Source organism: Candidatus Krumholzibacteriia bacterium, assembly GCA_035268685.1.
Classification (GTDB): domain Bacteria; phylum Krumholzibacteriota; class Krumholzibacteriia; order JAJRXK01; family JAJRXK01; genus JAJRXK01.
This window is the reverse complement of record DATFKK010000104.1, coordinates 1-52,589: the sequence shown is the minus strand read 5'-3', so window position 1 is coordinate 52,589 and position 52,589 is coordinate 1. Positions and strand designations below refer to the sequence as shown.

46 protein-coding genes and 1 pseudogene are annotated in these 52,589 nt (G+C 69.3%); 33 read left to right on the top strand and 14 right to left on the bottom strand.

Annotated elements, in window-relative coordinates; translation table 11 throughout:
* Positions 1–342: 342 nt before the first annotated feature.
* From VKA86_10130 to speE, 5 genes are all read left to right on the top strand, one after another.
* Positions 343–1,143 (top strand): enoyl-CoA hydratase/isomerase family protein, encoded by an 801-nt coding sequence (locus VKA86_10130; GenBank protein HKK71564.1) that lies wholly within the window; start codon positions 343–345, stop codon positions 1,141–1,143.
* A gap of 10 nt (positions 1,144–1,153) precedes the next feature.
* Positions 1,154–1,909, top strand: a complete 756-nt coding sequence (locus VKA86_10125) for an enoyl-CoA hydratase/isomerase family protein (protein HKK71563.1) — start codon at positions 1,154–1,156, stop codon at positions 1,907–1,909.
* Positions 1,910–1,915: 6 nt separating this feature from the next.
* A complete protein-coding gene (locus tag VKA86_10120; GenBank protein ID HKK71562.1) occupies positions 1,916–3,004 on the top strand; it encodes an alanine--glyoxylate aminotransferase family protein in 1,089 nt (362 codons plus the stop codon).
* 416 nt (positions 3,005–3,420) lie between these two features.
* Positions 3,421–3,906, top strand: a complete 486-nt coding sequence (speD, locus tag VKA86_10115) for an adenosylmethionine decarboxylase (protein ID HKK71561.1) — start codon at positions 3,421–3,423, stop codon at positions 3,904–3,906.
* Positions 3,903–4,847, top strand: a complete 945-nt coding sequence (speE, locus tag VKA86_10110; GenBank protein ID HKK71560.1) for a polyamine aminopropyltransferase — start codon at positions 3,903–3,905, stop codon at positions 4,845–4,847. The genes speD and speE overlap by 4 nt, the downstream gene beginning before the upstream one ends.
* Here speE and VKA86_10105 read toward each other — a convergent pair.
* Genes VKA86_10105 through VKA86_10095 form a run of 3 tightly spaced genes read right to left on the bottom strand, consistent with a single transcriptional unit; the run spans position 4,841 to position 8,432 of the window.
* Positions 4,841–6,853 (bottom strand): hypothetical protein, encoded by a 2,013-nt coding sequence (locus VKA86_10105; GenBank protein ID HKK71559.1) that lies wholly within the window; start codon positions 6,851–6,853, stop codon positions 4,841–4,843. The two genes, speE and VKA86_10105, sit on opposite strands and share 7 nt — an antisense overlap.
* Positions 6,853–7,329, bottom strand: coding sequence for a hypothetical protein (locus VKA86_10100; GenBank protein HKK71558.1), 477 nt, complete (start codon positions 7,327–7,329; stop codon positions 6,853–6,855). The genes VKA86_10105 and VKA86_10100 overlap by 1 nt, the downstream gene beginning before the upstream one ends.
* Positions 7,326–8,432 carry a glycosyltransferase gene (locus VKA86_10095; protein HKK71557.1) on the bottom strand — a complete coding sequence of 369 codons (1,107 nt, stop codon included), beginning with the start codon at positions 8,430–8,432 and terminating at the stop codon, positions 7,326–7,328. The genes VKA86_10100 and VKA86_10095 overlap by 4 nt, the downstream gene beginning before the upstream one ends.
* A gap of 162 nt (positions 8,433–8,594) precedes the next feature.
* Between VKA86_10095 and VKA86_10090 the strand changes: the two genes are divergently transcribed.
* Positions 8,595–9,485 (top strand): diacylglycerol kinase family protein, encoded by an 891-nt coding sequence (locus tag VKA86_10090; protein HKK71556.1) that lies wholly within the window; start codon positions 8,595–8,597, stop codon positions 9,483–9,485.
* On the opposite strand, the gene VKA86_10085 is transcribed toward VKA86_10090, so the two are convergent.
* On the bottom strand, positions 9,479–11,248 hold the full coding sequence (locus VKA86_10085) for a hypothetical protein (GenBank protein HKK71555.1): 1,770 nt from the start codon (positions 11,246–11,248) through the stop codon (positions 9,479–9,481). The genes VKA86_10090 and VKA86_10085 overlap by 7 nt on opposite strands.
* A gap of 143 nt (positions 11,249–11,391) precedes the next feature.
* Here VKA86_10085 and VKA86_10080 point away from each other — a divergent pair, with 143 nt between their 5' ends.
* Both VKA86_10080 and VKA86_10075 read left to right on the top strand, forming a co-directional pair.
* Positions 11,392–12,636: an HDOD domain-containing protein gene (locus VKA86_10080; GenBank protein ID HKK71554.1), complete on the top strand. Its 1,245-nt coding sequence runs from the start codon at positions 11,392–11,394 to the stop codon at positions 12,634–12,636.
* A gap of 510 nt (positions 12,637–13,146) precedes the next feature.
* A complete protein-coding gene (locus VKA86_10075; protein ID HKK71553.1) occupies positions 13,147–13,893 on the top strand; it encodes a hypothetical protein in 747 nt (248 codons plus the stop codon).
* A 16-nt stretch (positions 13,894–13,909) separates the two neighbouring features.
* Here VKA86_10075 and VKA86_10070 read toward each other — a convergent pair whose 3' ends face one another.
* Positions 13,910–16,033: a glycosyltransferase family 39 protein gene (locus VKA86_10070; protein ID HKK71552.1), complete on the bottom strand. Its 2,124-nt coding sequence runs from the start codon at positions 16,031–16,033 to the stop codon at positions 13,910–13,912.
* Positions 16,034–16,380: 347 nt separating this feature from the next.
* On the opposite strand from VKA86_10070, the gene VKA86_10065 reads away from it, so the two are divergent.
* From VKA86_10065 to VKA86_10050, 4 genes are all read left to right on the top strand, one after another.
* Positions 16,381–17,595: a hypothetical protein gene (locus VKA86_10065; protein HKK71551.1), complete on the top strand. Its 1,215-nt coding sequence runs from the start codon at positions 16,381–16,383 to the stop codon at positions 17,593–17,595.
* 173 nt (positions 17,596–17,768) lie between these two features.
* Positions 17,769–18,134, top strand: a complete 366-nt coding sequence (gene queF / locus VKA86_10060; protein HKK71550.1) for a preQ(1) synthase — start codon at positions 17,769–17,771, stop codon at positions 18,132–18,134.
* Positions 18,135–18,256: 122 nt separating this feature from the next.
* Positions 18,257–18,748, top strand: coding sequence for a MarR family transcriptional regulator (locus VKA86_10055; GenBank protein ID HKK71549.1), 492 nt, complete (start codon positions 18,257–18,259; stop codon positions 18,746–18,748).
* A gap of 74 nt (positions 18,749–18,822) precedes the next feature.
* Entirely contained in the window at positions 18,823–20,700 is a 1,878-nt protein-coding gene (locus tag VKA86_10050; GenBank protein HKK71548.1) for a hypothetical protein, read from the top strand.
* 2 nt (positions 20,701–20,702) lie between these two features.
* On the opposite strand, the gene VKA86_10045 is transcribed toward VKA86_10050, so the two are convergent.
* Positions 20,703–21,290: a DUF1684 domain-containing protein gene (locus VKA86_10045; protein HKK71547.1), complete on the bottom strand. Its 588-nt coding sequence runs from the start codon at positions 21,288–21,290 to the stop codon at positions 20,703–20,705.
* 129 nt (positions 21,291–21,419) lie between these two features.
* Between VKA86_10045 and VKA86_10040 the strand changes: the two genes are divergently transcribed.
* The 13 genes and pseudogenes from VKA86_10040 to yhbY all read left to right on the top strand — a co-directional run bounded on the left by VKA86_10040 (position 21,420) and on the right by yhbY (position 34,305).
* On the top strand, positions 21,420–22,340 hold the full coding sequence (locus VKA86_10040; protein ID HKK71546.1) for a glycosyltransferase family 2 protein: 921 nt from the start codon (positions 21,420–21,422) through the stop codon (positions 22,338–22,340).
* Between the two features lie 31 nt (positions 22,341–22,371).
* Positions 22,372–23,847: a hypothetical protein gene (locus VKA86_10035; GenBank protein HKK71545.1), complete on the top strand. Its 1,476-nt coding sequence runs from the start codon at positions 22,372–22,374 to the stop codon at positions 23,845–23,847.
* A gap of 5 nt (positions 23,848–23,852) precedes the next feature.
* Positions 23,853–25,526 (top strand): ATP-binding protein, encoded by a 1,674-nt coding sequence (locus VKA86_10030; GenBank protein HKK71544.1) that lies wholly within the window; start codon positions 23,853–23,855, stop codon positions 25,524–25,526.
* On the top strand, positions 25,523–26,872 hold the full coding sequence (locus VKA86_10025; protein HKK71543.1) for a sigma-54 dependent transcriptional regulator: 1,350 nt from the start codon (positions 25,523–25,525) through the stop codon (positions 26,870–26,872). The genes VKA86_10030 and VKA86_10025 overlap by 4 nt, the downstream gene beginning before the upstream one ends.
* Before the next feature lie 230 nt (positions 26,873–27,102).
* On the top strand, positions 27,103–28,209 hold the full coding sequence (locus VKA86_10020) for a tetratricopeptide repeat protein (GenBank protein HKK71542.1): 1,107 nt from the start codon (positions 27,103–27,105) through the stop codon (positions 28,207–28,209).
* Between the two features lie 215 nt (positions 28,210–28,424).
* Positions 28,425–28,661: a hypothetical protein gene (locus VKA86_10015; GenBank protein HKK71541.1), complete on the top strand. Its 237-nt coding sequence runs from the start codon at positions 28,425–28,427 to the stop codon at positions 28,659–28,661.
* Positions 28,658–29,914, top strand: a complete 1,257-nt coding sequence (locus VKA86_10010; protein HKK71540.1) for a dicarboxylate/amino acid:cation symporter — start codon at positions 28,658–28,660, stop codon at positions 29,912–29,914. Before VKA86_10015 ends, VKA86_10010 begins: the two co-directional genes overlap by 4 nt.
* 37 nt (positions 29,915–29,951) lie before the next feature.
* A pseudogene (locus tag VKA86_10005) lies at positions 29,952–30,155 on the top strand (hypothetical protein).
* Positions 30,136–30,720 carry a dCTP deaminase gene (gene dcd / locus VKA86_10000; GenBank protein ID HKK71539.1) on the top strand — a complete coding sequence of 195 codons (585 nt, stop codon included), beginning with the start codon at positions 30,136–30,138 and terminating at the stop codon, positions 30,718–30,720. The pseudogene VKA86_10005 and the gene dcd overlap by 20 nt, the downstream one beginning before the upstream one ends.
* Positions 30,721–30,957: 237 nt before the next feature.
* Complete coding sequence (locus VKA86_09995) at positions 30,958–32,343, top strand: lysine 2,3-aminomutase (protein HKK71538.1); 1,386 nt, start codon at positions 30,958–30,960, stop codon at positions 32,341–32,343.
* Between the two features lie 59 nt (positions 32,344–32,402).
* Entirely contained in the window at positions 32,403–32,900 is a 498-nt protein-coding gene (locus VKA86_09990) for a GAF domain-containing protein (protein ID HKK71537.1), read from the top strand.
* Positions 32,897–33,994, top strand: coding sequence for a tRNA pseudouridine(13) synthase TruD (locus VKA86_09985; GenBank protein HKK71536.1), 1,098 nt, complete (start codon positions 32,897–32,899; stop codon positions 33,992–33,994). Before VKA86_09990 ends, VKA86_09985 begins: the two co-directional genes overlap by 4 nt.
* The gene (gene yhbY / locus VKA86_09980) at positions 33,991–34,305 is read left to right on the top strand and encodes a ribosome assembly RNA-binding protein YhbY (GenBank protein HKK71535.1); all 315 of its coding nucleotides are present in this window, start codon (positions 33,991–33,993) and stop codon (positions 34,303–34,305) included. Before VKA86_09985 ends, yhbY begins: the two co-directional genes overlap by 4 nt.
* A 4-nt stretch (positions 34,306–34,309) precedes the next feature.
* On the opposite strand, the gene VKA86_09975 is transcribed toward yhbY, so the two are convergent.
* From VKA86_09975 to VKA86_09940, 8 genes are all read right to left on the bottom strand, one after another.
* On the bottom strand, positions 34,310–35,101 hold the full coding sequence (locus VKA86_09975) for a class I SAM-dependent methyltransferase (GenBank protein HKK71534.1): 792 nt from the start codon (positions 35,099–35,101) through the stop codon (positions 34,310–34,312).
* A complete protein-coding gene (gene ppx / locus VKA86_09970; protein ID HKK71533.1) occupies positions 35,098–36,636 on the bottom strand; it encodes an exopolyphosphatase in 1,539 nt (512 codons plus the stop codon). The genes VKA86_09975 and ppx overlap by 4 nt, the downstream gene beginning before the upstream one ends.
* 27 nt (positions 36,637–36,663) lie before the next feature.
* Positions 36,664–37,164 carry a phosphohistidine phosphatase SixA gene (gene sixA, locus VKA86_09965; protein ID HKK71532.1) on the bottom strand — a complete coding sequence of 167 codons (501 nt, stop codon included), beginning with the start codon at positions 37,162–37,164 and terminating at the stop codon, positions 36,664–36,666.
* Positions 37,164–38,378: a hypothetical protein gene (locus tag VKA86_09960; protein HKK71531.1), complete on the bottom strand. Its 1,215-nt coding sequence runs from the start codon at positions 38,376–38,378 to the stop codon at positions 37,164–37,166. Before VKA86_09960 ends, sixA begins: the two co-directional genes overlap by 1 nt.
* 51 nt (positions 38,379–38,429) lie before the next feature.
* Positions 38,430–41,687, bottom strand: coding sequence for a carbamoyl-phosphate synthase large subunit (gene carB / locus VKA86_09955; protein HKK71530.1), 3,258 nt, complete (start codon positions 41,685–41,687; stop codon positions 38,430–38,432).
* Complete coding sequence (gene carA / locus VKA86_09950; GenBank protein ID HKK71529.1) at positions 41,687–42,892, bottom strand: glutamine-hydrolyzing carbamoyl-phosphate synthase small subunit; 1,206 nt, start codon at positions 42,890–42,892, stop codon at positions 41,687–41,689. The genes carB and carA overlap by 1 nt, the downstream gene beginning before the upstream one ends.
* Before the next feature lie 175 nt (positions 42,893–43,067).
* Positions 43,068–43,748, bottom strand: coding sequence for a hypothetical protein (locus VKA86_09945; GenBank protein ID HKK71528.1), 681 nt, complete (start codon positions 43,746–43,748; stop codon positions 43,068–43,070).
* A gap of 12 nt (positions 43,749–43,760) precedes the next feature.
* The gene (locus VKA86_09940) at positions 43,761–44,651 is read right to left on the bottom strand and encodes a DUF6588 family protein (GenBank protein HKK71527.1); all 891 of its coding nucleotides are present in this window, start codon (positions 44,649–44,651) and stop codon (positions 43,761–43,763) included.
* Positions 44,652–45,089: 438 nt separating this feature from the next.
* On the opposite strand from VKA86_09940, the gene VKA86_09935 reads away from it, so the two are divergent.
* The 8 genes from VKA86_09935 to VKA86_09900 form a co-directional block, all read left to right on the top strand.
* Positions 45,090–46,952: an NAD(P)H-dependent oxidoreductase subunit E gene (locus tag VKA86_09935; GenBank protein ID HKK71526.1), complete on the top strand. Its 1,863-nt coding sequence runs from the start codon at positions 45,090–45,092 to the stop codon at positions 46,950–46,952.
* Positions 46,949–47,683, top strand: coding sequence for a 2Fe-2S iron-sulfur cluster-binding protein (locus tag VKA86_09930; GenBank protein HKK71525.1), 735 nt, complete (start codon positions 46,949–46,951; stop codon positions 47,681–47,683). Before VKA86_09935 ends, VKA86_09930 begins: the two co-directional genes overlap by 4 nt.
* Positions 47,680–48,225, top strand: a complete 546-nt coding sequence (locus VKA86_09925) for an NADP oxidoreductase (protein ID HKK71524.1) — start codon at positions 47,680–47,682, stop codon at positions 48,223–48,225. Before VKA86_09930 ends, VKA86_09925 begins: the two co-directional genes overlap by 4 nt.
* A gap of 10 nt (positions 48,226–48,235) precedes the next feature.
* A complete protein-coding gene (locus tag VKA86_09920; GenBank protein HKK71523.1) occupies positions 48,236–49,696 on the top strand; it encodes a Ni/Fe hydrogenase subunit alpha in 1,461 nt (486 codons plus the stop codon).
* Positions 49,697–49,712: 16 nt separating this feature from the next.
* Positions 49,713–50,177 (top strand): hydrogenase maturation protease, encoded by a 465-nt coding sequence (locus VKA86_09915; protein HKK71522.1) that lies wholly within the window; start codon positions 49,713–49,715, stop codon positions 50,175–50,177.
* A complete protein-coding gene (locus VKA86_09910) occupies positions 50,174–50,962 on the top strand; it encodes an alpha/beta hydrolase (protein ID HKK71521.1) in 789 nt (262 codons plus the stop codon). Before VKA86_09915 ends, VKA86_09910 begins: the two co-directional genes overlap by 4 nt.
* Positions 50,963–51,163: 201 nt before the next feature.
* Positions 51,164–51,898, top strand: a complete 735-nt coding sequence (locus tag VKA86_09905; GenBank protein ID HKK71520.1) for a carbonic anhydrase family protein — start codon at positions 51,164–51,166, stop codon at positions 51,896–51,898.
* A gap of 101 nt (positions 51,899–51,999) precedes the next feature.
* Positions 52,000–52,589 (top strand): porin (locus VKA86_09900; protein ID HKK71519.1); only part of this gene is annotated, 590 nt, incomplete at its 3' end.

Genomic DNA, 52,589 nt, shown 5'->3' with positions numbered 1-52,589 from the left:
GGGCGCTTGAGCCAGTAGGTGGTGGAGAATGTCTGCGCGGAGAAACACCGGCCACATGTCCTGCATACCGCACGCGGGACACGTCGACCGTCACCGGGGCGGACATAGGAGCCACGGCGATGGAAGGGCCACGGGCCGCCGGAATGATTGTGGTACTTGCAGTTACGGTTGGGGCAGTGGGGAGGCGTCCAACCGTTCGTCGGTCGATTGGTACGCATGACCCCGGATCCTTGCGAATCCGGGGCCATGAACAATCATCGAGGCACAACCAACTGGATTCGGAGGGGTGTCGACGGTAGCCTGAACGGATCGCCCGCACACCCCCCCACCCCAGGTCCCCGCATGCGCAACCTCGAATGGGTCCGACGCGACGGCGTCGTCGAACTGATTCTCGTCCGCGGTCGTGGCAACGCGCTGGACGGTGTGTTGCTCCGCGAGCTCGAGCGTGTCTTCGACGATCTCGATGGCGACGCTGCGCCGCCGGTGGTGATCCGAGCCGAGGGGACGTCGTTCTGCACCGGACTCGACCTGGAGGACGCTGCTCGTCACGATCGGGGGGGAATGCGTGAACTCATGATCGCCTTCCACCGTGCTCTGGCCGCTGCCTTCGCGCATCCGGCACCCACGATCGCGGCGATCGGTGGACACGCTCTCGCCGGCGGGGCACTTCTGGCCTTCTGTGCCGACGTGCGGCTGATGGCCCACGGAGCCGGGCGTTTCGGTGTGCACGGGGTGCAGCTGGGAGTTGCCTATCCCGACGCGGCGGTGGAGGTTCTGCGCCACCAGCTGGCGCCACGGCCCCGGCAGAGCCTGCTGTACGAAGGACGGCTCCACACCGACGCGGGCGCCTACGAACTCGGTTGGATCGACGAACTCGTCGAGTCCGACCGGCTGGTCGAGCGCGCCCGGGAGCGTGCAGGTGCGCTGAACGCGCCGTCGGCCGGCGCCTTCGCAGCGACCAAGGCCAGGCTCCGGCGACCCGCGATCGAGCGACTGCGCTCGATCGACACCGGCGGCATGGATCGCTGGCTCGATCGCTGGTTCGCGCCCGATACGGTGGCGCGGCGTGAAGAAGCCCTGATCGCACTGCGCGAACGACGAGGAACCCGGCCGGGCGAGAATCCGGCCCACCACGAGGATTGAGGAGAACTCGATGATCGAACGCACCACCCATGGCGACGCCCGTGTCCTGACCCTTCGCCACGGTCCGGCGAACGCCCTCGACACCGATCTGCTCGGCGCGCTGGTCGCCACACTCGGCGAGGAAGCCGCCCAGCCACACCGAGGTCTGATCCTCACCGGCCATGGCTCGATGTTCAGCGCGGGCCTCGACCTGTTGGCGCTGGAGAACGCCGACCGCGAGGAGATCGCACGGTTGGTGCAGGCGCTCGGCGATGCACTGGTGGCCCTCTTCGACCACCCGCGTCCGACCATCGCTGCGATCAACGGTCACGCCGTGGCCGGAGGCGCTCTGCTCGCGCTGGCCTGCGACCAGCGGATCATGGCCGAGGGCAAGGGCAAGATCGGCCTGACCGAGAGCCAGCTCGGATTGATCGTGCCGCCGTCGAACATCGAGATGCTGCGGTATCCGTTGCCGCGTCCGGTGCTCGAGAAGGTCGTGTACGGAGGCGCCCTCTACCCGACGTTCAAGGCGCAGGACATGGGACTGGTCGACACGGTGGTCGAGCCCGAGGAGCTCTTGGACCAGTGTCTCGAGGAGATCGTGACGTGGACGCCGAGCGAGGCCGCCTTCGCCGACATCAAACGGCGCCTGCACGCCCCGACGCTCGAGGCCATGGAACGGGCGAGGCCCGACGACGCCGATTTCGTCGACCGCTGGTTCGACGAAACGACGCAGGCGGCGATCGGCGCCGCGATCGAGAAGTTGCGGGCTCCACGCGGCGGTTGAATCATCGTGCGCCCACCCACACCGTCGCATCCCGTCCTCTTGATTCCCGGTCCGACCGAGGTGCACGCCGACGTCGCGGCCGCTGCGACCAGTCCGATGATCGGCCATCGGGGTGCGGCGAGCCGTGCCCTGATCCGCGACGTGAGCACACGCGTCGGGCGCATGATCGGTACCAGGGCGGCGGTCCTGCCGCTCGGGTGCTCGGCCACGGGCGCCATGGAAGCGACCATGCGCAATCTCGGTACCGGTCCGGTGCTCCACTGCGTGAACGGCGCCTTCTCCGCGCGCTGGTCGGCGGTCCGGGAGGCCTGCGGGCTCGAGGGGGACCATCTCGAGGTCGAGTGGGGAGAGCCGATCACACCCGCGGCGCTCGACGGGGCCCTGAACCGCCGCCGTTACACGGCGGTCACGGTGGTGCACAGCGAGACCTCGACAGGGGTGCTCAATCCCCTGCCCACGCTGGCCGAAGTGGTTCGTCGTCACGACGACACGCTGTTCCTCGTGGACGCGGTCACCTCGATGGCCGCCGTCGAACTGTGTCTCGACGCGTGGGGCGTCGACGTGTGCTTCGCGGGATCGCAGAAGGCCCTGGCGCTCCCGCCCGGGCTGACACTCTGCTCGGTGTCCGAACGAGCGGTCGAACGGGCCCGGACCGCCGCGGGTCGCGGCTTCTACTTCGACTTCGTGCGCCATACGGAAGCCCTGGGTCGCGACGAGACCCCGGCCACGCCGCCTCTCTCCTTGCTCTACCAGCTACGAGCCGAGCTCGACCGTATCGACACCGAGACTCCGGACGCGCGCTACGAGCGGCACCAACGGCTGCAGGCCCGGGTCGAGGAGTGGGCCGCCGGCCGCTTCGACTTCCTGCCCCGCGCGGGATTCCGCAGCCCGATCGTGAGTGTGGTCCGCTACGATGGTTTCGACGTGGCGGCCACGCTCGCCGCCATGCGCGAGCGCGGTTGGTGGATCGGGGCCGGATACGGTCAGACCCGGGATCGGTACCTGCGGATCGGCCACCTCGGCGAGATCGACGAGGCCACGCTCGAGGACGCACTTCACGATCTCGATGCGTGTTCGGTGCCCGCGTCGTCTTGACAACGCCGGATCGACGTTCCTACCCTGTGCTGCTGCAGAACGGCGGGTCCGCTGCGCTTCTGCGGAAGCGCTCGACGGTCCGGGAGGTTCGTTTCCAGGCCGGTCGTCCGATCGGCTCCACCCTGCCGTCGTAGCCGGTCTTCCTCCGGGGTCCGACCCGGGCGCTACCTCGACAGGGGGGACTGGTCCGCCCCTCCGCGTGCCCCGCGCACCGGAGCTCTCGCCAGTCCTGAATCGCACTCCGTGAACAACGGAATCGCCGCCGGCGTCGCCGGCGGTCACACGGAAGGGGAGTCGACTGGCGATTCCTCACGCGTCCCCGCGGCCGGAAATGACGCTCCGGTCGCCTCGAGCCTCGCCGGAGCGATCCGGCATTGCGCTCGCACGCAGGTGCGGGCCGTCGGGGAGAGTGATAGTTGAAGACCATCGGGCGCCATCTGATCGCCGAGTACTACGACTGCGATTTCCACGTTCTCGACGACGTCGACACGGTGCGCCGCGCCATGCTCGACGCCGCCACCGCCGTCGGTGCGACCGTCATCGGCGAGGCCTTCCACCGTTTCGAGCCGCAGGGTCTGAGCGGCACGGTCGTGATCGCCGAGTCGCACCTGTCGATCCACACCTGGCCGGAGAACGGCTACGTGGCGGTCGACATCTACACCTGTGGTGGTCTCGATCCGCGCCGGGGCTTCGAGCTCCTGGCGCAACGGTTGCGGGCCGGCAGCAGTCGGGTGCAGGAGATCCTGCGGGGCCTGCCCGAGGACTTCGACGCCGAACAGACCATCGCCGCCGACGACGTGCAGGTGATCACCCGCACCGCACCGCTGCACGAGTACGTGCCGGCGAAGACCGAGACGGTGACGCCCGGGAGCACCGCCCGGCGTCAGGGTGCGGCGGCGTGAACGACGGATCGTCGCGCGACGACGACGTCCGCATGACCCCGAACACCGGCGGTCTGCGCGACGGTTGGTTCGTGGAAGAGGACCAGGGCTCGACACGCTTGTCGTTGCGGGTCGACGAGCACCTGCACTCGGAGCGCAGTCCGTACCAGAAGATCGACGTGTACCGGTCGGGCTTCCACGGCGTCTTCCTCACGCTCGACGACCTGATGATGGTCACCGAGCGCGACGAGTTCGTGTACCACGAGATGCTCACGCACGTGCCGCTCAGCACGATGCAGTCGCCGCGCTCGGTCCTCGTGATCGGTGGGGGCGACTGCGGCTGCGTGCGCGAGGTGCTACGGCACCCGAGCGTCGAGCGGGTGGTGCAGTGCGAGATCGACGAGCGCGTCACCCGAGTCAGCGAGCGCTTCTTCGACTGGGTGCCCGCGGTGGTGGCCGATCCGCGCGTGGAACTCGTCTTCGACGACGGCGTCGCCTACGTGGAGGACCACGCCGACTCCTTCGACCTGGTCATCGTCGACTCGACCGACCCCATCGGTCCGGCGGTGGGTCTGTTCCAGGAGGACTTCTACGCGAAGGTTCGCCGGTCACTGCGTCCCGGCGGCGTGATGTGCGCGCAGACCGAGTCGCCCTTCGCCAACGCGAAGGTGATCGGGGCGATCGAGTCGCAGATCCGCGCGGTCTTCGACGTCACGGAGCTGTACTGGGGCAGCATCCCGACCTATCCGGCGGGTACCTGGAGCTGGACCTGGGCCAGTGGGGACCGACGTCCCGGTCCTCCGGTGGACGACGTGCGCGCGAGCGCCCTGGAGTCGAGCACGCGGTACTGGAATCGCCGGATCCAGACCGCGTGCTTCGCGCTGCCGAGTTTCCTGCGCAGAGCCATCGAGGGAACCGATCCCTTCGCCCGCTTCTCCGCGGGCGACGGCGTGGATCAGTAGACGAGGAAGTACAGATCGGCGTCGACGGGGGTGAGGCCGAGGATCGCGTCTCCCTCGGGGTAGAGATCACCGGGCTCACGGGGATCGTCGTCGCTGCGCCAGTCCAGGCGGACTTCGTCGCTCGGGGTCTCGAGCGCCTCGATCAGGATCGCGAGGTCACGATCCGCGCTGTCGGGGACGGGGTACTCGACGAAGACGACCTCGCCGTCCTGCTCGATCACCGTCTCGACGTCCTCGGACTCGAGCAGGGTGTCGTACTCGCCGCCCACCCTTTCCCAGACGTTGACCCGGAGCCGGAGGGCGACCCCGTTCGCATTGGTTCGCGCGCGGAAGGCGAAGCCTTCGACGTCACGACCGTGGGTGCGGAATCCCTGACCCACGGTGAACTCCTCGCGCAGGGCGGGGCTGCGGTCGTTCGACACCGTCAGCTCGACCATCGGGAGCTGGTTCGCCATACGGTCGTTGCCGGGCCGGACTCTGCGGGCCGGGCCGAGCACCCGGAGGTTCTCGTCGCCGGCGAGCACGCGTCCGATCAGGCGGTAGTCCTCGCGGAGATGATTCCAGGTGTCGGGAATCGCCTCGATCATGTTGTGCCCGAGCAGCGGACGGGAGAACCCGAACAGAACGTAACGGGGCGGACGATCACGGAGCGACCGGACGGCGACGGCGTCGGCGGTCGCACCCTCGGGCACGTCGACGAAGGGCGTGGCCGGTTCGGTCCCGAGCAGCCAGTGGACTCCGGGCAGGGCAGGCCAAACGAGCAGGCTCTCGCGGGTTCCGGGATCGAGGACCTGGCCCATCGATGCCAGACGGTGGATGCGCGCTGCGTCGAGGTCCACGCCCGCCCGCGCGTTCTCGTGGTAGGTGCGCAGCCCTTCACGGTCGCGATTCGCGGCCATCCAGACGGGTTCGAGGGCCAGCGGGGCGAGCAGGAGCGCGCCGACCACAGCGAGCACCCGGACGCGGCCACCGGGCACGACGGCGAGCGCGCCGAGGACCACCATCGGTGCGGCTGCACGGAAGCTGGGCACGTCGCCGCGCAGGAGAAGGACCAGCACGGCCGCCAGCACGAAGCCCGCGCCCCACCGGACCCGTGGGACCGATCGATGGCTGACGAGGCGTGCCATCGCCAGGACGGTCGAGGCGACGACGGCGAGTACGATACCCCGCAGAGCGAGGGCACGGGTCGTCTCGTGACCCGGCCACGCCGGACCCAGGGCCTCGCCGGTCGCTCGCAGACCGGCGAAGGGCAGGTCCAGCCAGGTGGCGTTCCAGGCGTTCCGCGCGAAGCGCAAGGGGTCGACGGTCTCACCCATCGTGGCGAGCGGCACCGAGAAGCTCTGTCGCAGCGCGATGCCCGGCTCCGCAGCCAGGGCCGTCGACACGAGGGCGAGTCCGAGCACCGCGACGACACCCAGGGCGAAGCCCGCGGGTCGGCGGTCCCGACCGATGCCCGATGCGGTCCAGGCAGTCAGGACGACCGTCAGCGCCACCGGACTCCAGCGCGGGTCGATCAGGAACAGCGCTCCCACGCCGATTCCGGCCACCGCCGCGGCGATCGTGGGCCATCGGGGGTGGGCCAAGGTTACGGTTCCGGCCACGATCCACCCCACCAGAGCGGGGGTTGGAAGCGCCAAAGCGGCGATCATCGCCACGAAGACTGCGCCGCCGGCGGTGACGCCCAGTCGGCGGACGGCGATGCCCACGGCCGCCGCGACGGCAAGACCGTGGGCGGTCGCGCGCAGCGTGGCCAGGGCGAAGGCCGACTCGCCGAAGACGCGCATCCAGGCGGCGAGTACGTGATAGCGCAAGGAAGGGTCGCCGGTCCGCAGGTTCGAGTGCAGGTCCTCGCCATCGAGCAGGATCCGTGTGCCCAGCAGCCACAAGCCCTCGCCCTGCAGGTCCAGACCCTGGCGCAGGAAGCCGAGTGCCACGACGAAACCCAGCACCGCGGCGCCCGCGGCGGTGAGGAAGGTCGTCCGGCCTCCGGCGTGTCTCTCGTTCATCACGGGACCTCGGCGTCGGGATCGTCCTCGCCCAGGGCCCGTCGTCGACGGTCGATCGCCGCGGCCGCCTCGCCCGCGTCGACCAGGCCCACGTACACGTCGCCGCCGCGGGTGTGCAGCAGCAGCGTCTCCGGCGCACCCAGGCCGAAACGGCGACCTCCGGTGGGGTCACGTCGCCCGGCTCCCCACACGCGGGCGTCCGCGTCCACGCGCCAGTCCTCGACGTCGTCGAGTGCCAGCCGGATCCGCCGCCAGCCATTGCCCATGCGGATCTCGACGTCGCGGACCTCCACCCGGATCTCGACGCTGTGGGTGAGCAACAGGGAGAACGCCACCAGCAGCGCGACGACGAAGGCGGCGTCGGAGGCGCGGTCGGTGAGCAACGCGAAGGTGCACACGGCCAGGACCAGGAGCGCGGCCAGCACCCATCCGTGTGCGGCAGCCACCTGCCGGTAGGGGCGGTCGTCCGTGTTCATGATCCGGCGGGATCCTCGAGGATCTCGGCGTAGGCCGCGCGGGTGCGCTCGACGGTCGACCGCACGTCGAAGTCCTTCACCCGTTGCCGCGCTCCGTGTGCCAGGCGTTGGCGCAGGGCGGCGCTCGCCTGCAGCTCGACCATGGTGTCGGCGATCGCATCGACGGCGCCCACCGGACACAGCCGGCCGCTCTCCCCGTCGACCACGGCGTCGACGATGCCTCCGGCGCGGGTGGCAAGCACGGGCCGGCCGGCGGCCATGGCGTCGAGGATGCTCGTCCCCAGCCCTTCCTTCTTGGAGGTGAGCACGAAGATGTCGAATGCGGCCAGGCGGGGCAACACGTCGTGGGTGAAGCCAGGGAACGAGACCACGTCGTCCAGGCCGAGTTCGCGTCGCTGGGCCTCCAGGGGTCCTCGCAGCTCGCCTTCGCCGATCACGACGAGTCGTCCCGACCCCCCGCGATCGCGGAACCGTGCGAAGGCACGCAGCAGTGTGGACTGGTCCTTGTGGTCGGCCAGGGCCGCGATGCTGCCGAACAGGAGTTCGCCGGGTTCCAGCCCCAGCGAACGCTTCCAGTCGTGGTCGGGCTCGAGGTTCTCGAAGCGTGTGAGATCGATGCCGCTCGGCACGCGCCGGATCCGAGCGTCTTCGATCCCGGCGCGACGCAGTTCCTGCTCGACGGCACTGCTGATCGCCAGGTAGCGGCTGACCCGTCGGCTGCGGTACTTGCGGCCGCTCCACCACGTCCGCGCCACGGGGAAGTCGACGCGGCGCGACACCACGACGGGACTCCGCGCGCCGAGACGATGGGCCCACAATGCGAGCTCGTGGGCGTGCGAGGTGTGGGCGTGGAGAATGGACTGCGGATGGTCGCCGACGATGCGGGCCAGGGTCCGGGCCACCACGAGGTCGTGCGCGCTCATGTGCTCGAGCGCGTAGTGGGGGAGTCTCTCCTCTAGCAGGCGCTCGTGCAGGGCCGAGCCCTGGCGGCACACCACACGCGAGTCGACGTCGGCCGCGCGCAGGCCCTGGTGCAGGTAGAGGACCTGCTGCTGGCCACCGCGCCAGCTGGTGGCGTCGTCGAGATGGAGGATCGGGCCCAAGATCGAAGAGCGTGCCGGCACGCGGCTCGCGGGTCGCGAGGAGGTACGGACGGAGCCGACAACCTAAGACCCCGCCGCCCGAGCAGCGACCAGATGCGATCCGGCGTTGCCCCGGACCGTTCCCGAGTCGATCGTATCTCCGTCACTCGACGGGGGAAGCCCATGACCGCGACCACCTCGGCCCTGGTGGTGATCAATCCGGTGGCCGGAGCCCATGCGCAGCGCGTGCTGGAACGGGACCGACTCCGCCGCGCCCTGGAGCGCGCGGGGCTCGAACCCGTCTGGCACGAGACCACGCCCGAGCGCGGGGCCGATCGCATCATCGCCGAACATCCCGGCGACGAGCCGGTCGTCGTGATCGGGGGCGACGGAACGGTGCAATCGGCCGCCCGCGAACTCGTCGGCGGGTACCGGCCACTCCTGGTGGTCCCGCGGGGCAGCGGGAACGTCCTGGCCCAGCGGATGTCGCTGTCCCCGCGACTCGATCGAGCCCTGGCCACCTTGCGCCACGGCGAGGTACGGCGCGTCGACGTCGGGACGCTCGGCGGCGAGCCCTTCGTGCTGGGCGTCGGAATGGGACTCGATGCCCGCGTGATCCGCGAAGCCGACCGCCGTCTCAAGCAGCAGGTCGGCAAGCTCGCCTACCTGGTCTCGGTGGCGAGGAACCTTCCGGTGCAACACCACGACTTCGAGCTCGAGGTCGACGGCCACACGATCTCCGAGCGCGGCGCGTCGGTCATGGTCGCGAACTTCGGAACCATGATCGGCCCCTTCGTCTACCCCGAGAGTGCCGACGGGACCGACGGCCATCTCGACGTGGCGGTGATGAAGGCCCGGACCCTCGAGCAATCGATCAGCGTCCTCGCGGGTCCGCTCCTCCCGCGGGAACAGGCCGACAAGGGAGTCCGGGTGCACCGTGGGACGCACGTCCGCGTGCGCTGCGAGGACGACCTGGCGGTCCAGATCGACGGGGAGGATCGCGGCGACCACTGCGAGGTCGTGTGCGGGATGCGCGAGCGCAGTCTACCCGTGATCGTCCCGTCCGATCACTGATCGAAGCGCGGTGCCCGCAGCGGCACGTCGAGATCCCGCACCAGCTCCCGTCCCCGCACCTGCTCGTAGATCTGTTCGAACAGACGCAGGATCCGGCCGTCGGTCGGATCGGCCTCGGCGGCTTCCGCCAGTTCCCGGGCGAACACGGGAGCTTCGGCGTCCAGCTCCTCGGGGCGGATCGGCAGGTTCGCGGGGTCGAAGGCGAAGCGAACGCGCGTTCCCTGCTCGCTGATCACACTCCAGAGCTCGTGGCGAGCCCGCGCGAACTGCCCGCCGGCCACCGCGATCATCGCGGCGTAGATCCGCGCGTTGTCCGGCGGCCCGAGCGGGCGAAGGACGGCGTCCCCGGCATCGAGGAACACGAATCCGCCCCCCGGGACGTCGTCGATGTGGCCGATCCAGCGTGCGTCGAGCCGTTCGCCGGAGAGGATTCCGAGACCGCGATCGCCCTGCAGCGACAGGTAGATCGGGGTGCCGATGAACACGAGCCGGTCGCGAGAGGCCTCGGGGTCGGGCGGGTCGGCGGTGCGCGCGGCCTGGAGGACACCGATTGCCGTCGGCGACGGACGGGCCCGGCGCAGGTCGCTGATCTGCGCTCGTACGTCGGCGACGATCGAGCTACGACGGAGGATCGGATCGACCAGCAGGCCGTCCTCGCCCCGCGCGTGGACGCGCGCGGAGACACCGACGATCGAGGCGGCGCCCACGAGCACCGACGCGCCGACCAGCGCCGCCCCACGAGGTGTCGTCGACCGCAGTCGGCGGTCGATCCTCGGACCGATCTCCAGGCCGAAGATCGCTGCGACGGCCACGTTCGCGAGCAGCGCGTAGTAGGTGTACTGGTGGTCGCGCAGGACCACCGTCGGAGCGAGCGACACGAGGGCCAGCAGGCCGAGGAAGAGGACCCGGGGATCGTCCCGGCGGGCCCGCCGGACGGCGAGGACGCCGACCACGGCGAGAACCATCCCTCCCAGGATCCGCGCCAGCCATCCCGGCGGAATCGACCCCGGCCACGGCCACACCGCCCACCCCAGAGATCGCAGAAGGTTTCCGGCGACGTCGGCCACGCCCCCGAGGGCATAGGGATCGCCCGGTCCGTGCGCGAAGGCCGAGCGGATCTGCAGCGCGCCGATCACGGCGAGCATGGCCAGCGCGGTCACCACCAGTGCACGGCCTCGCCGCGTGGGTGCGGGCTCTTCGTCGACGAACCAGCGCGACGCCAGTGGCAGCAGAAGGAAGAGCCCGAGTGCGGGCTCCTTCGAGAGCACCGACAGGGCTGCCGCCACGCCGGCCGCCAGCGGCCGGATCCCGCGACCCGGCGTGATCCACAGGTCGAGGGCGACGAGCGCGAAGAGCACGGCCCACAGCTCCGCAGCGGCGCTCACCCACGCCACGGGGAGGACGGTGGTGGGGCCGAGGAGGGTCAGGAAGCCGGTCACGGCGGCACCCGCGTCTCCCGCGCCGAGCCGGTGGGCCAGGCGGGCCGCGAACACCGCGATCCCCAGCAACAGAATCAGCGAGAGCCCGTGGTACGGGCCGGGGTCGCTTCCGAAGGCCGGCCAGAGTGCCGACCACGTGACCGTGCTCGTCCACAGGCGGGGTGGCCAGCCCTCGACGTCGAGGATGCCCGCGGCCCGCGCCAGGCCGGCGAAGTCGTCCTGGGCGAAGTCGAACCCCACGGCCGGCAGATGGCTCACGACGGCCACGAAGGCCAAGAGCCAGAGCACCGCCGGTGCAGGGGAACGCGGAGGGGAGGACTGCACGGGAGCCACCGCCGGGCCTGCGGGAGGGGTCGAATCAGGGGCGAACGCGCCTGCAGTGTGGGGTCGGGGTCCCCTCGGCGCAAGCTTGGCACGCCAATGGCAGGCGTCGGGTGGGCTCTCGCGACCCGGAACCAGGACATGGGATGGACGCACCGACCGCATCGCAGAACGGCTCGTCACTCGCGAACGCCTTCGTCGCGCGTCAGGCGATCTTCGACCTGAAGCTCGACGTGGTCGGGTACGAGCTCCTCTTCCGCCAACAGGCGCACGACCAGGCCGCGCACTTCTCCGACCGCGACCAGGCCAGCGTCCGCGTGCTGCTCGACAGTTTCCTCGATCTGGGGCTCGATCAGCTCGTCGGCCAGTTGCCCGCGTTCCTCAACCTGACCCGAACTTTCTTCCTGTCGGCGCAGAACATGCCGCTTCCGCGCGACCGCGTGGTGCTCGAACTGCTCGAGGACGAGGTGGTCGACGCTCCGCTGATCGAGAGCATCCGCGGCTACGCCCAGAGCGGTTACCGGATCGCTCTCGACGACTTCGTCTACCAGCCGCACTTCGATCCGCTGCTCGAGATCGCCGACATCGTCAAGATCGACGTGCTGGCCCTGTCGCCCTCCGAGATCGCGGAACAGGTCCGGATGGTCCGGCCCTTCGACGTGGTCCTGCTGGCCGAGAAGGTCGAGACGACCGAGCACCTGGAGTTCTGCAAGGACCTGGGTTTCGACCTGTTCCAGGGCTACTTCCTGTGCCGGCCGAACGTGGTCGGCGGGCACCGGATCCCGGCCAACCGCCTGGCCACTCTGCGGCTGCTGGCCAAACTGCAGGATCCGCACGTCGAGATCGACACGCTCGAGCGGATCATCCGCGAAGACCTCTCGCTCAGCTACAAGCTGCTGCGTCTGATCAATTCGGCCTTCTACGGACTGCCACAGAAGGTCGAGTCGATCCGGCAGACGCTCGTGCTGCTCGGGCTGCACCACATCCGCGCGTGGGTCAGCCTTCTCACCCTGAGCGCTCTCGACGACAAGCCCGACGAGTTGATGGTCACGGCCATGGTCCGGGCGCGCATGTGCGAGCAGCTCGCCGACCGCGCCGGGGTGGCGAATCCCGACGTGTACTTCACGGCGGGACTCTTCTCGACCCTCGACGCCCTCCTGGACATGTCCATGGAGGACATCGTCGAGCAGTTGCCCCTGGCCAGCGATCTGAACACCGCCCTGCTGAATCGCGAAGGACGTATGGGACAGGCCCTCGAGTGCGTGGTCGCCTACGAACGCGGCGACTGGGAGAAGGTCGGATTCGGCCGGCTCGAGTCGTCAGAGATCCGAGGGGCGTACCTCGATGCCGTCGAGTGGTCGGCAACGGCCGGCCGGGAGATCGGTCTCTGAGCGCGGCCGCGTCCGTCGAGCGTTCCGCAACGGTACGCCTGGCGTACCTCCTCGTACGGTGACCCGAGGGACGATCGCGTAAGTCGTTGGTTTTCAATGCCGGGATCCGGTGGCACGGCTGCTGCTCCTGGTCGCGGGTGGAAGGACAGGAAGGGGGGCGGACCCATCGCTGGCGCGCGGGTCCGCTCCTTTTTTTCTGTGCCTCCGAGATTGTGCGTTCCGGTCGGACGGGGAGCAGCGCTCGCGTTCACGGTTTTCTTTCGCCTTTTTCGTCACGGTCCGGTGACGCTTGCGCTCGCGGGTCCGAAGCATCGGCCCGGTGTCGGGCGAGTGCACAATCTTCGAGCCACAACCCTCTGCAATCCCGGGGGGCTTCCCGTCGTGGTCACGAAAATGGTAACATCCTGACCACCTTGCTCCCCCCGGGACGGGCCCACCTCCGGATCTGTTCGACGGCGGCTCTCCCCGCCGATCGATCGCACCGGGGCCGGGCGTCCGGAAACGATGTCCATGCGCCGGCTCCCGACGCTCGCTCGGCTTCGCCACCGACAGGCCGTCACTCGCCTCGCCCTCGCCACTGCGTTCGTCGCCCTCGCGGCAGCCGCGCCTTCTCGGGCGCAGGACCTCGTGACGGTCGGCGACCGCACCGAGATGACGCAGGTCCCCGACGCCTCGAACTCGCCCTGGTCGCGGATCGGGACGGCGCACGCCTTCCTGCACGAGGGTACCCTGGTCTGCAACGACAACATGGGGGACGGGTTCATCGCCTTCCAGGGCATGCTTGGCCAACTGCAGGCCGAGCACGCCGTGGAGTTCCGGGCCGCGGTGAAGGTCCACAGCAACATCGGCGGTCAGGGCGCGGTGGTCGAGGTCAGTCGACCGGGACTGGAGCTCATCGTCCAGCTGCACCACGATCGCGTGGACGTGGCCGAACGCTCGGGGGGTGAGTTGCGGTGGGTTGCGTCGGCGCCCGCGTCCCTGGTCGACGAGCGGGTGTTGCGGATCCGCAAGAACTCGCGGATCGAGGACCCCGACGAGACACTCACCGTCTGGGTCGACGGTACCGAGGTCCTACGGGCGCGGGGGAACGGCTCGGGGACCCTCGGCGTCGGGCGGGTCGTCTTCGGATCGCTCGGCTACCAGTCGATGGGCGCGACGCAGTGGCGGTGGATCGAGCTCGATGCCGAGCCGCTGAGTGCCGACACGGTGGTTCCCACCGAGACGCGTTCGTTCGGGGCGCTCAAGAGCGAGTTCTGAGCGACGAGGTCGGAGCTCAGCGGCGATCTCCGCCGTCCATCGCCTCCAGACGACGACGGGCCCAGCGCGAAGCCGTTCCCTCGGTGTCGGCCTCGATGCAGCGGCGGTACCAGGTACGGGCCTCGTCCGACCGGCCCGTGCGTTCGGCCACGAAGCCGAGATTGCCCAGGGCGACCACGTTGCCGGGATCGCGTTCGAGCAGCGCCCGGAAGAGGGTCGTGGCTCGGCGGAGGTCGTCGGCATTCACGGCGGCGATCCCCGCACGCTCGATCCAGTACGGACGCAGGTCGGGCTCGGACGTCTCGCCGAGGATGCGGTAGTAGGTCATCGCCTGCCGATGACGTTCCTCGCGCTCGGCGTGCACCGCCACCTGTTCGGCGAACGCCAGGAAGTCGGGCGCGTGCACGCGCTCGGTCCACGCGCGGTAGTGCGAGGCGTCCGGCCGACCGTGTTCACGGATCAGCTGGCGCCGGCCCTGCTCCGTCCAGCGGTGCAGGGTGACGCGGGGACCGCGATGGTCGTCGCCGGGCGCGAAGTCGGCCGCCACCTCCATGTACTTCCTCAGGTCACGGTAGAACTCGACCTGCCGCGGGAAGCGTTCGGGCTCGCCCTCGTAGCGCCGCCGGACCGCACCCGAGGTGACCACGTAGTCGTAGGCCAGGAAGTGACGCAGGTCGTAGTAGTAGGCGGTCAGGTGTACCCGCGCCGAGTACATGGGCAGGAGCTGGTAGACGAAGAAGGGACGGTCGAAGAGGCGTTGCGCCTGGTCCTCGTCGAGTCGTTCGAAGATCGGCTGGTAGTCGTCGGTCGTTCTGGGATCTTCGAGCAGATGCGGGCCGTATCGTTCGGTGACGACGGTGGTGGTGTCGGGTCCGGCCTGGGCCGCGAACCAGTCGGCCGCTGCCTGTTGGGTACTGGTCCGCCCCTGGGCCTCGAGGAAACGTCCGACACCCTGCGCCGGCCACGCGAGGAGGAGCACGGCGACGACTGCGATCGCCGGCACGGGGTGTTCGGTGGTCCGGGGCCAGCGTTCGACGGCAGCACGGAGCGCGACCGCCGCCGACACCGCCAACGGCAGCACCAACGGCAGCATGTAACGATCGAACTGCGTGCTCAGCGATCCCATCACCAGGAAGTACGGCACGAAGGCCGCCAGCCACGCGATGTCTTCGGTGCCGCGACGTCGGGTCATGACGACGAGTCCGGCGATCGACAACGCGAACGCCGGCCAGCCCAGCGCGCGTGGGAGGACGCGCGTGAGGTAGTGGATGTAGCCCACCCCCTGCTCGGCGTGACCGAAGTGGCCGGCGCTCATGTGCATGAGCTGATAGGCGAGATCGCGCCGAAGCACCTCGAGGTTCGCGAAGGTGTAGGGGCTGGCCACGCAGAAGGTGAGCACGCTGGCCAGGGCCGCCCATCCCAGCCGCGCGTCGTCGAGGCCGAGGGCGGCGAGCGATCGCCCTTCACGTCGCAGGCGCACGAGATGCAGGACGTAGATGCTCACGCACAGCAGAACGGGCGTGTACTTGCTCGCGGCACCGAGTCCGGCCAGGATCGCGACCACCACGTAGTCGCGCGTGGAGCCGCGGGTGAGCACACGTGGCAACGCGAGCATCGCCAGGGCGGCGAGCATGGTGACCAGCGCGTCGGGCTCGATCATCTGCGCGTGGCGAACCATGACGGGGCTGATGCCCACGAGCAGAGCGGCCAGCGCCGCGCCCGGTGCGCTCAGCCCGAAGCGCCGTGCCCAGAACCAGGCCACGACCACCGGCACCGTCGACACGACGGCACTCAGGCCGCGCGACCACAGCATCAGGGGCGTGGGATCCAGCTGTTGCGAGACCCAGAAATCGAGCGGGCCGGCGAAGTCGCCGGTCAGTCGCCCCCACCCGTAATAGACGAATTGCCACAGGAGGTGGACGTAGAACGAGAGGGAGGGCCAGCCCGCGGTCTCGGGGTCCAGCTGGAAGGTTCCCGTCTCCCAGCCCCACATTCCGAAGGCCTTCTTCGTGGGAAGGGCCTCCTCCTCGATCGCCGGGAGGCTCCAATCCAGATGCACGAAACGCAGGGCCAATGCGGCGGTGGCCAGGGCCAGGACCCCGATCACTTCGGTGCGTGAAGGCCGTCCCTTGGGCGTCATGGTCGGGCGAACGGGACCCGGCGGGGGTCGACCGGACGGGGGGAGTCGTCGCGGACCGGGCTCGGGAAGAGGCGGACGGTTTCTCGCAACAATCTCCCATAATCGGTGTTGGTAAGGATCTGATCAACGATTTTGTGCAGATTCCTGGGGAGACGATCCGAAAACGCATTGACACCCACCCCACTCGTACTACCGTGTCGCGCTTGAACGACCGGAAAGGGCTCTCGGCGCTCGGCGCGTTGTCCCGACCTGGTCATGTCGCCGGCGAAGAAGCGGTCGGAACGAGGGAAGCGACCGCCCGTCGGACCCGGTGACGCATCGAGGTGATCAACCAAGGAGCAGGCTCAATGAAGTCCGCTTTCTGGCGCACGCTGGCCATCGTGGCCATCGTCGCGATGCCGACCCTGGCCAACGCCAACGACGCGACCATCGGGTCGGAAGCCGCGCACTCGAGCATGCGCGGGACCACGCTCAACAACACCACGGCTCTCCTGAACGCCTGGCCGCACCTGGCCGTGTACAACGGCTCCGGCGCCGAACTCGTTTCGCAGTCGCTCGTGGGTGATGCAGACGACGGTGGCCGTGCCCGCGTCTGGTGGGAAGCCTACGACGAACTCTGGCTGAACATGCAGGTCGGTCGGACCGACCTCGGTGGTCAGGCTGCCAACTTCCTTTGGGGTGGGAATCGCGCGGGCGATTTCTTCATGCCGAGCATGTTCGGGGATGCTGCGGACAACCTGAACGCGCTGGACAACCCCTGGATCAACGTCGGTATCGCCAAGCCGCTGACGAGCGGTGCCTGGGCGGTCAACGTCCTGTGGGCCGCGGAGACCAACACGAACGATGCCGCAGGCGCGGACAACGACCAGACGGTCGAAGATAGCGCTTACGGTTACGGTCTGCAGGCGAGCTGGGGCAATGGCAACGGTCTGCATGTCTCGACCGAGCTGACCCTGCAGAGCGAGACCGACGAGAGTCTCGCCGGTGGTGAAGTGCAGTCGGTCGAGGGCGACTTCCTGAACTTCAGCCTGAACGCCCGCTACGACACCGAATTGTACATCTACCAGGGTAGCTTCGTGTTCGGTAGCGGTGGCCCGAACGACAACACCGACGAGAGCGCCTTCGGCTTCCTGGCCAACGCCGGTCGCTTCCTGAAGAACGAGGTCGACGGTCAGACGTCGGTCGAGTTCGTCGGGTCGTACTTCAACCTGAAGACCGAGCCCGGTGACTCCGAGGTCACGAACACCACGTTCATGATCCCCGGTGTGCGCGTCGCCGCGTGGGAGAAGATCTCCGACCACTTCGGGATCATGGGTGCGGTCACCGGTCAGTACGAGCGGAGCAGCACCGAGGATCTCGACGGCCAGACCAACGACGGGGAGCCGGTCGACTCCTCCAGCGGTGACTTCGACTACGACTGGTCGGCCGGTCTGTTCGCTCAGCCGACGGAGAACGTCCGGATCGACTTCCAGCTCGTGAAGGAGAACCTGGGCAAGACGCTGTCGCTCGGGAACAACGACCCGCTGGTCTGGTACCTCGGCGCCACCGTCGGCCTGAACTAGTCCGACGAACGCACGACAACGGTCTCCGGACCGACGCGACGGGAGCTCCCACCGGGGAGCTCCCGTTTCGCGTCCGGGGTCATGGGGTGCTCCCCGGTTTGCCGCCCGGCGGAGTCGGGCGTACTCTTCCGCGGCACTGCGGGATCCCCCTCCTTGTCCGAGGAACACCGTCGATGTCCACCACGCCGGGTCGCACGCTCGAGACCTTCGACAACCCCCGTCCGGGGCGCGACTACGAGATCCGCTTCGAGATTCCCGAGTTCACGTGTCTGTGCCCGAAGACCGGACAGCCCGACTTCGCGAACCTGCACATCCGCTACGTGCCCGATGCGAAGTGCGTCGAACTGAAGTCGCTGAAGCTGTACGTGTGGAGCTACCGGGACGTCGGGGCGTTCCACGAGGACGTGACGAACCGGATCCTCGACGACCTGGTGGGGGCGGTGCATCCGCGCGAGATGACCATCGAGGCCGAGTTCTTCGTGCGCGGCGGGATCGAGACGACGGTCGAGGCGAGCTATTTCGGCGACGAGGAGACGTGAGTTCACCGGGCTTTCGCGTCGCTCCCGATCCGGGGCCCCCGTTCCTGTTGCTGTCCCCCAAGATCATCCCTATTTTGACGGCCGCAGCAAGGCGTTGATCGTCCGTGAGCGGAGGACCCACAATGCAGAACCTCGACCGTGCGACCCTGGCCCGCCGGGCCCTGCTCGACACCCTGCGCGTGGCGAACCTTCTCGACCGTCGCGGGGGGGCACTCGCGCGCCAGGCGGACATCACGTCGGCCCAATGGCTCACGCTCGGCCTGTTGTCGCAGGTCGGTGAGCGCGGGCTGACTCCCACCGAACTCTGCCGTCAGCTCTGCGTCAGCAAGCAGAACATGACCGGCATGATCCTGCGCCTCGAGAAGAAGGGGCTCGTCACCCGACAGCCCGAACCGCAGGACCGTCGCTCGTTCCGGGTCATGGCCACGCCCGAGGGACACCGCACCGTGCAGCAGCTCGAGCCCGAGGGGCGCGAGTTCTTCGAGCGGCAGGTCGAGACCCTCGACGACGAGCGGCTCATGAACCTGACCGAGAGTCTATCGGTGGTGCTCGAGACGCTCCGGGCCGAGGAACAGCGCATGACCTCGCGCCGGCGCCGCGCCGCGGAGGCCTGACCCGGTACGGTCGACTTCTCGCGGAGTCACGAGCCATCCTCCGGCTCGCCGTCGTCCTGTGCTAGACTACCGGCATGATTTCGGACCTGACGCGCGATCTCCACCTGGGAATGGCGCTCGTCTTCCTCTTCGCGATCGTTCTGCACGTCGTCCTGGGTTTCTGGACCCTGGTGCGTGAGCGCGGTCGCGAAGCGCAGATCTTCGCGGCGGCGAACGGTCTGCTGGCCGTTTCGCTCGCGATCCAGGCCGTCGAGTTCGGAATCGCCATCGATCACTTCCATTTCGACACGCGGACGCAGGTCGCGATCCCCGCTGCGCAGCTCGCGGCAAACCTGCTGGTCCTGGCCATCTTCTTCCAGATGCTCGCGACCTTCGAGCGCCGCTTCCGGCGCGAACGCAGGGGATTGCGGGCCTGGATCACGCATCAGCTCCACGCCAACGCGCAGACGATGGTGCCGGCCGCCTATGTCCTGGTGATCGCCGGGGGGCTGGTCTACCTGGTCGACGCCGGCGGCGTGTCCGCGGTCGTCGAGGGCCTGCGGTCCTCGATCGGACCGATCTCGCCCTACCTGTTCGGGACCTTCCTGTGGGTCCTCTGCTTCGTGCTCTTCCCGGCGCGTCCCGGGCAGGAGCACCTCGCCGTTCCGGTGGGAGGTCGGGCTGTCCTCCTGACCAGTCTCGGGTTGACGCTCGGGCTGATCGCTCTCTGGCACGACGGACGTCCACGCGTGACCCAGGAAGTCCTGCTTCCGTTGGTCCACCTCCACAGCGTTCCCGTGGTCGTGTTCCTGGCGCTCGTCCGCTACGAGTTCTCGTTCATGGATCGATTCGTCCTGGGCGTGCTCAGAGTGAGCACATGGCTCGCCGTCGTGCTGGCAGCCTACTGGACGTTCCACCGCGTGGCGCTGCTGATGCCCGAGCTCGGTGGCCTGGGTCTGAGCGTGCTGCGCATCTCGATCCTCATGGGCGCGGTGGCTGTCGCGCCGTGGGCGGCACGATCGGTTTCCGCGGCCGCCGAACGGGTTCTCTTCGCGCGGCGGACGAGCGCGGTCGAGCTGCGCGACCGCTTCGCCACGCGCATGGCCGAGGGCCGAGGTCTGGCCGAGTTGGTCGAGGCGACCTGCGCCGACGTCGCCCAGGCGCTGCGGGCGCGCGGGGTGCGGGTGGCCGTGGGCCACGCCGGTGAAGGTCAGGAGCCGGTGCAGGTGCGGGTGCCGTTGCTGGTGGGCGGCGAACGGCAGGGCACCCTGCTGCTGGGCGACCGTCGCGATCTGTTGCCCTACTTCGACGGTGAGCGTCGTCTGCTCCGGTCGATCGCTCCGTTGCTGGCGGGTGCCATCGCCGCGTTCCGCCGGACCGACGCACGCCCGATCGAGGCCTCCGGGAGTGGGCAGGCCGCCGCGTCCGAGACGCCCCCGGTGCCGCCGGTCGCCGTCGGACGAACGCGACCGGCCGGTGGATCGCGACCGCGACGCAGTTGGCCCGATCCCGTCGATACACTCTCGAGCGGTTGGCAGTCCGAGGTGCTCACCGCCGCGGCCCGCGTCGGCGAACGCGACGCCGAGGCGGGGGCTCGGATCCTCCGGACCCTCGACCGCGCGGCGGCGCACGTGAAGGCGGACCGCTCGCGCCAGGTGGCTCTCGAGGACGAGATGGCCTTCGGGCGCGACCTGCTCGCGCTCGAGACCCTGCGGCGGAACAACCGGATGGAGGCGTCGGTGCACTTCCCCGCGTCGCTCGCGGCCCAGGCCGTGCCGCGTGGAGTCGCTCTCCGGCTCATGGCCCGTCTGATCGCACAACCGTCGGACGACGAGGCGACCACGACGAGTCACGTCGAACTCCGGGCACAGCCCGACGGCGAGCGCGTCCGTCTGGAGATCGACGGTCCGGCGGCAGCGAGCCTGCGCGCGCACTTCCCCCGCCGCGACGTGCGGAGCCTGGGCTCGGCCTGAAGCTACTCCGCAGCCGCTTCCGACCAGCCCCGTTCGCCGACACGAACCGCCGCGCGCAGGTGACTCTCGTCGGGAGCCACCGGGCACTGGAACGAGCCTCCGTAGGCACACGACGGATTGTAGACCGTGTTGAAGTCCAGCAGGTACAGGCCGCGTTCGACGGGCTCGACCTCGAGGTAGCGTCCGGCCGGATAGGTCTCCGTCCCGGTGGTGGCGTCGGCGAAGGGAACGAACATGTTCTCCTCGCGCGACCGCTGGTCGAGCAACTCGTACACCGGCAGTTTCTCGGGACCGGCACCGAGGTCGACCAGGAAGTAGCCGATCTCGTGGCAGGGGCGGAGCTCTCCCGACGTGGTGACGATGTCGAAGCGCCGCCCGTTGACCACCCGGATCAAGGGACCCTGCACCCGGAGCGAGGGGTCGACGGGGTAGTACTGCAGACCCTGCCAGTCGGCGCGCAGTGCCTCGGGAACCGGACTCCAGGACTGTGTCCGGAAACTCCGTTCCCGTTCGGCCCGCGCCCGCTCGATCTCCTGCACGTAGGCGTCGCGATCGTCGAGCGGCGCCACCTGACACAGGTCGGGAGGCATCCCGTCTCCACAAGCGGTCAGCAGGAACAGGAGGAGGATCCCGGCGCTTCGTCTGCATGCTTGCTGGAAGGTGTTCATGCGGCGTAGCTTACGTCGTCCCAACGCCCCGCGCAACGCGACAGGACGTGCATGCCGACAGATGCTCCGTCACCCCGGGTCGTCGTCGTGGTCCTCAACTGGAACGGACGCGACGACACCCTCGCCTGCCTCCGATCGCTCTCGGTGTGTACCTACCCCGAACTCGAACTGCTCGTGGTCGACAACGGCAGCGAAGACGGGTCGGAGGCCGCGATCCGGGAAACCTTCCCCGCCGTGGAGATCCTGCAGACGGGCGCGAACCTGGGGTTCGCCGGCGGCAACAACGCGGGGATCGACCGCGCCCTGGACCACGGTGCGGACTACGTCCTCCTGCTGAACAACGACACCGAGGTCGAGCCCGGGTTCGTCGAGCCCATGGTCGAGCGTGCCGAGGCGGATCCGTCACTGGGTGTGGTCGGGGCGGCGATCGCCTACGCACACGATCCCCAGCGCCTCTGGGCGTTCGGGGGCGGTCGGTTCGACGTGGCCACGGGTTGGGTGCGGCACGTCCAGCGTCCGGTCGATCCGGAGACGCTCGGAACCCACGGCACCCGCCACTACTACATCACCGGGTGCACCATGTTGCTGCGGCGCGAGGTCCTCGAGCGCGTGGGGAGGCTCGACACGAGCTACTTCCACTTCTGCGAGGACGTCGATCTCTGCCTGCGGGCGGAGGAAGCAGGCTATCGCGTCGGGGTCGCGCCGGAGTCGAGGCTCGTGCACAAGGTCTCGGCGACCACGCGCGTGGCCAGCCCGGCGTTCCTCTACTACAACCTGCGCAGTCGGCTCACACTGGTGCGACGGCACGGACCACCCGGCTCGCCGTCCCCGTGGTCGGTGGCGATCCTGTGGCTCCGGCTGTGGAGGCCGGCCCTGCTCGGAGGTGACGGCTGGCGCGGTTGGCGGGCGCTGGCCCGGGCGTGGGCGGACTACCGTAGACACGCCACCGGTCCTGCGCCGGGCGACCTGTGAACGCGATGCGCCGCGAACCCTGGAGTGTCGGTTGAAATCGGTCCTGATGATCCTGCTCGTCGCGTCGGTGTCGGCGTCGGCATCGGCGTCGGCATCGGCGGCTGCGAGTCCGCTCGAGTTGCTGGTGCACGGTCTGGCGCCGCGCCCCGAGTCCGCGGCCGACGGAAGGGTCGACGAACTCGGCGAGCTGCTCTGGCGCATGGCCGGCTCGGAGCCCTTCGCCCGGGGAGTGCTCGAGAGGGTCGACCCGGATGCCGCAGCACTGACCGATACCCTGGTGTCCTTCCTGCGGCAGTCCCGTCCCGTCGCCGCCGCCGAACTCGACTCCCTGTACGTCCCGCGGGACCGAGGGCCGGATCCCGGAGACCAGCCGCCCTCGTGGCCCGACGTGCAGTGGCAGGGGTTGCGGCTGCTGGGCGCGGTTGCCCCCGAACCCGGGGTCGGGCGTGACGTCCGCTTCGCCGGCGACCTCGAGCGGGCCATGGCGTCGACCGATCGGCGCGCGGCGGCCACGGTCGCGGGGATCGTCCGGATCGTGACACGGTGGTGGGCCGAACGTGGAGAGGATCCGCGGTTCACGCACGATCCCGCGCGTATCCCCGACGTCGATGCCTGGGTGGAATCGCTCGGCCTGCCGTCGCGCGATCGCGCCGCGCGCACGGCGCCGCACTGGATCGCGTCGCTCGACGCCGATCCGGTGCTGAGGATCCGTGTGCTCGGCCGTCTCGATCCCGATCGCCACACCTTCCTCGCATCGGGGCTCGTCGAGGTGTTGCGAACGCTGCCCGAGGGCTTCGCCGCGGTCGGGATCGGTCCCCGTCGGTGGGACCCCGATCGCGGAACCACGGTCGGACACGCCGTCGACGACCTGTGGGAGCTGTCGCTGGAAGCGCTGGAGCGCGCCGTGGGGCGTCCGTTCAGCGGACCGGATCTCACGCGGCGGCGCCTCGCGGCCCTGGGCTGGTGGGAGGCAGCGCAGTGGCAGGCCCGCTACTGGCGCGATCCGACCCGGGCTCCGGATCTCGCGCGCTTCCTCGACGGCCTGGAACCCGAGGACGGTCCGCCCGTGCCCGCCGCCCGATGGGTGCGGTCGATCTACCTGGAACGCGCCGTCCGGGACCTCGTGGTCGATCGGCTGGGTCCGCGGCACCGACCTGTCGTGGGCGAGTTGATCTCTCTGCTCCCGATGCCGCGCGCGGAGGCCCACCGCGCCGGATTCGCCATGGCGTACCGGACCCAGTCGATCGACGGGCGTTCGCAGCTCGTGTCCGTCGACTGGGACGACGCCCGGGCGTTCGTGCGGCGTGTACTGGAGCAGTTGACCGGGGCGCAGGAGCCGCCCGGTGTGAGTTCTCTCGACCCGGGCGCGCAGGCCTCGTTCTGGCTCGACTGGTGGGCTGCCCATCGCGACGATCCGCAGTGGTCCCGCCCCGACGCGCCGGTGCCCGATCCACCCGCGAGCGGCGACGAGCCTCGCTTCGAGACCCGTCGCGGCCGGGTCGACTGATCGCCGTGGGACTGCGGGCGCGCTGGACCGTGGCCCTGATGGCGGTCGCACTGTCCCTGGTGTCGATCGTCACGGGCGGTCTGGAGGTCGCCCGGCAGCAGGCGAGCCGCGATGCCCACCGGACCTGGGAGCAGGAACGCCGAACCCTGACGGTGGCCGCGCTCCGCGACCGCGGACGTGCGGCGCGAGCGGCCCTGCGGCAGTTGGTCGACAGCGGCGAGTTCCAGTCCGTCGCCGCCGACTTCTCCCGTGACGGGGCAGGAATCCGCCGCGCGCTGGCGGACTGGGCCGGCGCCACCGCCTCGAGGCTCGAAGTCGACGAGGTCATCCTGCTCGATCCCGAAGGTCGGATCCTCTCGAGTGCCCACTGGCGGGCCGGAGCGGGGACGATCCATCCCCACGCGGACGACCTGCTGGGAGCCCTGCCGAGCGCGCGGCTGGTCTTCGATGCGTCCCCGCCGGGTGCGGGGGCACCCGACTGGACGGTGGGCGCCATCGCGCGCACGGCGGGCCCGGGTGGAGACCTGCGCCTCGTCGTCGGGCTCGGTCTCGGAGCCGGGGTGCTGGCGGGTTGGCGCGAGGCGCTGGAACTCGACGCCCTGCGCTGGGGCGCGCCCTCGCCCGCCCGCGGCGAGTCCCGGTTCGAGCTGCCGGCGGGCTGGCAGCCGGGCCGAGGCGCCTTCCTCACGTGGGACCCCGGGCGTCCCGCCGCGGCTCGCGCCCTCGAAGGGCTCCGGGTCTGGATCCTCGTGGCCGGTGTGGGCGGACTGGTGGTGGCGGCCGTGGCGGCGCCATGGGTCGCGGCCGGACTCGGCCGGCCGTTGGAACAGATGGCCGGTGCGGTCGGTGCCATCGGGCGGGGAGCGCGGCACCCGGATCTTCCCGAGGGCGGACCGCGCGAGGTGCAGCAGCTCGGAACGGCCCTTCGGGGGCTCACACGCGATCTCGAAGCTGCCGAGGCGCGGATCCGCAGCGCCGAGCGGCGGGCAGCCTGGCGCGAGATCGCCCGCCGCATCGCGCACGAGATCCGCAACGCACTGAGCCCGCTGTCATTGGCGGTCGACAACGTGGAGACGGCCGCCACCCGGGACGATCCGGCTGCTCGGGCGGCGCTGCCGGCCAGTCTCCGCACGGCGCGCGATCAGCTGCAGAGCCTGCAGCGGCTGGTCGAGGAGTTCCGCGACTTCGCCCGCCAGCCGCAGCTCGCCGTCGCACCGGTCGACGTGGGCGATCTCCTCGACGCCGCGCTCGGGACGGCCCGCGCCGCCCATCCCGACGTCCGCTTCGACGCCGATGCCGCCGGCGCGCCCGACTCGGTCCGCGGCGATGCCGAGCAGTTGCGCCGCGCGTTGCACAACCTGCTGAAGAATGCGGCCGAGGCCGCACCGCACGCGCCGGTGGAACTGGCCTGCGGTCCGGGCGACGACGCCGATCACTGGTGGATCGAGGTCCGTGACCGTGGTCCGGGCCTGGCCCGCGAGGTCGAGTCGCGTCTCGGAGATCCCTACGTGACCACGAAGGCCGCGGGGACCGGACTGGGTCTTCCCGTCACCCTTAGGATCGTCGAGGCGCACGGAGGACGGTTCCGGGCCCTTCCGCGCGACGGAGGAGGTCTGGTGGCCCGCCTGGATCTCCCACGCCTCGCCCCCGACCCGAGTCCCGACGAGGAGCGCCCATGAGTGCACGGATCCTGGTGGTCGACGACGAGCGCAACATCCGGTTGATGCTCGAGCAGATGCTCGGGCTGGCCGGACACGAGGTGCGAACGGTCGAGACGGGAGAGGAGGCGCTGCAGCAGCTCGAGTCCGAGGACTTCGACGCCGCCCTCGTCGACGTGCGCCTGCCGGGGATCGACGGACTCGAGGTCCTGCGCCGCGCGTTCGCCGCACGCCCGGATCTGGCCGTGGTCATGATGAGCGGGCACGGAACGATCGAGACAGCCGTGCGTGCCGTACGCGAAGGGGCCCACGACTTCCTCGAGAAACCGCTGGGGCGCGACACCACGCTCGTGACCCTCGAGAACGCGCTGCGCGTCCGCGCGCTCACCGTGGAGAACCGCAGACTGCGGGTGGCCGTTGGCCAGGGCGACCTGGTGGGCGACTCGAAAGCCATGCACGACCTTCGCGAGCGCATCGCACAGGTCGCGCCGACCGAGGCCACGGTGCTCGTGCTCGGCGAGAGTGGCAGTGGCAAGGAGCTCGTGGCCAACGCCGTGCACCGCGGCAGCCATCGCCGTGACCGCGCCTTCGTGGCCGTGAACTGCGCGGCGATTCCCGAGTCGTTGATCGAGAGCGAACTCTTCGGACACGTGCGCGGGGCGTTCACCGGGGCGGTCGGCGCGCGGGCGGGAAAGTTCGAAGCCGCCCACGGGGGCACGCTGTTCCTCGACGAGATCGGCGACATGCCACCACCGGCGCAGGCGAAGCTCCTGCGCGTGCTGGAGACGCGCGAGGTGTCCCGCGTGGGGAGCAACGAAACGAAGTCCGTGGACGTGCGCGTGGTCGCGGCCACGCACCGGGACCTCCTCGACCAGGCGCGGGAGGGGGGCTTCCGCGAGGATCTCTACCACCGGCTCAACGTGGTGCCGATCGAGGTCCCTGCCCTGCGCGATCGGGTGGAGGACGTTCCCGGGCTCGCCGACCTGTTCCTCGAGCGGGCGATCGCGCGTCAGGGTCTCGGGCCCCGGCGACTCTCGAGCACGGCCCGCCAGCGCCTCGGTCGCTACGGTTGGCCGGGTAACGTGCGTGAACTGAAGAACCTGGTCGAGCGCCTGGCGATCGTCAGCCCGCACGAGACCATCGACCAGGACCAGGTCGAAGCCGAGCTGCCCGGCGGCCGACCCGTCGAGAGCAACGAGCCGGTCACGCTGCGCGAGATCGTCGCCGAGGCCGAGCGCCGCGCGATCGAGCGCGCCGTCACCGGCGCGGGTGGCAACGTCGCCGAGGCGGCGCGGCGCCTGGGTCTGGAGCGCGCCCATCTCTACAAGAAGGCCCGTGCCCTGGGCGTGTCCCTGCGGGACCTCTGAGCCGACAGGTGTGTCACCGCGGACGCGCCGTCAAACCACGACCGTCACACCACTTGGCCGATCGCGACCTCGGAGCGTGTCCCGAGGGACACGGATCCGTGGATCGGCGGGCGGGGCGGCAGGTTCTCAAGTCATTGCAATAATTGAACTTGGAGATTCTGCGTTCGGCGGCCCCGCCGTTGCGAGGGTCCCGGTCGACCCTGATCGAACCCCCGACCGGAGGAATCACCGTGAACGCCAAGTGGAGTCTGATCGCCATGGCCGTTTTGGGAAGCCTGACCTACGCCGTGATCTTCATCGCCCAGACCCAGCACGAGATCGACGCCCGGGCCGCGCAGGACGCTCCCGTCGACGACGTGGTCGTGGAGCATGAGGTGGAGTTCGTCCGCGACGCCGAGCCCGTCGTCGACTCGGTCGTCGCTTCGTCTGCAACCCTTCCCGCCGCCGAGGTGTCCGACCTGTCGGACGCCACGCCGCCCGAGCCCGCGCCGCTCTTCGAGGGCGAGTCCTGGCCGGCCGGCGTGGAGGCCTTCGAATCCGGCGACTACGAGGTCGCGGCCGCCGCGCTCGAGGTCGCCGTCGAGGAGAAGGAGACCTCGCCGTACCGTCACTACCTGCTCGGGCTGACCTACCGTCGTCTGGGCGAGGTCGAGGGCGCCGTGGTGGAGCTGGAACGGAGTCTGGAACTGGCGCCGGACGCGGTGCGCACCCTGGTCAATCTGGGTCGTGTGCATCTCGATCTCGGCGACGTGGAGAGTGCCCGCATGGCCGTGGACCGCGCCCTGGACGTCGACCTGGAGTACGGAGACACCTGGCACGTGCTCGGGCGGGTCGAACTCACGAGTGGCAACCTCGAGGAGGCCGAGACCGCCTTCCGCAAGGCCACCGAGCGCGACCCCGACCACGCCTGGGCGCTGAACAACCTGGGCTACGTGCGGATCCAGCGGGAGGACTTCGCCGCGGCGATCCAACCGCTGCGCCGCGCGCTCGAGCTCGGGGCGGAACAGGCCGTGTTCTACAACAACCTCGGGGTGGCCCTCGAGCGGACCGAGCGTCCGGTCCTGGCCGCGCTGGCCTACGCCCGGGCGGCGGTGCTCGGCCACGAGGACGCCATGCACAGCCACGAGCGGATCACGCCGATCCTCGTCGCCCGGGGCGACACCGTCCCCGGTTTCGACGAGGCCGAGACGCTCGACGCGGCCGCGGTGCTGGCCCGGCTCGACACCGCGTTCGACGTCGAGGTCGCGGCCGAAGAGATCCGGCTGCCGGACGACGAGGGGCCGGGACTCGAGGACCTGCCGGTCGCCTTCGACGAGATGCGGCCGAATCGTCGCTAGGGCCACGGAGAGGAGTTCGGTGAGGGTGTAGAACTGGCGGGTTGGTCCTCACCGATCGACGGCGCCGCGGGAGTGATCCCGCGGCGTCGTTCGTCGTGATCGGAGACTGGTGGTTGCCCCACGTGCGGTGGTTCGTGCAGACTTCTCCGTTCCGCGTCCGGATTCGCCTCGTCCGGCCACATCCCGAGCGCCCACGACCGAGGGCATCGTCCGCCGTGCCGAACGACGTCGAGATCCGCGACGACCCCGACCGTTTCGAGAGCGACGTGTCGTCGGAGGACGTGCCGGGCTGCCGGGTCGCATTGCTGGTCACCGACCAGCGGCTCACGGCCTTCGCCCCGATGTGGGCGCGCCGGATGGCCCATCACCTGCAGGCGGAGGTCTTCTCGACCGCCTCCGCGGCCGCCGCCCGGCTCGGCGTCGAGGTCGTCGAAGGGGAGCTGCCGGAATGAGTGCGAGCACGATGGCCCACAAGCCCTTCTACTCCCAACTGCACGTGCAGATCCTCGCGGCGATGGTCCTGGGCGTGATCCTGGGGTTGCTCGGCGGCGAGCGGGCGGCCCAGTTGCTCGGTTGGATGGGCACGGTCTTCGTGCGTCTGCTGCGCATGGTGATCGTGCCGCTGATCCTCTCGAGCATCATCAGCGGTGTGACCTCGGTCGGTGGCGGACGCTCGCTCGGCCGCCTCGGTGGCAAGACCTTCCTCTACTACGTGACCACCAGTCTGCTCGCGATCGTCACCGGGCTGGTGCTGGTCAATCTCATCCGTCCCGGCGTGGGCGCCGATCTCACCGGGTCGATCTCGGCCGAGCTCCCCGAGTTGGAGACGCCGAGCAGCATGGCCGAGATCATCTTCCGATTGATCCCCACCAATCCGGTGCAGGCGATGGTCGAAGGCGACATGCTCGCGATCATATTCTTCGCCCTGGTGGTCGGTGTGGCGATCACGAAACTCCCCGAGAACCAGCGCGAACGTCTTCGGCTCGGATTCCAGGACTTCTTCGAGATGATGATGGTCCTCACCGGGGGCGTGATCCGTCTCGCACCGCTCGGCGTGCTGGGGCTCATGACGAACACGGTCGCCACCAGCGGCGTCGGGGCCTTCGGTTCGCTCGCACTGTACGCGGTGACCATCGTCGCGGGACTGGCCGTACACAATCTCGTGACGATTCCGCTGATCCTCGGCGTGGTCGGTCGCATGAATCCGATCACGCACGTGCGGAACGTGAGCGAGGCCTTGATCATGGCCTTCTCCACCAGCAGCAGTTCGGCCACCCTGCCGGTGACCATGCGGAGCGTCGAATCCCGCGTCGGGGTGAGCAACAAGGTGGCGAGCTTCACCCTGCCCATGGGTGCGACGATCAACATGGACGGCACCGCGCTCTACGAGTGCGTCGGTGTCATCTTCATCGCGCAGGTGATCGGCTTCGACCTGTCGCTCACCGCGCAGGCGACCGTGGTGTTGACGGCCTTGCTGGCATCGATCGGGGCGGCAGGGATCCCCAGCGCCGGGCTGGTGATGATCTTCGTGGTGACCGAGTCGGTGGGAATGACCGGCCCGGAGGTCGCTGCCGTCGTGGGGATGATGCTGGCGATCGACCGTCCGCTGGACATGCTGCGCACGGCGACCAACGTGATGAGCGACTCGACCGGCGCCGCGGTGATCGCGCGCAGCGAGGGAGAGAGCGGTGTCAACGAGGGCTGATCGTCGGCGCGTCGGTACCGGCGCCGCGTGCGAGGACTTCGTCACCGACATCGAGTGTTGCGAGGAAATCGGCCGCGTGCACGCAGAGTTCCTCGCCGATGTGCGGCCCGTGGCGACGATGGTCGAAGTGCGACGGCCGATCGATCCCCGCCTGCTCGTCGAGGTCGAACTCACGGCGAGGATTCCCGTCGATGAAACGGGTCCGACGGAGGAGAGTGCTGATGGTCCTGTCCGATCGTGACGTCCGCGCGGCGATCGACGCCGGACGCATCGGGATCGAACCCTACGAACCCGACCACGTGCAACCCAGCAGCGTGGACCTGCGCGTGGACCGCGAGTTCCTGGTCTTCCACAACGCGCGTCGGACCTTCATCGATCCGCGCGAACCCATGGACGATCTCACCGAGAGCATCGTCATCGGGGCGGGGGAACGATTCATCCTGCATCCCGGAGAGTTTGCGCTGGGGAGTACGTTGGAACGGATCCGGCTCTCCGACGATCTGGTCGCACGGTTGGAGGGCAAGAGCTCGTTGGGACGCCTGGGGCTGCTGATCCACTCCACGGCGGGCTTCATCGATCCCGGCTTCGAGGGACACGTGACGCTCGAGCTGAGCAACGTGGCGAATCTGCCCATCGCGATCGACCCGGGCATGCTGATCGGACAGATCAGTTTCCAACATCTCTCGTCGCCGGCGGAGAACCCCTACGGGAGCCGCGCGCTGCGCAGCAAGTACCAGGGACAACGTGGACCGACGCCGTCCGCCTACCACCGCAACCGGCGATCCGGGGTTGTCAAGGACGATTGATGCGGATGCATCGCCCCCTCCTTGCCGCTCCGGGCGGGGTGGTCTAAGCTGTCCGCGTCACGAACGAAGCTCGACGCGGATCCGACGACGGCTTCGGCCGCTCGGCGCTTGCGCTCATGGATCACGAACGGTCCATTCGTCACTCCCGGTGACGTCCCGAGTGCACCGCCCGAACCGCACGTAGCCTGATGAAAGCATCAGGGACCATGAGCCCCGACTCCGTCCGAGGGAGGACCCATGGCGACCGAAACCAGTCTGTCCCCACGTACGTTCCGCGCGTTCAGTACGGCTCAGCTCGACCAGATCGAAGGCCTCGAGCGACTCGATGCCGACACCCGGCTCGACATCGAAGCCGTTTCGCAGGTTCTTCCCTTCCGCGTGAACAACTACGTGGTCGAGGAACTGATCGACTGGGAACGTGTTCCGCACGACCCCGTGTTCCAGCTGACCTTCCCGCAGGAGGGTATGCTGAAGGGGCGCGACCTGCGTGTCATGCGTGACCTCCTGCACCGTGGAGCCGACAAGGCCACACTGAAGACGGCGGCTCGCGCGATCCAGCACCGCATGAATCCGCATCCGGCCGGACAGTTGCAGTTGAACGTGCCGCGTCTCGACGACGAGCCCGTTCCGGGTGTGCAGCACAAGTACCGCGAGACGGTCCTGTTCTTTCCCAGCGCGGGGCAGACCTGTCACGCCTACTGCACGTACTGCTTCCGGTGGGCCCAGTTCGTCGGACTCGAGGACATGAAGTTCGCGTCCCGCGACGTCGACGTGCTCGTGGAGTACCTGAAGCGGCACCCCGAAGTGACGGACGTGCTCTTCACCGGCGGTGATCCTCTGATCATGAAGACGCCGATGATCCGGAAGTACGTGGAGCCGTTGCTCGAGATCGAGTCGTTGCGCACGATCCGTTTCGGGACGAAGGCCACCGCGTACTGGCCCCATCGCTTCGTCACCGACAAGGACGCCGACGACCTGCTGCGTCTGTTCGAGGAAGTGGTCGACAGCGGTCGCCACCTGGCCCTCATGTCGCACTACTCGCATCCGGTCGAGCTCGAGCCGCCGATCGCACAGGAGGCCGTGCGACGGATCATCGGGACCGGCGCCGTCGTTCGATGCCAGGCACCCCTGATCCGTCACGTGAACGACGACGCCGATGCCTGGGCCGATATGTGGAAGAAGCAGGTCGCTCTGGGGGCGGTTCCCTACTACATGTTCGTGGAGCGCGACACCGGACCGCGCAACTACTTCGAGGTGCCGCTGGCGCGGGCGCTGCAGATCTTCCAGCGTGCCTACCAGAACGTGTCGGGCCTCGCGCGGACGGTGCGCGGCCCCAGCATGTCGGCTACGCCGGGCAAGGTGCTCGTCGACGGGACGGCCGACGTCGCCGGTCAGGACGTCTTCGTGCTCAAGTTCCTCCAGGGCCGCGATCCGCGTTGGATCGAGCGGATCTTCTTCGCGGAATACGATCCGCGCGCGACCTGGCTCGACGAGCTGCAACCAGCCTTCGGCGAAGAGCGTTTCTTCTTCGAGGAGAAGGTCCTGGGGATGCAGCGCGAGCTCGTCGACGAAGAACTGCAACGCGCCTCTGGCGCCACCGACGAGGGTTCGCGTAGCCTGTAGCCCCGCCCCGGATCCGGGGGTGGGGCCCAGGCCACGCCCCGGCGCGGGAGGAAGTCCGTTTGCAGCGGTTCGCCACGACTCGAGAGCGCTACCAGGAGATCGAACGGCGGCTCGATGCCCTGCTGGAGGGCGAGCCCGATCCGGTGGCCAACGCGGCCAACACCTCGGCCGTGATCTACGGCAGTGTGCCCGACCTCAACTGGGTCGGCTTCTACTTCGCCCGTGGCGCCGAGCTGGTGCTCGGACCCTTCCAGGGCCGGGTCGCCTGCGTGCGCATCCCCGTGGGCCGGGGAGTCTGCGGAACGGCCGTGGCCGAGAGGCGCTCGATCGTGGTCGACAACGTGCACCGCTTCGAGGGTCACATCGCCTGCGACGCGGCGTCGAACGCCGAGCTGGTCGTGCCCCTGCTCCACGACGGGGTCTGCCTCGGCGTGCTCGATCTCGACAGCCCCCATCTGGACCGCTTCGACGACGACGACCGCGAGGGGATCGAACGCCTCGCCGCCGTCTGGATGAAGCACACCCGTCTCGCCGACCTGGATCGACCGACCTCGTGAATCGCCTCGACTTCGATCCGGCGCTGCGCGCCGCCATGACCGATCCCCCGATCGCGACGAGTGATCTGCCCGGCATGGGTGGGGCCGTACGTCAACGGCCCGAGGACTTCGTGGTCGACGAGATCCCGGCCTACGAAGCCGACGGCCGGGAGGAACGCCACCTGCTGGTCCGTATCGAGAAGCGGGGTCTGCCCTCGCACGAGGCCGTGGCCCTGCTGTGCGAGCACACGGGTGTCGATCGGGGCGAAGCCGGAATGGCCGGTCGCAAGGATGCCGACGCGGTCACGCGCCAGTGGATCAGTCTGCCGTGGGCGGCGCGGGAGTCCATCTCGACTCTCCGGGATCCGCGCGTACGCGTGCTGGACGTGCACCCCCACGGTCAGAAGCTGCGAACCGGTCACCTGAAGGCGAACCGCTTCTCGGTGGTGGTGCGTGACCTGGAAGTCGACGCGGCGCCGGAACGGTGCCACGCGAAGCTCGACCGTCTTCGCGCTGGCGGAGGCCTGGAGAACCTGTACGGACCGCAGCGTTTCGGCCTGGACGGCACCAATCTCGAGCGCGGATTCGGGGCGATCGCCGCGCCCCGCCTCGACCGTCGGTTCACCTTCGTGGCCAGCGCCGCGCAGTCGGGGGTGTTCAATCTCTACGTCTTCCGCCGTCGGGAAGGCGGCGGTCTGCGCCGCGTGCTTCCCGGCGACGTCCTGCGCAAGACCGAATCGGGTGGGATGTTCACCACCGAGGATCCGGGGGGCGACCAGCAGCGGCTCGACGCCGGGGATCTGCAGCTGACCGGCCCCATGCCGGGTGCCAAGACGCGCCGTCCCCCCGAGGGCACGCCGTCGGCCGCCTTCGAGGACGCGATCCTGGCCGAGGTCGGGCTGGACTACGCAGATCTCGAACGTCACGGAAAGCGGCTGCCGGGAAGCCGCCGTTCGTGCACCGTACCGATCGATCAGCTCGGGCTCGAGATCTCCGAGGAGCCGGCGGTGGCCGAACTCCGCGAGGGAATCCGTCTCGAGTTCACGCTGCCGGCGGGCAGCTTCGCCACCCAACTCCTGCGCGAGCTGCAGAACGGACCGGAGGACATCGTATGAGCCTCGACCTGGCCGGCTATCAACGCCGCGCGCTGCGCGCGGCCGCCCACGACCTGCAGCCCGTGGCCCACGTCGGGAAGGACGGCCTGAGTGAGACGTTCCTGCGTTCCGTGGACGAAGCCCTCGCCGCGCACGAGCTGATCAAGGTCCGATTCGTCGACCACAAGGACGAGCGCAAGGAAATGGCCGCTCGTCTGGCCGAACGACTCGACGCGGCCGTGGCGGGGGTGGTCGGGCACGTGGCGATCCTCTACCGCCCCCACGCCGAGCCCGAGAAACGCCGCGTGGAACTCCCGCGGCGCGAGGGCTGAGGACTCAGGTTCGCCGCAGGATCTCGAGCTGATAGTCCAGCGGGTGGTCACCGAGCGTGCGGCCGCGGTCGTCGACCGACGCGGCGCGTTCGAAGTCGGTTCCCCGGAGTGCCGCGCGCCACTGCGTCTCGTCGTAGCTGCGCAGCGCGTAGGTCGAGTCGAGCACTTCGATCCCCCGGGGACGTTCGATCTCGACGTGGCTGATCACCGTCTCCCGGCGGGTCCCACGGCCGGGGGGGAGGTACTGGACGAGCTGCCGCACCGTGCACGATCCCCGACGCCCGATCCATTCGTCCTCGCTCGGATCCTCCTCGCCGTACAGTGACAGACTGATCCCGACCACGTAGAGACCGCCCGGTCGAAGGACAGCCGCCATCTCGCCCAGGTGCGTCTCGACGTCGGATGGGCGCAGCAGGTGACGGAAGCTGTTCACGAGGACGAAGGCCACGTCGAAGGACGCGGGTTCGAAGTGATCGGCGAAGGCGGTCATGTCGGTGCGCACCAGCCGTACGCGGCGGTTCGTGCGGCGGCGGCGCAGCGAACGGTGTGCGTAGTCCAGCATGCCCTCGTCGAGGTCGAACCCCGCGGCCCGCCGACCGCGGCCGGCGAGCACCCGGAGGTAGCGTCCGGTGCCGCACGCCGGTTCGAGCCAGCGGCGACGCTTCCCTCCGGGGGCTCCAAAGCGCTCGGCCAGGCGTTCCAGTAGATCGACTTCGCCGGCGGTGCCCGGGGTGTGCAGGATGTCGTAGACCGCCGGTACGGCGTAGGGGTCGGTGAGCGCGGGAGTCGTGGTCATCGCGGCGAATCCGCCTCGTCGTGGCCGAAGGTCAGGTTCCAGCCCACGGACTTCCACTGGCGTGCCTCCGTATCGAGGTCGGCGATGGTCAAGGGGTGCTCGTGGAGCCAACCGTCCCCGAAGCGCAGATCGATGCCGCGGGTCTTCGTGTCGATCTCCAGCGAGGGTTCCGGGCCGGGTCGCCGACTGCGGTTGAGCAACACGGCCAGGCGGAGCAGGAGACACAGGAACACCGTGGCGGTGCGGCTGTCGTCGGCCACGGCGGTGAAGTACTCCTCGCGCAGTTTGCGCCGGTGCCCCCGCACGATGGCCGACAGCACCTGCTGGTCGTCCCGGCTGAAGCCCGGCATGTCGGACTCGGCCAGGAGATAGGCCCCGTGCTTGTGGTAGCCGGTGTGCGCCACGGCCAGGCCGATCTCGTGCAGCTGCGCGGCCCAGTTCAGTGTGCGGCGCGCCGACTCGCCGTCCAGCAGCCCGCAGGGTTCGGCCTGGCCCAGCAGGTGCTGCGCGGTGGTGAGCACCCGATTGCTCTGGGCGAGATCCACGCGGTACTGCTCGACCATGCGACGGATCGTACGGTCGCGCACGTCCTCGTGCTGGATCCGGCCGAGCAGGTCGTACAGCACACCTTCACGCAGAGCGCCCGGACTGGGGTCCATGCGTTCGACCTTCAGGCGCTTGAAGATCGCCAGCAGGATCGACAGGCCACCGGCGATCACCGGCCGACGGTCCGCCTTGAGTCCCGGCAGGTCGATCGCTTCGACGTGCCCGGCGCTCACCAACGCCTTGCGCAGCTTCTTCATGCCCGCCTGCGTGATCTCGCCGTGGGTCCATCCCGACTGACGGAGGATCTCGGAGATCGCCAGGACCGTTCCCGAAGCGCCGATACAGCGATCCCACCCTCCCTCGCGCATCTGTTCCTCGATCGCACGCACCTCGAGCTGGGCCGCGGTCTGCGCCTCGCGGAACGATTCCCGCTCGATCCTGCCGTCACCGAAGAAGCGGCGGGAGTAGTTCACGCACCCCATGAAGAGGCTCGCGCCGAGCTCGACCTCGAAGCCACGACCGCGGATGAGTTCGGTGGAGCCCCCTCCGATGTCGATGACCAGACGTCGCTCACGGTGCGCGGGGATCGTGTGGGCCACGCCCAGGTAGATCAGGCGCGCTTCCTCGACTCCGCTGATCACCTCGATCGTGTGGCCCAGGGCCTCGCGGGCCGCGTCGCGGAAGGTGGGCGACCGTTTGGCCAGGCGGAGGGTGTTGGTTCCGACGGCGCGGACACGATGGCGGGGAATGCCCTGCAGGCGTTCGCCGAAGCGCTCGAGGCAGGCGATCGCACGCTCCTGGACCTCGGGCCGGATCTCGCCCCCGGGACCGAGCCCCTCGGCCAACCGCACGGGCTCGCGCCGGCGGTCGAGGATCCGCAGGTCGTGCTCGCCCTGCCGCGCGATCACGAGATGGAAGCTGTTCGAGCCCAGATCGACCGCGGCGACGTGGTCACGAGGGGATCCGGAGGAGTGGTAGGTGGCGTGCACGGGATTCTCGGGCAGGTCTTGCTCGGGTCAGGTCCGGCCGAGTCGGCGCAGCATCTTCGGGGTGGCGAGCCACTCCAACCATGCGTCGGAGCTCGCCGTCGGGAGCACGATGCTCGCCGCGCCCGATTTCTTCAACGACGACATGGTCCGGTCGTCGACGCCCAGCAGGCTGCCGATGAGCCGGTCGACGTGGGGGGCGTGTCCGACCACCACGGAGCACTCGGTGTCGAGGCCCCGGAGATGGTCGACGAGCATGCGCGGATCCGTGCCGGGCAGGAGCTCGTCGCGCCGACCGAGGTCCTCGGGATCGAGTCCCAGCACGTCGGCGCAGATCTCCGCCGTTTCGATCGCCCGCAACCAGGGGCTGCTGATCACGCGATCCGGGCGCACGTTCAGCCGTTTCAGACCACGAACCGCGCGCAGGGTGCGCTGCCGGCCCTCGTCGGTCAGCGGACGGTCGGCATCGGGCGGACAGTCGGGGTGATCGCGGTCGATCGCGATTCCGTGCCGCATCACGACGATACGCATCAGGCTTCTCCCTCTGCCGTCAGGACGGCATCGAGACGGGGTCCAGCCGCCGGGTCGGGGAGCGAACGCACGAGCCGCCGGAGTCGGCGCCGGGGGACGGCGGCCGCGGCGAGCCGGACGTGCTGGTCGCTCTCCTCGATCCTCGGGACCAGGCGCCGGCGGCGCGCGCCGGCCTCCATCCTCGCGTCCGCGTCGAGGGGATGATCGTCCGAAGCCCCCAGGCGCGCCAACCATCGATCGGTGCACACCAGACGCGCGCGGTGCTCCTGGGCCGCGGCCAGCGCCGCGATCCGGCGCCGGAGCTTCCGCGTGGGCACGTCGAGGTGGGGACGCATGGCGCGCAGGGCGGTGTGCAACGTTCGCGATCGGTGGGCCGCTTCGTCGGAATGCGTCGCGGGGACCGACGCGTCGAGCGGGCCGTGGGCGAGTGAGCGGGCCAGCGCGGCCAGGAGGCCCGGGCGGGAGCGGATCCGGGCGTCGAGGGCGGCGCGCAGGCCGGCCCGCCAGGCCGGGTGCCCGGGTGCCACCGCGCCACTGGGCGCGGCCAGGCGCTGCTCCAGATCACGGTGGACCCGGTCGAGCAGGACGGGGGCGAGCGGACTGTCGTCGGCGGCGAGTGCACGCCCCAGGGCCAGGCCCGAGATCAGCTCGAACACCTCGGTTCCGGCCCTGTCGCCGAGCCAGCCGTTCACGGCGGCGACCGCGTGGTCGGACCAGGTGGGCGGAGCGGTCCGGCGGCCGAGGGTCCCGTCCGCCCGCGCCGCGGTCCACCACTGCATCAGTTCGGGGCCTGGTTCCACGACAGCGACCATCCGTGCGGGGCCGCCACCGACCAGTGTCCACTCCTGCCACTCGAACTGACCCCCACCCGGTGTCAGCCAGATCCGTCGGTACGAGGAGGTCCACAGCAACGGGACGATCGTGCGGCCTCGTGCGAGCCAGGTGGCGACGGTGTCCTCGTCCAGCGTCCGACGCGAGAGACCGCGGTGCAGTTCGATCCGTGACGGCTGTCCGGACGACCGGCGCTCGACCAGTTGCGTGTTCTCGCGGTGCAGCCGGCCGTCCGGCGAGTCCCACCAGATCCACTGCGAGCGGAAGGCAGCGTCCGGTTCCGGTGATCCGCGGTGCCGCCGGCACCAGTCCGTCCACTCCGCGAGCAGCCGTTCGGGAGCACGGACGGAGCGGGGATGGGGACCGATCCGGTCGCGGGTCATGGCGTGGATCCTTCGGGAGTCCGGGTCGCGCGGTGGCGAGCGGTCAGCCTATCACGAACCGGTCCCGGGGTCCGTCGCCCTCCCGTGAAGATCCTGCAGCGCGCTCAGCCCGGGTTCGGTCGAACGCATCCAGCGGATCCCGTCGACGGCCGCTCGCGCACCCGAGAGGGTGGTGATGCACGGGACGTCGGACAGTGTCGCGGACCGCCGGATCGCCACCTCGTCGAAGCGGCTGCGCGCGCCCAGCGTGGTGTTGATCACCAGCTGGACTCGGCCGTCGTGGATCGCGTCGGCGATGTCGGGCTGGGCCTCGCCCACCTTCGCGATCCATTCGGCCTCGAGACCGTGATCGGTCAGGAAACGCTGCGTGCCCTCGGTGGCCAGCAGCGAGAAGCCCTGCCGCACGAGATCGCGAGCGATCGGCAGCAGGGGCTGCTTGTCGCGATCGTTCACGCTGAGGAAGGCGCGACCGCCGCTGGGCAGCGGGATGCCCGAGGCCTGCTCCGCCTTGGCGAAAGCCTCGCCGAAGGTGCTGCCGATCCCCATGACCTCGCCGGTGCTCTTCATCTCGGGTCCGAGCAGACGGTCGCTGTCCGGGAAGCGCCGGAAAGGGAACACAGGGCCCTTCACGAAGACCTCCGTCAGCGGTGGCGCCTCGCCGATGCCCTGGTCGTCGAGCGACTGGCCGATCATGCAGCGCGTGGCGATCTCCGCGAGAGGAACGCCGGTGGCCTTCTCCAGGAAGGGGACGGTCCGCGAGGCGCGCGGGTTCACCTCGAGCACGTACAGCTGCCCGCGGTGGATCGCGAACTGCACGTTGATCAGCCCGACCACGCCGAGCTCGAGGGCCAGGCTCTCTGCGGTGTCGCGCATGGTGTCGAGGTCGAGGGGGGTGCAACGGTAGGGAGGCAGCACCGCGAAGCTGTCGCCCGAGTGCACGCCCGCCTCCTCGATGTGTTGCATGATGCCACCGATCACCACGCGCCGGCCGTCGCACACGGCGTCGACGTCGAACTCCACGGCGTCCTCGAGGAAGCGGTCGATCAGCACCGGGTGCTCGGGCTCGACGCGGGCGGCTTCCTCGAAGTACTGCAGCATGCCGGCCTCGTCGTCGACGGCGCGCATGCCGCGGCCGCCGAGCACGTAGCTGGGGCGGACCATCACCGGATAGCCGATGTCGGCCGCGAAGCGACGGGCCTCCTCGATGCTGCGGGCCGAGCCGTGGTCCGGGGTCATCACGCCGAGCTTCGTGCACAGCTCGCCGAAGCGGTCGCGGTCCTCGGCGCGGTCGATCGCTTCGACGGGGGTGCCGAGCAGCGGTACGCCGTTGTGTTGCAGGCGGTGGGCGAGCTTCAGCGGGGTCTGGCCACCGAGCGTGAGGATCACGCCCTCGGGTTTCTCGAGCTCGACGATGTGCATGACCTCTTCGAAGCGCAGCGGCTCGAAGTACAGGCGGTCGGCGGTGTCGTAGTCGGTGCTCACGGTCTCGGGGTTGCAGTTGACCATGATCGCCTCGACGCCCTCGGCCCGCAGCGCGTCGACGGCATGACAGCAGCAGGCGTCGAACTCGATGCCCTGGCCGATCCGATTGGGGCCCGACCCCAGGACGATGACCTTGCGGCGGTCGGTGGGGCGCGCCTCGCAGGGGCCGTCTTCCCAGGTCGAGTACAGGTACGGCGTTTCCGACGCGAATTCGGCCGCGCAGGTGTCGACCCGGCGGAACACCGGCTGCACGGCCATCTCCGCCCGCAGGGCGCGGATGTCGTCGGCGATCACGGGGTCATCGGTGTCGCTCTGCAACAAGCGCGCGATGCGCGCGTCGGAGAAGCCCTCCTGCTTCGCGCGCAGGAGGACGTCGTGGGTCAGCTCGTCGAGGCTCACGCTGCGCAGCCAACCCTCGACCCGGCTGAGCTCGGCGAGGTTGTCGAGGAACCAGGTGTCGATACCGGTCACGCGGTGCAGTTCGCTCGGCTCGACGCCGCGGCGCAGAGCGGTGTGCAGCTGATGCATGCGATCGGGCGTGGGTCGCTCCAGGTGTTCGAGCAGGGTCTGCGTGTCGACCTTTCGGGCGTCCTTGCGCGGGACCCAGCCGTCGAGATCGAGTTCGAGCGCGCGCATGGCCTTCTGCAGGGCTTCGCGGAAGGTCCGGCCCATGGCCATGACCTCGCCCACCGAGCGCATGGTGGTGCCCAGCGTGTCGCTCGTCCCCGGGAACTTCTCGAAGCTCCAGCGCGGGATCTTCACCACCGTGTAGTCGATACTCGGTTCGAAACAGGCGCTCGAGGTGCCGGTGATCTCGTTGGGGAGTTCGTCGAGCGTGTACCCGACCGCGAGCAGGGTGGCGATCTTCGCGATCGGGTAGCCCGTGGCCTTGCTCGCCAGCGCGCTGCTGCGCGACACGCGTGGGTTCATCTCGATCACCACGCGGTCGCCGGTCACCGGATGAACGGCGAATTGCACGTTCGATCCGCCCGTGGTGACACCGACCGCGTCGAGCACGGCCAGCGCGTCGTCGCGCAGGTGCTGGAACTCGCGGTCGGTCAGCGTCTGCGCCGGTGCGACCGTGATCGAGTCGCCGGTGTGCACGCCCATGGCGTCGACGTTCTCGATCGAGCAGACGATGATTCCGTTGCCCGCGTGATCGCGGATCACCTCGAGTTCGTACTCCTTCCAGCCGAGGACGCTCTCCTCGACGAGCACGCTGGTCACCGGCGAGAGGGACAGGCCTTCGCGCAGCAGGGACTCGTACTCCTCGGGAGTGTGGGCGATCCCCGACCCGGCGCCACCGAGCGTGAAGCTGGCCCGCAGGATGGTGGGGAAGCCCAGTTCCTCGAGCGCCGCGTGACCCTGCTCCAACGTGCGTACCAGGCGGCTGCGTGGCGTGCGTTGGCCGATGCCGGCCATGGTCTCCTTGAACAGCTCGCGGTCTTCGGCCAGTTGCACGCTGCGTGCACCAGCACCGAGCAACTCGACGCCGTGGCGCTCGAGAACGCCGTGTTCGTCGGCCTCGACGGCGAGATTCAGTCCCGTCTGTCCGCCGACCGTCGACAGGATCGCGTCGGGCTTCTCGCGGGTGAGGATCGCGTCGAGGGTCTCGACGGTGAGGGGCTCGACGTAGGTGCGATCGGCCAGCGCGGGGTCGGTCATGATCGTGGCCGGATTGCTGTTCAGCAGGATGGTGCGGTAGCCCTCGGCGCGTAGTGCCTTGAGCGCCTGGGTCCCCGAGTAGTCGAATTCGCAGGCCTGTCCGATGACGATCGGGCCGGAGCCGAGCACCATGATCGACTTCAGGTCGCGGCGAGCCGGCATCAGGCCTTCCTCCTGGCGCGGTGGGCGGTCATGTCGGCGACGAATCGACCGAAGAGGTACTGGCCATCGCGCGGACCGGGAGCGGCCTCCGGGTGGTACTGCACCGAGTACACCGGACGCCCCAGCAGTTCGAGGCCCTCGACGCAGTCGTCGTTGAGGCTGCGGTGCGTGATGTGCACGTGCTCGGAATCGACCGAGTCGGGACGCAGGGCGTAGTTGTGGTTGTGGCTCGTGATCTCGACACGATGGTCGTGCTCGCGCCGAACCGGATGGTTCGCTCCGTGGTGGCCGAAGGGGAGCTTGAACGTGGTCCCACCGAGGGCCCGCCCGAGCAGCTGGTGTCCGAGGCAGATGCCGAACACGGGAATCCCCGATGCCATGAGCTCGCGGATCGTCGTGACCTGCGGATCGAGGATCGCCGGATCGCCGGGGCCGTTGCTCAGGAAGATTCCGTCGGGCACCGGACCGAGGCGTCCGCTCAGGACGTCGTCGGCGCTCGAGGTGGCCGGGACCACCGTCAGATCGCACCCCTCCTCGCGCAGACGCTCGAGGATGCTCCGCTTCACCCCGTAGTCGATGGCGGTGACGGCGAATCGCGGCATGTCGGCGCTCCGCGGCGCCGCCGGCAGGGTCCAGGGTCCGGAGCAGGTCACGCGCTCCACCCAGTTCGTGGCGGCGATCGGAGGGACCGCGCGCGCCGCCTCGACCAGCTCCTCGGCCCGGCCGATCCCCAGGACACCGCGACACGATCCCCGTTCACGGAGAATCGTCGTGATCGTCCGGGTGTCGACGTCGCTGATCGCCGGGACACGCGCGCCGCGGAGCACGTCGTCGAGATCCCGATCGGCGCGCTGGTGGTAGGTCCGTGTGCAGTGGTCGCGGACGACCAGGCCCGCCGGCCGCACCGCTTCGGACTCGTCCTCGCCCGCGTGGATCCCGTAGTTGCCGATGTGCGCCGCGGTGAAGACCACGATCTGCCCGGCGTAGCTCGGGTCCGTGAGGATCTCCTGGTAGCCGGTCATTCCGGTCTGGAACACGACCTCGCCACCGGAGGCCACGTGCGTGACGTCGGCCGGACCGGGACGACTCCACGCGCCTCCGAACCAGCGGCCGCGAAAGGAGTGGCCCGTTTCGAGAGCGAGCAGGGGGGCGGCGGTGTCGGGGCGGGAGCTGGACGGCGTCCGTCCGGCCTCGTCTCGGGGCATGCGGACCTCCGCCGCGGAGACGACGATCCTCGCGACGCGGTGGAGAGAGCGGAGGGCAGATCGAGCGAACCGTAGGCCATGCCCGCGGAACGTTCAAGCCGGTCGGACCGGACGGCACGCGAAGGCCCGCTTCCGAGGCGGAAGCGGGCCCGGGAACCCTACGCGTTCGGTCCTTCTACAGGTTCGGCACGTCGATCGTGTACTGCGACGGGACCATCACCACGATCTCGCTGGTCCAGTCGAAGTCGTCGGGGTCCTGCGGCGTCGGTGGCGGGGTCGAACTCCAGGTGGCGCTCCAGCCGAGGCCCAGGAGGATCTGACGGGCCGCGTCGCGGTTCCCGCCCAGGTATGCGGACAGGAAGTCCTGCATCACCCCGCGCAGGTCGCCCAGACCGGTGAACGATTCCTCGATCACGATCCGGCCGTTGGCGGCCGTGGCCTCGGTTCCGGCTTCGTTGCTCGGGACGTTCACTTCTGCGGCGTCCTCGAAGCCCGAGCCGGTGTCGATCTGCAGGACACCCTGGCGCTGGGCGACGTGGCCCTCGTTGCGGGTCACGAAGGCGCGCAGACCGGCGACCTGCACTTCCTGGCCGGCTTCGAGCGCGTCGCGGACCGACTGGAGATCGGCGTCGTCGAGATCCTCGAAGATCCGATCGATCTGTGCGTTCGTGAGTCCGCCGAGCGTGCCGTCGGAGTCGGTGAAGCCCTGGGTGGTCCAGTCGGCGCTCAGCGTGATCGGCACGCTGCCGTTGACCTGGGTCTCCTCGGTCAGACAACCGGGGAGGAGCAGGCCGGCGACCACGACGCCGAGGAGGGTGACGGAGCGGGGGAGCAGCATCGTACGAAGGGTGTTCATGTCCGGGTCCTCCTAGATTCCGAGGGAGAGGCCGAGCGTGTACGTCGTCTGGTCGCCCACGCCGAGCTCGCCGTTGAGTCTGAACACGAGCAGATGCAGCGTCGCGCCCAGTGTGAGTTGCACGTTCGTCTCGTCGTCGAAGTCGACCTCGAGGGTCTCGGGGTCGCCGGTGGCGTCGAATTCGTACTCGCTGCTCATCGACGACATGTGCAGCGCGAGGCCGGCGTAGGGCTCCACCACCGGGAATCGGCGGCTGGCCTGGACACCGAGCGAGGTCTGCGAGAAGTCGACGAGTCCGTCGCCGATCTCGAAGGTCTGGTACATGACCGATGCGGCGATCGAGACGGGGGAGGCCGGCACGTACTGCGACACGCTGTGGCGCAATCCGATGCCGAAGAGCGAGATGTCTCCGATGTCGTCGTCACCGAACTCGCCGGTGAAGAACCGGACCATGGCTTCGGTGCCGAGGAAGCCACCCACGGACAGCTGAGGGGCGGCGATCGGCAGCCGGTCGATGTCGAGGCCGCCGGGGAACTGGAAGCTGGTGCCGCCCGGCCCGGCCACGGGGTCCGGGTCGGTGTCACCGATGACGGTCGGCGCGTCGTACGTGCCGGTCCCGGGGAAGTAGTCCTCGGCCGTCGCCTCGAAGGTGCGGTCGTCGTCGCTGAACTGCACGAGCATGGCGCGCATTCCGAGCTGGAAGTAGGGGCGCGATCTGGGGATCTCGGCGGTGGTGAACAGACCGCTGCCGAGCCCGGCGCTGATGGTGTCGCGGAAGGGCTCGAGATAGCCCGTGGCGTTGTTCTCGGTGTACGAGGAGAGGTTCTCCTCGAGTTGGGCCGACGCCGCCACCGGCAGCATCAGCAGCGCGGCCGCGAGCGCGGCCGTCGAACGGATCGACATGATCGGGATCCTCCGGGTGTCCTCCGGACGAGGAGAGCGGGTTCGGGCGAAGCGTCGGACGGTGCTCGTGGCAGTGGGCGGCGCGGGTCCGGCGCCCCTCGATTGTGCCACAGGGCCATGGGGCGCGGCCACGTCCGGAACGGTGCCGCCCCCATCGACTGGGAACACACGACCGGACGTGTCGGCACACGCCCGGTCGTGGCCACGCGCGCAAGTGGTGTACCTGAATCATTGTGTACGGAGTCACAGCTTTGGAGTCGCGCGCATGCAGTCCTCCGTGTTGCCTGTCGGGCGAGTCGTCGCCGGGATCGCGCGATTCCTGAGGAATGCCGGTCCCGGACCGTGGAACACAGCGGCCGTTCCACTCGACCCGACGGCCGTCAGCCTGCCCCTCACGACCGCCGCGCCGCGTGGGACGGCTCCTCTCCGGGAGCCACCATGCATTCACGGCAGCAGCCGCTGCACGGCAACGATCCAGCCCGTGCGGTGGAGGCGATCTGCGACCACTTCGGGCGCGATCGTACCCGTCTGATGGACATCGCCCTCGAGGTGCAGCGCCGACTCGGGCATCTCGACGACGACACGGTCGACCTCGTCGCGCGCGCGCTGGACATCCCGCGGGTCGACGTGAAGAGCCTGGTCACCTTCTACACGTTCCTGCGCCACGAGCCGGCGGGCGCGCGCACGATCCGCGTGTGCGACGACGTCGTCGACCGCCACCAGGGCGGCGACGCGGTGGCCGCCGCCTTCGAGGACGAGCTGGGCGTCGCGATGGGGCAAACGACACCCGACGGCGACTTCCATCTCGACTGGACGGCCTGCATCGGCCTCAGCGACCAGGCCCCGGGCGTCCTGGTGGACGACGTACCCATGACGAACGTCACCCCGTGGAAGGCGCGTTGGATCGTTCGGGAACTGCGACGTCACGGTGATCCGAGACGTCTGGTGCGCGAGCTCGGCGACGGGAACAACGCCAATCCACTGGTCTGCTCGATGGTGCGCAACAACCTGCGCGAAGCCGGGACCGTGCACTTCACCGACCGCCGCGAGGCGGAATCGGGTCTGCGCATGGCACTGGCCCGCGACCCCCTCGACGTGATCGACGAGGTCGAGCGCTCCGGCCTGCGCGGGCGGGGCGGAGCCGGATTCCCGACCGGCACCAAGTGGCGTCTGGCACGCAACGCCGGGGGGGGGCAGCGCTACGTGTTCTGCAACGCCGACGAAGGCGAGCCGGGGACCTTCAAGGACCGGGTGCTCCTGACCGAGCGACCCGATCAGGTGATCGAGGGGATGACCATCGCCGCGTGGGCCCTGGGGGCGAGCGAGGGCATCGTCTACCTGCGCGCCGAGTACGCGTACCTGCGTCCGTACCTCGAGGACGTGCTGCGGCGGCGCCGTCGGCGCGGGCTCCTCGGCCGTGCCGTGATGGGCGTCGAGGACTTCGATTTCGACGTGCGGATCCAGATGGGTGCCGGTGCCTACGTGTGCGGCGAGGAGACCTCGTTGATCTCGTCCTGCGAGGGACTGCGCGGCGACCCGAAGGACCGGCCGCCCTTCCCGGTGCAGAAGGGCTTCATGGGGAATCCCACGCCCGTGAACAACGTCGAGACGTTCAGCTGCGCAGCACGGGTCCTCGAATGCGGCGCGGAGTGGTTCGCGGACCAGGGCCTGGGCGACATGGCCGGGACCAAGCTCTACAGCGTGTGCGGCGACTGCGAGCGACCGGGAGTGTACGAACTGCCCTTCGGGACGCCGCTGCGGGAACTCCTCGAGAAGGTCGGTGCGACCGGGAGCGCGGCCGTGTGTGTGGGGGGACCGTCGGGATCCATGGTCGCCCCGGCGGACTTCGACCGGCGTCTCGGTTACGGGGACCTCTCGACCGGTGGCGCGGTGATCTGCTTCGACGCGACCCGCGACCCGCTCGAGATCGCGGCCGAGCAACTGGATTTCTTCATCGACGAGAGCTGCGGCACCTGCACGCCCTGCCGCGTGGGCAACGTGCTCCTGCGTGATCGCCTGCAGGACGTCATGGACCGCCGCGCGACCCTGAGGGTGCTCGACGAACTGCAGGAGCTGGGCGGAACGATCTCGACCATGAGCCGGTGCGGGCTCGGGCAGACCTCGGCCCGCCCGGTGCTCAGCACACTCGAACACTTCCGCGAGGCGTACACACGACGCTGTGTGAGCGCCGACGACCGCCACCGCCCGTCCTACGACCTCTCCGCCATGCTGGAGACGTCGCGGGTGATCACCGGGCGGGACTCCACGCACCGCTCCGAGTCCGAGGAGGTCCGCCGATGACCGACCGCATTCTCTTCACCATCGACGGACAGGAGGTCCGTGGCCGGCCGGGGCAGACGGTGCTCGAGGCGGCCGAGGAGGCGGGGGTGTGGATCCCGAGGCTGTGTCACGTCGAGGGTGTGACCCCCCACGGCGCCTGCCGGTTGTGCACCTGTTTCGTGGACGGCCGCCCGCAGTCGACCTGCACCTTCCCGGTGACCGAGGGCATCGAGGTCGAGAACGACACGCCGCGCTCGAACGAACTGCGGCGGCACGTGATCGAGATGCTGTTGGTCGAGGGCAATCACTTCTGCATGTTCTGCGAGGAGAGCGGTCACTGCGAGCTGCAGGCTCTGGCCTACCGCTTCGGGGTGACCCATGCCCGCTACCGGCAACTCTGGCCCGATCGTGATGTCGACGCGACACACCCGGAGATCTGGATCGATCGCAATCGTTGCGTCCAGTGCGGGCGCTGTGTCCGGGTCTCGCAGGAGATCGACGGCAAGAACACCTACCAGTTCACCGAGCGCGGGCTCCGACAGCGGGTCGCGGTGAACGCAGCCGAGGGGCTGGTGGGTACCGACGCCGCGGTCGACGATGCCGCCACGCACGCGTGTCCGACGGGTGCGCTGCTGCCCAAGCACGAGGGCTACTCGGTCCCCATCGGGCGTCGCCGCTACGACGATGCTCCGATCGGCTCGGAGGTCGAGAGCCTGCGCCAGGTCTCGAACAACGGGGAGGGCCGGTCGTGAAGAAGGTACGCGTGGCGACGGCGGCGCTGGCCGGCTGTTTCGGCTGCCACATGTCCCTGCTCGACATCGACGAGCGGATCCTGAGTCTGATCGACCTCGTCGATTTCGACCGGTCGCCGATCAACGATCTGAAGGACTTCACCGGGCGCTGCGACGTGGGGCTGATCGAGGGAGCCTGTGCCACCGAGGAGAACGTGCACGTCCTGCGCCGTTTCCGGGCCATGTGCGACGTCCTCGTCTCCGTCGGTGACTGCGCCGTCATGGCCGGCATCAGCGGCGTTCGCAACACCGTGGGTCTCGACGAATGCCTCGAGGAGTCCTACCGGCGCGGACCAACCCTGCACAATCCCGACGACCGGGTGCCCGACGATCCGGAATTGCCGCTGTTGCTGGAGCACGTGGTCCCGTGCCACGAGGTGGTCGAGATCGACCACTACGTTCCCGGTTGTCCGCCGTCGGCCGATGCCCTGTGGACGATCCTGTCGCAGTTGATCGAGGGCGAAGAGGTCGCCCTTCCGGTTCGCCATCTCCGCTACGACTGAGAGGACCGTCATGGCTGCAGAGACGCAGACGATTCCGAAGGGACGCGCCCGACGCGTCGTGATCGATCCGCTGAGCCGGGTCGAGGGTCACGGGAAAGTGACCATCCGGCTCGACGACCAGGGGAAGGTGGAGCAGGCGCGGTTGCACATCGTCGAGTTCCGAGGCTTCGAACGCTTCGTGCAGGGGCGCCCCTACTGGGAGGTTCCGGTGCTGGTGCAGAGGCTGTGCGGGATCTGTCCCGTGAGCCATCACCTGGCCGCCGCCAAGGCCATGGACCGGATCGTGGGGGTGGATCGACTGCCGCCGACGGCCGAGAAGGTGCGTCGCCTGATGCACTACGGTCAGATCCTGCAGTCGCACGCCCTGCACTTCTTCCATCTGTCGTCGCCCGACCTGCTGTTCGGCTTCGATGCCCCGGTCGAGACGCGCAACGTGGTCGGCGTGGCGCGCGCCCATCCCGACCTGGCCGTGATGGGCGTGACCATGCGCCGTTTCGGACAGGAGGTCATCGAGGCCACGGCGGGCAAGAAGATCCACGGCACCGGTGCCATTCCCGGTGGTGTGAACAAGCCCGTGGACCGGGGCGATCGTGAGCACCTGCGCGGTCAGATCGACGAGATCCTCACGGGCGCGGAGCGCGCGGTGAACGTGGCACGCGACTACACGCTGGCCCATCGGGACACGCTCGCGGCCTTCGCCGACTTCGAGTCGGCGCACATGTCGTTGGTCCGCCACGACGGGGCGCTCGACCTGTACGACGGGGACCTGCGATGCCTGGAGGCCGACGGGACGCCGCGTCTCGACGACGTGCCGGTCGACACCTATGCCGACGTGCTCGGCGAAGAGGTCCGTTCCTGGTCGTACATGAAGTTCCCCTTCGTACGCGCACTCGGGCCCCGTGACGGCTGGTACCGGGTGGGGCCGCTCGCGCGCATGAACACCTGTGACTTCGTGCCGAGCCGACAGGCAGAGATCGCTCGTCGCATGCTGCAGGAGGAGCTCGGTCCGGAGCTGTCGCGGATGACCATGGCCTACCACTGGGCGCGTATGATCGAGTTGTTGCACGCGGCCGAGGTCGTGCGCGACCTGCTCGACGATCCCGAGATCGTCGGCCGGGACTTCCGTGCCCGGGGTGAGCGTCGTACCGAAGCCGTCGGGGCGATCGAGGCCCCGCGCGGCACCCTGTTGCACCACTACGAGGTCGACGAGCGCGACCAGGTGGTGCGGGCGAACCTGATCGTCTCGACCACGCACAACAACGAGGCCATGAATCGTTCGGTCCTGCGGGTGGCCGAGGAGGACCTCCAGGGGGTGGAGATCACCGAGGGTCTCCTGAACCACGTGGAGGTGGCCATCCGCGCCTATGATCCGTGCCTGTCGTGTGCGACCCACGCCATGGGTCGCATGCCGCTGGTCGTGCAGCTGCACGACTCCCGGGGGGAGGTGATCGCCGAGCGGGCGCGCAGCTGAGCGCGTGGCGTGTACGATGACCACACCGAAGGTGCTGATCGTGGGGTTCGGCAACCCGGGCCGGGGCGACGACGGCCTCGGCCCGGCCCTGGCCGAGGAGATCGAACGGGAGCGGCGGCCGGACGTGACCGTGGAGGTCGACTACCAACTGGTGGTCGAGCACGCGGCGATGGTCGCCGACTGCTCCACGGTGTACTTTCTCGACGCCACGGTCGACGCCACGTGCGATCCCTTCGCCCTGCAGCCGTTGTCGCCGGAACCGGGGCTGGACTTCACCAGTCACTCCCTCTCGCCGGCGCGAGTCCTGGCTCTGGCGCAGGACCTGTACGGGGCGCGCCCCGAGGCCTGGTTGCTGAGCGTGGCGGGCGACCGCTTCGACGTGTTCGAGACCCGCCTGTCGCGCCCGGCCCGCCGCCGTCTGGATGCGGCGAAACGCTGTCTGCTGGATCGTATCGAGCAGGGTGCGAAGAATCCTTCATGAGCGATCGGGACATCGAGCACTCCGTCGAGGCCGGCATGTTCGTGCGGGCGCGCGGCGGTCGTCGTCGGGGCACGCTGGTGTGCATTCACGGTCTGGGCGAGTCCGGGCTGTGCTTCGAGGGTCTCTTCGAACTCGACCTGCTCGCTGACTGGAACCTCCTGGTCTGCGACCTGCCCGGCTACGGTCGGAGCGCCTGGCGCTCGGTGACCATGTCGCTCGAGGACCAGGCCGATCTGCTCGCGGGTTGGTTGCGCGAGCGCGGACCGACCGGTCCGTTAGTGATCGTGGGTCACAGCATGGGCGGTGTGCTCGGGGTCCTGCTGGCCGAGCGCCATCCGGAGGCCCTGGACCTGCTGGTGAACGTCGACGGCAACCTGTCCCCCGGCGACTGCGTCTTCAGCGGACGCGCCGTGGAGTGGTCGCCGCACGAGTTCGAGAACGGCGGCTTCGACCGGCTCCGCGACACCGTCTACCGGCAGGGGGTCCGTGAGCGGGCGCAACGCGGCTACTACGCCGGCCTAAGGATGGCCGATCCACGCCAGTACCATCGAAACAGCGCTGAACTCGTCGCGATCTCGGCCGACGAGCAGTTGGGGGCGCGCATGGTCGCTCTCGAGGTCCCGGCCCACTACGTCGCGGGCGTACCGCGGGGCGCGAGCCCGCGCTCGCGGGAGTTGCTCGGGATCCACGGCGTCCCGTGGACGGCGGTCGAGCCGAGCGGCCACTGGCCGTTCGTCGATCGTCCGGAGGACTTCGCGATCGCGCTGCGTGACGTGATCGGATGAGCCGGCGCCGGGGTCCGCGACATCACACTTGCGAAACGAAAATCGGGAAATACATTTCCGGTGTGACTGCGCCACCTGGTCACGGTCGTGCCCGAGCCTCCGAGCCCCGTCCTGTACGGACGCGCGGTTCCGGCTGGAGCGCGACCTTCTCGATTCTCGGCCCATCGTGGTCGTCGCGACCACTTCATCCAGGAGGACCGCATGTCGGGTTTCCCCCGAGCACCCCGTTGCGCCATCGCAAGTTTCCTCGCCGTGGCCCTACTGCTGCCGGCGGCCGCCATCGCCGCGGAGGCGATCACCCAGACGAAGTCCACGCAGGCCGACATGAGTCCGGCCGAGGCGCTGCAGATGCTGCACGACGGCAATCAGCGCTTCGTGGACGAAGAGATGCTCGAGCGCGACCTGATCGATCAGGTCGAGGCCACCGCGACCGGCCAGTATCCCTTCGGCGTCGTCCTCGGTTGCATCGACTCGCGTGTGCCGCCCGAGATCGTCTTCGATCAGGGCATCGGCGACATCTTCGCGCCCCGCGTGGCCGGTAACTTCGTCAACGCCGACATCCTCGGCAGCATGGAATTCGCGACGGCCGTCGCCGGGAGCAAGGTCGTCGTGGTGCTCGGCCACACCTCGTGTGGCGCGGTGAAGGGCACCACCGACCAGGTCGAGCTGGGCAACCTGACGCACACGCTCAGCAACATCGCTCCCGCGATGTACTCGGTCGAGGGCTTCGAGGGCGAGCGCAACTCGAAGAACGCCGAATTCGTGCAGGCCGTGGCCGAGGCCAACGTGCACCACACCGTCCAGAACATCCTCGACCGCAGCCCGGTCATGAAGGACCTGGTGGACCAGGGCAAGCTGCTGGTCGTCGGCGCGATGCACGACGTCGAGACGGGCGAGGTCACCTGGTACGAGCACGGTCGCGGCGCTTCGCACTGAGCGAGTGCTTTCGGTCGATCCCCGGAGCCGGTCCCGCGCGGACCGGCTCCGCACACCTTCGCGCTCCGACTCCTGCGACTCCACGACACACGAGGTGATCCATGCGTCCGACCATCCCGTGCGGACGGTGTGCACCGTTCCGCCGCTTCGTCATGTTTCTCGGCGTCGCCCTGCTCGCGGCGTCTCCCGCGTCGGGAGACGACGGCCCGAACTTCGTCCGGACCAGCGCCGGCGACGTCGAGATCCGGCTCACCGGGACCCTGCAGCCACGCTTCTCCTGGGGGCGGTCGGCCGAGACCGACACGCGCGATGCCGAGGATCGGCTCGGGTTCGGTCTGCGCCGCGCTCGCTTGCGCACGACTGTGACCTTCGACAACCGCGTCGGCGTCCACTACGACGTCGACCTCCGCGGCGGCAGCTCGAGCAGCGTCGACCTGTACGGCTTCTACCGCTTCGCCGACGCGTGGAGGGTCCGCGTCGGGTACCTCGCCGGTGCGCAACCGCGCTCGTACATCCCGACCAGCCACACGCGCGTCGATGCCATCGACCGGGCCGCGATCGCGGAGCGATGGTCGGAGATCACCATCGGATCCCGCGGTCGCGACTTCGGGGTCGACGTGCGGCATCGCACCGAGACCACGCGGATCGAGTTGTTCCTGCACAACGGCGACGGCAACTTCGACACCACGCG

Excerpts from the sequence above, each read along its gene's own strand:
- VKA86_10130 (HKK71564.1), top strand. The coding sequence starts at position 343 with ATGCGCAACCTCGAATGGGTCCGACGCGACGGCGTCGTCGAACTGATT.
- VKA86_10125 (HKK71563.1), top strand. The coding sequence starts at position 1,154 with ATGATCGAACGCACCACCCATGGCGACGCCCGTGTCCTGACCCTTCGC.
- VKA86_10105 (HKK71559.1), bottom strand. The coding sequence starts at position 6,853 with ATGAACGAGAGACACGCCGGAGGCCGGACGACCTTCCTCACCGCCGCG.
- VKA86_10100 (HKK71558.1), bottom strand. The coding sequence starts at position 7,329 with ATGAACACGGACGACCGCCCCTACCGGCAGGTGGCTGCCGCACACGGA.
- VKA86_10090 (HKK71556.1), top strand. The coding sequence starts at position 8,595 with ATGACCGCGACCACCTCGGCCCTGGTGGTGATCAATCCGGTGGCCGGA.
- VKA86_10080 (HKK71554.1), top strand. The coding sequence starts at position 11,392 with ATGGACGCACCGACCGCATCGCAGAACGGCTCGTCACTCGCGAACGCC.
- VKA86_10075 (HKK71553.1), top strand. The coding sequence starts at position 13,147 with ATGCGCCGGCTCCCGACGCTCGCTCGGCTTCGCCACCGACAGGCCGTC.
- VKA86_10070 (HKK71552.1), bottom strand. The coding sequence starts at position 16,033 with ATGACGCCCAAGGGACGGCCTTCACGCACCGAAGTGATCGGGGTCCTG.
- VKA86_10065 (HKK71551.1), top strand. The coding sequence starts at position 16,381 with ATGAAGTCCGCTTTCTGGCGCACGCTGGCCATCGTGGCCATCGTCGCG.
- queF (HKK71550.1), top strand. The coding sequence starts at position 17,769 with ATGTCCACCACGCCGGGTCGCACGCTCGAGACCTTCGACAACCCCCGT.
- VKA86_10055 (HKK71549.1), top strand. The coding sequence starts at position 18,257 with ATGCAGAACCTCGACCGTGCGACCCTGGCCCGCCGGGCCCTGCTCGAC.
- VKA86_10050 (HKK71548.1), top strand. The coding sequence starts at position 18,823 with ATGATTTCGGACCTGACGCGCGATCTCCACCTGGGAATGGCGCTCGTC.
- VKA86_10045 (HKK71547.1), bottom strand. The coding sequence starts at position 21,290 with ATGCCTCCCGACCTGTGTCAGGTGGCGCCGCTCGACGATCGCGACGCC.
- VKA86_10040 (HKK71546.1), top strand. The coding sequence starts at position 21,420 with ATGCCGACAGATGCTCCGTCACCCCGGGTCGTCGTCGTGGTCCTCAAC.
- VKA86_10025 (HKK71543.1), top strand. The coding sequence starts at position 25,523 with ATGAGTGCACGGATCCTGGTGGTCGACGACGAGCGCAACATCCGGTTG.
- VKA86_10010 (HKK71540.1), top strand. The coding sequence starts at position 28,658 with ATGAGTGCGAGCACGATGGCCCACAAGCCCTTCTACTCCCAACTGCAC.
- dcd (HKK71539.1), top strand. The coding sequence starts at position 30,136 with ATGGTCCTGTCCGATCGTGACGTCCGCGCGGCGATCGACGCCGGACGC.
- VKA86_09995 (HKK71538.1), top strand. The coding sequence starts at position 30,958 with ATGGCGACCGAAACCAGTCTGTCCCCACGTACGTTCCGCGCGTTCAGT.
- yhbY (HKK71535.1), top strand. The coding sequence starts at position 33,991 with ATGAGCCTCGACCTGGCCGGCTATCAACGCCGCGCGCTGCGCGCGGCC.
- VKA86_09975 (HKK71534.1), bottom strand. The coding sequence starts at position 35,101 with ATGACCACGACTCCCGCGCTCACCGACCCCTACGCCGTACCGGCGGTC.
- sixA (HKK71532.1), bottom strand. The coding sequence starts at position 37,164 with ATGCGTATCGTCGTGATGCGGCACGGAATCGCGATCGACCGCGATCAC.
- VKA86_09960 (HKK71531.1), bottom strand. The coding sequence starts at position 38,378 with ATGACCCGCGACCGGATCGGTCCCCATCCCCGCTCCGTCCGTGCTCCC.
- carB (HKK71530.1), bottom strand. The coding sequence starts at position 41,687 with ATGCCGGCTCGCCGCGACCTGAAGTCGATCATGGTGCTCGGCTCCGGC.
- carA (HKK71529.1), bottom strand. The coding sequence starts at position 42,892 with ATGCCCCGAGACGAGGCCGGACGGACGCCGTCCAGCTCCCGCCCCGAC.
- VKA86_09945 (HKK71528.1), bottom strand. The coding sequence starts at position 43,748 with ATGAACACCCTTCGTACGATGCTGCTCCCCCGCTCCGTCACCCTCCTC.
- VKA86_09940 (HKK71527.1), bottom strand. The coding sequence starts at position 44,651 with ATGTCGATCCGTTCGACGGCCGCGCTCGCGGCCGCGCTGCTGATGCTG.
- VKA86_09935 (HKK71526.1), top strand. The coding sequence starts at position 45,090 with ATGCATTCACGGCAGCAGCCGCTGCACGGCAACGATCCAGCCCGTGCG.
- VKA86_09930 (HKK71525.1), top strand. The coding sequence starts at position 46,949 with ATGACCGACCGCATTCTCTTCACCATCGACGGACAGGAGGTCCGTGGC.
- VKA86_09920 (HKK71523.1), top strand. The coding sequence starts at position 48,236 with ATGGCTGCAGAGACGCAGACGATTCCGAAGGGACGCGCCCGACGCGTC.
- VKA86_09915 (HKK71522.1), top strand. The coding sequence starts at position 49,713 with ATGACCACACCGAAGGTGCTGATCGTGGGGTTCGGCAACCCGGGCCGG.
- VKA86_09910 (HKK71521.1), top strand. The coding sequence starts at position 50,174 with ATGAGCGATCGGGACATCGAGCACTCCGTCGAGGCCGGCATGTTCGTG.
- VKA86_09905 (HKK71520.1), top strand. The coding sequence starts at position 51,164 with ATGTCGGGTTTCCCCCGAGCACCCCGTTGCGCCATCGCAAGTTTCCTC.